This window comes from Clostridium tertium, from assembly GCF_017873245.1.
Taxonomy (GTDB): domain Bacteria; phylum Bacillota; class Clostridia; order Clostridiales; family Clostridiaceae; genus Clostridium; species Clostridium tertium.
Genome location: NZ_JAGGJY010000001.1, coordinates 1 through 57,671, shown reverse-complemented (window position 1 = coordinate 57,671; position 57,671 = coordinate 1). Strand labels below are relative to the sequence as shown.

Annotated in this window: 57 protein-coding genes, 1 tRNA gene, 1 pseudogene and 1 riboswitch (1 of these 60 running past the window's edge); of the genes and pseudogenes, 9 read left to right on the top strand and 50 right to left on the bottom strand. The window is 27.1% G+C overall.

Annotated features, from left to right (window positions below):
- Positions 1-337: the 5' end (the start) of a cytosine permease gene (gene codB, locus J2Z25_RS00295; RefSeq protein WP_209737486.1), read on the bottom strand. 914 nt of this gene lie to the left of the window's left edge; only the first 337 of its 1,251 coding nucleotides appear in the window; the start codon lies at positions 335-337; its stop codon lies beyond the left edge, outside the window.
- A 295-nt stretch (positions 338-632) separates the two neighbouring features.
- Positions 633-1,418 (bottom strand): molecular chaperone DnaJ, encoded by a 786-nt coding sequence (locus J2Z25_RS00290; protein WP_209737484.1) that lies wholly within the window; start codon positions 1,416-1,418, stop codon positions 633-635.
- Positions 1,419-1,836: 418 nt separating this feature from the next.
- On the opposite strand from J2Z25_RS00290, the gene J2Z25_RS00285 reads away from it, so the two are divergent.
- Positions 1,837-1,912, top strand: a tRNA-Met gene (locus J2Z25_RS00285).
- A gap of 428 nt (positions 1,913-2,340) precedes the next feature.
- On the opposite strand, the gene fliB is transcribed toward J2Z25_RS00285, so the two are convergent.
- The 6 genes from fliB to J2Z25_RS00255 all read right to left on the bottom strand — a co-directional run bounded on the left by fliB (position 2,341) and on the right by J2Z25_RS00255 (position 8,315).
- Positions 2,341-3,561: a flagellin lysine-N-methylase gene (fliB, locus tag J2Z25_RS00280; protein WP_209737482.1), complete on the bottom strand. Its 1,221-nt coding sequence runs from the start codon at positions 3,559-3,561 to the stop codon at positions 2,341-2,343.
- Between the two features lie 367 nt (positions 3,562-3,928).
- Complete coding sequence (locus tag J2Z25_RS00275) at positions 3,929-4,273, bottom strand: Imm50 family immunity protein (protein WP_209737480.1); 345 nt, start codon at positions 4,271-4,273, stop codon at positions 3,929-3,931.
- A gap of 107 nt (positions 4,274-4,380) precedes the next feature.
- Entirely contained in the window at positions 4,381-5,937 is a 1,557-nt protein-coding gene (locus J2Z25_RS00270) for an ABC-F family ATP-binding cassette domain-containing protein (protein ID WP_142691010.1), read from the bottom strand.
- A 158-nt stretch (positions 5,938-6,095) separates the two neighbouring features.
- Positions 6,096-6,653, bottom strand: coding sequence for a DUF3867 domain-containing protein (locus J2Z25_RS00265; protein ID WP_209737478.1), 558 nt, complete (start codon positions 6,651-6,653; stop codon positions 6,096-6,098).
- A 168-nt stretch (positions 6,654-6,821) separates the two neighbouring features.
- On the bottom strand, positions 6,822-7,874 hold the full coding sequence (locus J2Z25_RS00260; RefSeq protein ID WP_209737475.1) for an ABC transporter substrate-binding protein: 1,053 nt from the start codon (positions 7,872-7,874) through the stop codon (positions 6,822-6,824).
- A 192-nt stretch (positions 7,875-8,066) separates the two neighbouring features.
- Complete coding sequence (locus J2Z25_RS00255) at positions 8,067-8,315, bottom strand: CPF_0552 family protein (RefSeq protein WP_209737473.1); 249 nt, start codon at positions 8,313-8,315, stop codon at positions 8,067-8,069.
- Positions 8,316-8,530: 215 nt separating this feature from the next.
- Between J2Z25_RS00255 and J2Z25_RS00250 the strand changes: the two genes are divergently transcribed.
- Entirely contained in the window at positions 8,531-9,880 is a 1,350-nt protein-coding gene (locus tag J2Z25_RS00250; RefSeq protein ID WP_209737471.1) for a putative DNA modification/repair radical SAM protein, read from the top strand.
- 13 nt (positions 9,881-9,893) lie between these two features.
- Positions 9,894-10,631 (top strand): TIGR03915 family putative DNA repair protein, encoded by a 738-nt coding sequence (locus J2Z25_RS00245; protein ID WP_209737469.1) that lies wholly within the window; start codon positions 9,894-9,896, stop codon positions 10,629-10,631.
- A gap of 377 nt (positions 10,632-11,008) precedes the next feature.
- Here the strand turns inward: J2Z25_RS00245 and J2Z25_RS00240 are convergent, their stop codons facing one another.
- Positions 11,009-11,386, bottom strand: coding sequence for a RidA family protein (locus J2Z25_RS00240; RefSeq protein ID WP_008677890.1), 378 nt, complete (start codon positions 11,384-11,386; stop codon positions 11,009-11,011).
- Positions 11,387-11,658: 272 nt separating this feature from the next.
- Between J2Z25_RS00240 and J2Z25_RS00235 the strand changes: the two genes are divergently transcribed.
- Complete coding sequence (locus J2Z25_RS00235) at positions 11,659-12,681, top strand: branched-chain amino acid aminotransferase (protein ID WP_097032634.1); 1,023 nt, start codon at positions 11,659-11,661, stop codon at positions 12,679-12,681.
- 88 nt (positions 12,682-12,769) lie between these two features.
- On the opposite strand, the gene J2Z25_RS00230 is transcribed toward J2Z25_RS00235, so the two are convergent.
- The 20 genes from J2Z25_RS00230 to metA all read right to left on the bottom strand — a co-directional run bounded on the left by J2Z25_RS00230 (position 12,770) and on the right by metA (position 32,953).
- Positions 12,770-14,200, bottom strand: a complete 1,431-nt coding sequence (locus J2Z25_RS00230; RefSeq protein ID WP_209737467.1) for a sensor histidine kinase — start codon at positions 14,198-14,200, stop codon at positions 12,770-12,772.
- On the bottom strand, positions 14,200-15,120 hold the full coding sequence (locus tag J2Z25_RS00225; protein ID WP_209737465.1) for a sensor histidine kinase: 921 nt from the start codon (positions 15,118-15,120) through the stop codon (positions 14,200-14,202). Before J2Z25_RS00225 ends, J2Z25_RS00230 begins: the two co-directional genes overlap by 1 nt.
- Positions 15,121-15,265: 145 nt before the next feature.
- Complete coding sequence (locus J2Z25_RS00220) at positions 15,266-15,961, bottom strand: response regulator transcription factor (protein ID WP_209737462.1); 696 nt, start codon at positions 15,959-15,961, stop codon at positions 15,266-15,268.
- A 607-nt stretch (positions 15,962-16,568) separates the two neighbouring features.
- Positions 16,569-17,618 (bottom strand): helix-turn-helix domain-containing protein, encoded by a 1,050-nt coding sequence (locus J2Z25_RS00215; protein ID WP_209737460.1) that lies wholly within the window; start codon positions 17,616-17,618, stop codon positions 16,569-16,571.
- 348 nt (positions 17,619-17,966) lie between these two features.
- Entirely contained in the window at positions 17,967-18,752 is a 786-nt protein-coding gene (locus J2Z25_RS00210; protein WP_209737458.1) for a formate/nitrite transporter family protein, read from the bottom strand.
- A 132-nt stretch (positions 18,753-18,884) separates the two neighbouring features.
- Positions 18,885-19,652, bottom strand: coding sequence for a sirohydrochlorin cobaltochelatase (locus J2Z25_RS00205; protein ID WP_209737456.1), 768 nt, complete (start codon positions 19,650-19,652; stop codon positions 18,885-18,887).
- A gap of 10 nt (positions 19,653-19,662) precedes the next feature.
- Positions 19,663-20,943 carry a glutamate-1-semialdehyde 2,1-aminomutase gene (hemL, locus tag J2Z25_RS00200; protein WP_209737454.1) on the bottom strand — a complete coding sequence of 427 codons (1,281 nt, stop codon included), beginning with the start codon at positions 20,941-20,943 and terminating at the stop codon, positions 19,663-19,665.
- Between the two features lie 4 nt (positions 20,944-20,947).
- Entirely contained in the window at positions 20,948-21,916 is a 969-nt protein-coding gene (gene hemB / locus J2Z25_RS00195; protein ID WP_142691017.1) for a porphobilinogen synthase, read from the bottom strand.
- Position 21,917: 1 nt separating this feature from the next.
- Positions 21,918-23,405: a uroporphyrinogen-III C-methyltransferase gene (gene cobA, locus J2Z25_RS00190; protein ID WP_209737452.1), complete on the bottom strand. Its 1,488-nt coding sequence runs from the start codon at positions 23,403-23,405 to the stop codon at positions 21,918-21,920.
- 5 nt (positions 23,406-23,410) lie between these two features.
- The gene (gene hemC, locus J2Z25_RS00185; protein WP_209737449.1) at positions 23,411-24,283 is read right to left on the bottom strand and encodes a hydroxymethylbilane synthase; all 873 of its coding nucleotides are present in this window, start codon (positions 24,281-24,283) and stop codon (positions 23,411-23,413) included.
- Positions 24,284-24,293: 10 nt separating this feature from the next.
- A complete protein-coding gene (locus tag J2Z25_RS00180; RefSeq protein ID WP_209737447.1) occupies positions 24,294-24,962 on the bottom strand; it encodes an NAD(P)-dependent oxidoreductase in 669 nt (222 codons plus the stop codon).
- The gene (hemA, locus tag J2Z25_RS00175) at positions 24,920-26,125 is read right to left on the bottom strand and encodes a glutamyl-tRNA reductase (RefSeq protein WP_209737445.1); all 1,206 of its coding nucleotides are present in this window, start codon (positions 26,123-26,125) and stop codon (positions 24,920-24,922) included. The genes J2Z25_RS00180 and hemA overlap by 43 nt, the downstream gene beginning before the upstream one ends.
- A gap of 223 nt (positions 26,126-26,348) precedes the next feature.
- A complete protein-coding gene (asrC, locus tag J2Z25_RS00170) occupies positions 26,349-27,311 on the bottom strand; it encodes a sulfite reductase subunit C (RefSeq protein ID WP_209737443.1) in 963 nt (320 codons plus the stop codon).
- 11 nt (positions 27,312-27,322) lie between these two features.
- Entirely contained in the window at positions 27,323-28,117 is a 795-nt protein-coding gene (gene asrB / locus J2Z25_RS00165; protein ID WP_209737441.1) for an anaerobic sulfite reductase subunit AsrB, read from the bottom strand.
- A 1-nt stretch (position 28,118) separates the two neighbouring features.
- Entirely contained in the window at positions 28,119-29,126 is a 1,008-nt protein-coding gene (gene asrA / locus J2Z25_RS00160; protein WP_008677864.1) for an anaerobic sulfite reductase subunit AsrA, read from the bottom strand.
- 12 nt (positions 29,127-29,138) lie between these two features.
- Positions 29,139-29,915, bottom strand: a complete 777-nt coding sequence (locus J2Z25_RS00155) for a formate/nitrite transporter family protein (protein WP_209737439.1) — start codon at positions 29,913-29,915, stop codon at positions 29,139-29,141.
- Between the two features lie 110 nt (positions 29,916-30,025).
- Positions 30,026-30,718 (bottom strand): Crp/Fnr family transcriptional regulator, encoded by a 693-nt coding sequence (locus J2Z25_RS00150; protein WP_209737437.1) that lies wholly within the window; start codon positions 30,716-30,718, stop codon positions 30,026-30,028.
- 131 nt (positions 30,719-30,849) lie between these two features.
- Positions 30,850-31,248: a DUF2871 domain-containing protein gene (locus J2Z25_RS00145; protein WP_209737435.1), complete on the bottom strand. Its 399-nt coding sequence runs from the start codon at positions 31,246-31,248 to the stop codon at positions 30,850-30,852.
- Between the two features lie 140 nt (positions 31,249-31,388).
- Positions 31,389-31,910: an NAD-dependent dehydratase gene (locus J2Z25_RS00140; RefSeq protein WP_209737433.1), complete on the bottom strand. Its 522-nt coding sequence runs from the start codon at positions 31,908-31,910 to the stop codon at positions 31,389-31,391.
- 125 nt (positions 31,911-32,035) lie between these two features.
- On the bottom strand, positions 32,036-32,953 hold the full coding sequence (gene metA / locus J2Z25_RS00135) for a homoserine O-acetyltransferase MetA (protein WP_209737431.1): 918 nt from the start codon (positions 32,951-32,953) through the stop codon (positions 32,036-32,038).
- Positions 32,954-33,085: 132 nt separating this feature from the next.
- Positions 33,086-33,187, top strand: a riboswitch (purine riboswitch).
- A gap of 42 nt (positions 33,188-33,229) precedes the next feature.
- On the opposite strand from metA, the gene ade reads away from it, so the two are divergent.
- Positions 33,230-34,966 (top strand): adenine deaminase, encoded by a 1,737-nt coding sequence (gene ade, locus J2Z25_RS00130; protein WP_209737429.1) that lies wholly within the window; start codon positions 33,230-33,232, stop codon positions 34,964-34,966.
- Between the two features lie 62 nt (positions 34,967-35,028).
- Here the strand turns inward: ade and J2Z25_RS00125 are convergent, their stop codons facing one another.
- Positions 35,029-35,373: a DUF4362 domain-containing protein gene (locus tag J2Z25_RS00125; RefSeq protein WP_209737427.1), complete on the bottom strand. Its 345-nt coding sequence runs from the start codon at positions 35,371-35,373 to the stop codon at positions 35,029-35,031.
- A gap of 92 nt (positions 35,374-35,465) precedes the next feature.
- Positions 35,466-36,341: a LysR family transcriptional regulator gene (locus J2Z25_RS00120; protein ID WP_209737425.1), complete on the bottom strand. Its 876-nt coding sequence runs from the start codon at positions 36,339-36,341 to the stop codon at positions 35,466-35,468.
- Positions 36,342-36,461: 120 nt separating this feature from the next.
- Between J2Z25_RS00120 and J2Z25_RS00115 the strand changes: the two genes are divergently transcribed.
- Complete coding sequence (locus tag J2Z25_RS00115; protein WP_209737423.1) at positions 36,462-37,043, top strand: chromate transporter; 582 nt, start codon at positions 36,462-36,464, stop codon at positions 37,041-37,043.
- Complete coding sequence (locus tag J2Z25_RS00110; protein ID WP_209737421.1) at positions 37,036-37,599, top strand: chromate transporter; 564 nt, start codon at positions 37,036-37,038, stop codon at positions 37,597-37,599. Before J2Z25_RS00115 ends, J2Z25_RS00110 begins: the two co-directional genes overlap by 8 nt.
- A 117-nt stretch (positions 37,600-37,716) precedes the next feature.
- Here J2Z25_RS00110 and J2Z25_RS00105 read toward each other — a convergent pair whose 3' ends face one another.
- From J2Z25_RS00105 to J2Z25_RS00060, 10 genes are all read right to left on the bottom strand, one after another.
- Entirely contained in the window at positions 37,717-38,625 is a 909-nt protein-coding gene (locus J2Z25_RS00105; RefSeq protein WP_209737419.1) for a PucR family transcriptional regulator, read from the bottom strand.
- A 232-nt stretch (positions 38,626-38,857) separates the two neighbouring features.
- Positions 38,858-40,096 carry an NAD(P)-dependent oxidoreductase gene (locus tag J2Z25_RS00100; RefSeq protein WP_425340170.1) on the bottom strand — a complete coding sequence of 413 codons (1,239 nt, stop codon included), beginning with the start codon at positions 40,094-40,096 and terminating at the stop codon, positions 38,858-38,860.
- Between the two features lie 36 nt (positions 40,097-40,132).
- Complete coding sequence (gene hydF / locus J2Z25_RS00095; RefSeq protein WP_209737415.1) at positions 40,133-41,341, bottom strand: [FeFe] hydrogenase H-cluster maturation GTPase HydF; 1,209 nt, start codon at positions 41,339-41,341, stop codon at positions 40,133-40,135.
- 12 nt (positions 41,342-41,353) lie between these two features.
- Positions 41,354-42,730 carry a [FeFe] hydrogenase H-cluster radical SAM maturase HydG gene (gene hydG, locus J2Z25_RS00090; RefSeq protein WP_209737413.1) on the bottom strand — a complete coding sequence of 459 codons (1,377 nt, stop codon included), beginning with the start codon at positions 42,728-42,730 and terminating at the stop codon, positions 41,354-41,356.
- Positions 42,731-42,755: 25 nt separating this feature from the next.
- Positions 42,756-43,883: a [FeFe] hydrogenase H-cluster radical SAM maturase HydE gene (hydE, locus tag J2Z25_RS00085; RefSeq protein ID WP_008677841.1), complete on the bottom strand. Its 1,128-nt coding sequence runs from the start codon at positions 43,881-43,883 to the stop codon at positions 42,756-42,758.
- Between the two features lie 81 nt (positions 43,884-43,964).
- Positions 43,965-44,210 carry a TM1266 family iron-only hydrogenase system putative regulator gene (locus J2Z25_RS00080; RefSeq protein WP_142691025.1) on the bottom strand — a complete coding sequence of 82 codons (246 nt, stop codon included), beginning with the start codon at positions 44,208-44,210 and terminating at the stop codon, positions 43,965-43,967.
- A gap of 547 nt (positions 44,211-44,757) precedes the next feature.
- Positions 44,758-45,141 (bottom strand): NUDIX domain-containing protein, encoded by a 384-nt coding sequence (locus tag J2Z25_RS00075; protein ID WP_209737411.1) that lies wholly within the window; start codon positions 45,139-45,141, stop codon positions 44,758-44,760.
- Between the two features lie 146 nt (positions 45,142-45,287).
- Entirely contained in the window at positions 45,288-46,061 is a 774-nt protein-coding gene (locus tag J2Z25_RS00070) for a YdcF family protein (protein WP_209737409.1), read from the bottom strand.
- A 320-nt stretch (positions 46,062-46,381) separates the two neighbouring features.
- Entirely contained in the window at positions 46,382-46,519 is a 138-nt protein-coding gene (locus J2Z25_RS00065; protein ID WP_209737407.1) for a clostri-philic family protein, read from the bottom strand.
- Positions 46,520-46,592: 73 nt separating this feature from the next.
- Entirely contained in the window at positions 46,593-47,009 is a 417-nt protein-coding gene (locus J2Z25_RS00060) for a DUF3785 family protein (protein ID WP_008677829.1), read from the bottom strand.
- 163 nt (positions 47,010-47,172) lie between these two features.
- On the opposite strand from J2Z25_RS00060, the gene J2Z25_RS00055 reads away from it, so the two are divergent.
- Positions 47,173-48,489, top strand: coding sequence for an MATE family efflux transporter (locus tag J2Z25_RS00055; protein ID WP_209737405.1), 1,317 nt, complete (start codon positions 47,173-47,175; stop codon positions 48,487-48,489).
- 57 nt (positions 48,490-48,546) lie between these two features.
- Here J2Z25_RS00055 and J2Z25_RS00050 read toward each other — a convergent pair whose 3' ends face one another.
- The gene (locus J2Z25_RS00050) at positions 48,547-50,304 is read right to left on the bottom strand and encodes a helicase-related protein (protein WP_209737403.1); all 1,758 of its coding nucleotides are present in this window, start codon (positions 50,302-50,304) and stop codon (positions 48,547-48,549) included.
- Between the two features lie 326 nt (positions 50,305-50,630).
- On the opposite strand from J2Z25_RS00050, the gene J2Z25_RS00045 reads away from it, so the two are divergent.
- Complete coding sequence (locus tag J2Z25_RS00045) at positions 50,631-51,185, top strand: hypothetical protein (RefSeq protein WP_209737401.1); 555 nt, start codon at positions 50,631-50,633, stop codon at positions 51,183-51,185.
- A gap of 58 nt (positions 51,186-51,243) precedes the next feature.
- Here J2Z25_RS00045 and J2Z25_RS00040 read toward each other — a convergent pair whose 3' ends face one another.
- The 8 genes and pseudogenes from J2Z25_RS00040 to J2Z25_RS00005 form a co-directional block, all read right to left on the bottom strand.
- On the bottom strand, positions 51,244-52,143 hold the full coding sequence (locus J2Z25_RS00040) for a patatin-like phospholipase family protein (RefSeq protein ID WP_195960085.1): 900 nt from the start codon (positions 52,141-52,143) through the stop codon (positions 51,244-51,246).
- 222 nt (positions 52,144-52,365) lie between these two features.
- Entirely contained in the window at positions 52,366-52,722 is a 357-nt protein-coding gene (gene rplT, locus J2Z25_RS00035; protein ID WP_008677824.1) for a 50S ribosomal protein L20, read from the bottom strand.
- A 26-nt stretch (positions 52,723-52,748) separates the two neighbouring features.
- Entirely contained in the window at positions 52,749-52,946 is a 198-nt protein-coding gene (rpmI, locus tag J2Z25_RS00030; protein ID WP_008677823.1) for a 50S ribosomal protein L35, read from the bottom strand.
- 20 nt (positions 52,947-52,966) lie between these two features.
- A complete protein-coding gene (gene infC / locus J2Z25_RS00025; protein WP_035285074.1) occupies positions 52,967-53,479 on the bottom strand; it encodes a translation initiation factor IF-3 in 513 nt (170 codons plus the stop codon).
- Between the two features lie 352 nt (positions 53,480-53,831).
- Positions 53,832-54,146 (bottom strand): rhodanese-like domain-containing protein, encoded by a 315-nt coding sequence (locus J2Z25_RS00020; protein WP_209737398.1) that lies wholly within the window; start codon positions 54,144-54,146, stop codon positions 53,832-53,834.
- Positions 54,147-54,308: 162 nt separating this feature from the next.
- On the bottom strand, positions 54,309-55,610 hold the full coding sequence (locus tag J2Z25_RS00015; protein ID WP_209737396.1) for a homoserine dehydrogenase: 1,302 nt from the start codon (positions 55,608-55,610) through the stop codon (positions 54,309-54,311).
- 146 nt (positions 55,611-55,756) lie between these two features.
- Complete coding sequence (locus J2Z25_RS00010) at positions 55,757-57,121, bottom strand: PTS transporter subunit EIIC (RefSeq protein ID WP_209737394.1); 1,365 nt, start codon at positions 57,119-57,121, stop codon at positions 55,757-55,759.
- 301 nt (positions 57,122-57,422) lie between these two features.
- Positions 57,423-57,671 (bottom strand): annotated as a pseudogene (locus tag J2Z25_RS00005) (ABC transporter permease); the annotation flags it as partial.

Here is a 57,671-nt window from a genome sequence, read left to right as displayed (position 1 = left end):
TACTAGTTATAAAAGATGCTAAATATGATCCCTTTTCACCAAAAGAATACCTAGCTAGCAAGTGCATTGAAAGTCCTGTATCTGCCCCTATATATGCTAGTAATCCTGTGTAACATGCAAGTATTAAATTTCCTATAAGCACTGCTATAAAGAAATCCTTTAACGGCAAGCCTGTACCTAAATTTCCACCTGTCAGCATACTTGCTGAAAAAAATGTAAATCCAAGCATAACCACAAACATTGAAAAGAATCCTTTTTTATCTTTTTTGTGCACATGATCTAACTCATAATCATGATTTTCATTAATAACTTCTTCTAATACTATCTTTTGTTCCATTTGTATCCCCCTAAATTTGTATTTAAGGAAAACCAGTACTTATATTTAATAAAAAACGACCTCTCTATTATTTAGAAAGGTCGTTAACACTTAAAATTAGATATATAAATCAAATCTATATTATCTAATTAATCTCTGCGGTATTATATCCGACCTTATTAGTCTCTCTGGACTAAATTTAAAGGACTAGTTTTCTTGAGAAAATTATATATTGATTTATTGAAATATGTCAACATATTTCTTATGGTAATAAATACATTTTTAAATTAAATTTATACTAAATTAAACTTTTATATTAAAAAACAAAATCTTTTAATTTATCATTTATTTTACCTAATATTGATGGAACTATCTTTAATATACTTGGTAAAAATAAAGAAACTACAAATGCCACAGCACATAATGCAAATATCTCATAATACATAGGTTGTCCAATATAAACTTGATACCCATGTATAGATGCAACTGCTATCGCTCCTATTATTATGATTTTAGTTGCAATCCAAGAAATTAAATTTATTACCTTACATAAAAATATTATTATGGATAATATAGCTATTACAGGCAATGCTATTATTTTTATCAATATTTGAATTACTTTAGTTACTGTATATGCTTCGCCTTTTTGCCTATTTACAACTTTTTTAGCATTATCTCTTTTAGTGTTTTCTTTATTACTTTCATTATTTCTATCTTTTGAAGGTTTCTTTTTATCACTTTTTTGCTTCTTCACTGATGAATTATTAGGAGATGATCTTTTACTTTTCTTCTTAGTTTCTTCTTTTTCATCATCATAGTGAAAATTATTATAATCATCCCAACTGTCTCTCTTAAAATTACTTTGAGAAATATCATTTAGACTGTTTTTATCATAATCATTAACTAGATTTTCTTTATATTTATTTTTTTCTCTTTCCAGCTTTATTTCCTCATAAGCTTTATCAAATACCTTTATAAAAGCTTTTGCTCTTCTTTCATCCCTAATTTCTTCTTTTAATTTATTTACTTTATTTTCATATGCTATTTTTATTTCTTCCATTGATGCATTTTCATCTACACCTAAAATCTTATATTGTTCCATATCTCTTCTCCATACTATATATCAACTATATCTACATCTTTTATTTAACATTTATTATAACAATATTTATAAATGAATAAAAAGGTAATTTTGTCCTATTTAAACTTTCAATTTTAGGACTACCTATCCATATAACTCATTTACTCTAGCTTAATAATAAATTTTCTTTTGAAGTATCAGTATTATCAAATTCTAATAAAATTATTTAAGCTATACCTTCTCTACATAATACTATTCTTAGATATATTAAACCTTAAATTAATATTTTCTTATTCCTTAGCATTTGATATTATCTGGAATGCTAAGCCACTTCTTATCATCATATGCCACAATATGATGTTATCTTCCTTTGACATTAAGTTTTATTAAGCATATACTAATAACATAAGTTAGCCAAGCAAATATATAAACTTAATATCGCGGGATGGAGCAGTTGGTAGCTCGTTGGGCTCATAACCCAAAGGTCGTAGGTTCAAGTCCTGCTCCCGCAACCAAAATCTTACTCTTACTGTAAGATTTTTTTGTTGTATAAAATATAGATGTAGTAACTTAGAAAATAAAGTAATCAAATAAGTATTGAAAAAAAGCCTAGTTATGAAACACTAGGCTTTTCTTATTTATTATATATCAAATTTTTTATAAACATCTTATTTTTTATTATTTAATAGTTCTATTATGTAATCTACCCGTTTATGTTTCATAATTTGCTCACAAATAAATAAAGCTGTAACTTCTACACCATAGATTTAGCAATTAATATTAGTTTGATTCAAAAAACAATCTTAACCAAGTAACTTAGTCTATTAATCTTATTTGAGGTACGTTCATTCCATAAAACCCCAATTAAATTATAACTTTAAACTATAAAATCACTATTTTATTAAACTCAAATTCAATTAAAAAAGTACTACCGATTATTTTATTATAAAAGTATTTTAGCAAATTCCATATTATCAAATTCATTTTCTTTTATATACTCTAATGAATCAATTAAATAGCTTTTATGATGTTCTATAGTTTTAGAGAAAGCTTGGATGAATTCAACCATACTTTCTTTAGACTCCTGTTTATTGTATATATATTTCCCAACCAAATAAAACCTGATAAATGAATATCTTGTTAAAAGCATAATATATCCATCAAATAATGATTCTGATTCAGAAAATGGAAAAATATTATTATATATGAAATTTACTAAATAATTTTCAAAAATATAGCTATTATTATTAATGAAATTTTCATTATAATCTTCAAATGCTTTTATGTATACTTCTGAATATTCACTTACTTCAGCATTTTCATCAAGCTTGAATCCAGATATAATTTGCTTTGTATATTCTTTAAAAGAAAAACTATCCACATTTTTAGATACATTTAAAAACTTTAACATTTTTTTAAAAAAATTAATTTGAATAAGATAATTTAATTTATTTTCTTCATAATTATCATTAACTAAATTTATATCATATTTTTCAATAAATTTAGGTACATTACTATAATTCTCTTTAATCTCGTCCTCTAATGCATATATAAAATCACCTAATATATAAAGCCTTTTACTTAAATTTAATTTTCTGTTTTGTACTATCTTAATACTAAGATCTCTAATTTCTTTAAAATACTTTATTGGTGACTTATTATATCTTTTAGATTTAGTATCAATCTCACTTGATATTATATGTTTACCTAAGTTTTCTTCACTTTCTTTAAACTTAATTCCCTCTTCCTTTAATAAAAGAATTCTTGCAGCTTCAGGACAGGCTACATCAAGGGACATTTCATAATAACCGTCTATTTTATTAATTATTCTAGGAAAAGATGTACAAACATTTGAAAGATATTCTTCTCCAATTTTAGAATAAATAATACAATAATTTTCTTTATCTAGAAAAGGACACCTTTTATCAGCTTTTAACTTTACTTTTCCATAATCTACATCACAACTTGTACAAAAATCATTGTTATGAACATTTTTTTGAAACATTCTTTTCATTTCTTTATCTTGAATTTTATAATATTGTTTAAAAGTAACCTTATCTATATCTATATCCCAACCAATACAACAGCTATCTTCGCAGTTTCCACCTATACACTTAAATTCTTTAAAATATCTCGGGTATCTCATTTTTATATTTTTTTCCATAGTATAACTTCCTTTTCAAATAAATCACTTAAATTGTCCTATTATACATTTATTTTACTATAGAATTTTAAATTTGTCAGATATACCCCATTTTCTAGATATATTAACAATATTATTCCTCCGAAACCAATGTATTGTCCCATTAAAAATATATTCCATATCTTCTAAAGTAAGAAATAATTCTTGTATCTTTATATGAGCAAGTTCTCATGTCCAAATATAAAATTTAATTGTTTAATTTGGTTACAGCTTACTCTTTATAATCCTAAAGTCAATAGTACTAAAATAAACTATTATACTATTTTAGTTGTCGCTCCATCATACCTTTATGACAAACTCATTATCTGTAAAATTCTATCTCGTTTCTCTAGTATAATGCTTTAATTTTAACTTTTTCTGCCTTAATATTTCCAATTAAACCTGTGCTTGAATCCACAATAATTTGTGTGTAAAAATCATATGCTTTTATTTCTATTTCAAATATAATTGATTCAGTTAAATATCCATTACCTTCAAGTCTAATTTCAAATACATTTTCTAAAGTGAATTCTATTCTTACAACACTACTAATGGTTTTTGGCTTTGTTTCCATTCTTATAATCATAAATAGTTTATCGTTACATATTTCTATTTTTTCTATTATATCATCATGAAATGTTGGAAAATATCCAAAAAGCTGTTCTATCTCTTTATACCCTTTAATTTCCTTCATTATACTAGTACTCCTATTTTTCAAACTTTACTACTTAAGTTTATCATTTCCAATATTAGGATTCAATAAAGAGTTAGCTAAACGCTAACTCTTTATTTATGGAACTACTATATAATTTTCAGCGTCCAATCCTCACAATTCCATATCTCAGTTACAACATCTCTATAAAACTCAGGTTCATGTGATACAAGTAAAATTGAGCCTTTATATTCTTTTAGTGCTCTTTTTAATTCATCTTTTGCATCTACATCTAAGTGGTTTGTAGGCTCGTCAAGGATTAATATATTAGTTTCTGTATTTAATATTTTACATAATCTAACCTTTGCAGCTTCTCCACCTGATAATACCATTATCTTTGATTCTAATTGTTTTGTTGTTAAACCACACTTAGCAAGAGCAGCTCTTATTTCATATTGTGTTTTACTTGGGAACTCTTGCCACACTTCTTCTATACATGTGTTTGTATTTCCACTTCTATCTTCTTGTTCAAAGTAACCTATATGTTGATAATCACCTAAGTGAACTTCTCCACTTAAAGGTTGAACTTTTCCAAGCAAGCTTTTTAATAATGTAGATTTACCAAGTCCATTTGCTCCTACTAAAGCTATTTTTTGTCCTCTTTCCATATAAAGATTTAATGGCTTTGTAAGAGGTGAATCGTAACCTATTACTAAATCTTTAGTTTCAAATATAATTTTTCCTGATGTTCTTGCTACTTTAAAGTTGAATTCTGGTTTTGGTTTTTCTTTTGAAAGTTCTATTACTTCCATTTTATCAAGTTTCTTTTGTCTTGATTTAGCCATATTAGCAGTAGCAACATTTGCTTTATTTCTTGCAACGAAATCTTCTAGTCTAGCTATTTCTTTTTGTTGCTTTTCATATGCTGCTTCTAATCTCTTTTTATTTTCATCATATAGTCTCTTAAACTCATAATAGTCACCAACATATCTTGTTAATTTTCTTTCTTCAACATGATAAATTAAATTAACTACTGAATTTAAAAATGGTATATCATGAGAAATTAGTATAAAAGCATTTTCATAGTTATTTAAATATCTCTTTAACCATTCTATATGCTCTTCATCTAGATAGTTTGTAGGCTCATCTAAAAGTAATATATCTGGATTTTGAAGTAATAACTTTCCAAGTAAGATTTTTGTTCTTTGTCCACCTGATAAATCATCAACATCTTTATCTAAACCTAAATCTAAAAGTCCAAGACCTTTTGCTACTTCCTCTACTTTTGCATCTATTATGTAAAATCCATTATGATCTAGTAAATCTTGAATTACTGCTGTTCTTTCAAGCATCTTTTCTAGTTCTTCTGGAGTACAGTCTCCCATTTTTTCATAAAGAGAATTCATTTCTGTTTCCAAATCAAATAAATATTTAAATGCATCTCTTAGCGCATCTCTTATGCTTTGCCCTTTTACTAAAGCTGCATGTTGATCCATATACCCAACTCTAACATTATTTGACCAAATAACCTTTCCTTCATCAGGCATAAGTTTATCTGTAACTATATTCATAAATGTTGATTTTCCTTCACCATTAGCTCCAATTAAACCAACGTGCTCCCCCTTTAATAATCTAAAGGATACATCTTCAAAAATAGCTCTATCTCCAAAGCCATGACTCATATCTTTAACTGTTAAAACGCTCATTAATTATCCTCCTGGTTACTAAGTCTATTTTAAAATTAATAATTTTTACTTCTTCATTTTCAATTAATATATTGCACAAAAATAAGGTATGATCATAATCACACCTTATTTATTATAAACTATAATTCTACAAAATAAATAGATTTTTTTTAACAATTTTAGTATTCATACTCTTTTACGTCTTCGCAAATAGAAATTTTTAATGTATTATCATCAATAACCTTTTTATAAGAGCATAAAAAATCATTTAATTCTAAATCATTTAGATCAATTTTACCTGAACTTTTTAAAATAACATTTTCTCCTTCTGTTAATATTCCTACATTATTTTTATCATTTTTTATAAAATAATTATTAACAGTTGTTACTTTAATCCTATCCTTATATTTTTCTTGAAAACTCATTGTTTTTCTTACTTTTTCAATATCTCCTGAACCTGGAATCATATTGTTAAGTCCTAGTGACTTTATTTGTTCTTCTATAGCTGAAGCATCAAATCCATATCTCTCCATTAACTTAGTTTGCATTTTTAGAAACTTATCTTGTGATATATTATTTTCTTCCATATACTCCATCATATTTTTTGTGAAGTCTGACATATTTAATTTTCCAGAAGACATATCATAATATAATGAATATATATATGATTCAAATTTATCTATATCTTTATCATTCACTTTATTTTTTAGCTCATTAAAATCTATAATTTTATCCATAATATACTCAACTCCTATAACTTTAATGGATGTTACTAATATTATACTATTACTATAAACTTTATTCCATTGACTTAATACAATATTAATATTTTTTTAAGAACACTTTTTTAATTTTACATTTTTATTGCTATAATTAAATTTAATTTGTAGAATACAAAAATCTAATTACTTTGCAGCTTTAACTGCACTCCAAACATCTTCATATAGTCTTAACTTTTCTTGTGGTAAATATTTATAAACTTCGCACTTTTCCATAATTTCTTTAGGCATATATGCACCTTCATTATTTTTAACTTCTTCTGGCTGTTCTTCCATAGCTAATTTATTTGGAGTAGTATATCCTATTTCTTCAGCTATTTTATATGCGTTATCTTTGCCACTTACAAAGTTTATAAATTTTTCGGCAGTTTCCTTATCATTTGCATTTGCCGGAATTGCCCATGAATCTAGCCAGTAATTTGCTCCTTCTTTTGGAATTACATATTCTAAATTTTCATTTTCATCAGCTAAAGTTAAACCTTCTCCTGACCATATCATTGCAATTGAAGCTTCTCCTGAAGTCATTAAATCTTTAACTTCATCAGCACCATATTTTAATACTAACGGCTTTTGTTCTATTAATAATTTTTTAGCTTCCTCAAGTTCTTTCTCATTTGTTGTGTTTAATGAATAACCAAGCTTTTTAAGAGCCATTCCTATAGCATCTCTTTGAGCATCTAAAACAAATATTTGTTTTTTATATTTTTCATTCCACATTATGTCCCAGCTATCTACTTTTTCACTAACTAAATCTTTATTATATATTATTCCAATTGTTCCATTCATATATGGCACTGTATAATCATTATTAAGATCATAAGGTTGTCCCATATCACTTTCATTCATTTCCTTTAAGTTTTGAATATTTTCTTTATCAATTTTTTGAAGTAATCCTTCTTGTATCATTCTATCAGCCATGTAATCTGCTACTAAAACAGCATCCCAGTTTGTTTTTCCTGAAGCTACTTCTATATACATTGTTTCCATATCATCAAAAGTCTTATAATTAACTTTTACGTTATATTTTTCTTCAAATTCTTCTATTATACCTTCTGCTATATTTTCTCCATAATTTAATACATTTATAGTTTTTCTATTACTTTTTTGACATCCTGCAAATAAAGCAAAAACAAAAATCATACTGCATATTAATGCAGAAATTTTTATATATTTTCTCATTTATATTTCTTCCTTTCATTTTAAATAATTACTATTTTGCAATAATAATTATAAATGTAATTTTAGTAATTGCAAGTTAAAAATATCCAAGTAGTAATGTATATTATATTACAATCATATTAATACTCTTATTTTTATATTTTAACAAAAAAGTATTAACTACTAAGGTGCAGCTAATACTTTTAGGGAGAACTATATTTCAATTAATTTTGCCGTTACTCCATGTAATTCATTTAATTCTCCTTTTAATTTATTTATTTCTTCTTTTTCATCATGAATTAAATTTAATATTATAAGACCTGAGTTTGCACAAGAAATTTTACTTGCCTCATGTAATCCTAATCTAGTTTGAATTATACATCCATACTTTGTTAATATTTCTTGAACTGTTGGTGCAATAGATACTCTAGGTTCTATTTTTATTGCCATAATAGTAAACATATTTATCCCTCCGTTAACTTTATCATTTTCTATATTATCCCATTTTACCTTTACTTATTCATAAACCATTAAATTATATATGTTGTTATAGGGCTTTAACATTTAACTTAAAAATATAATTACTTTTGGTATTTAAATAAATTTTCATTATATATTGAAATAAGAACATTTGTTCGGTATAATATTTTTAAATACTTTTAAGAAGGGTGATATTTATGAATATAGATGAAAAACTTAATATTCTTTCCGCAGCTGCAAAATACGATGTATCTTGCTCTTCTTCTGGTTCAAAAAGAAAAAATTTAAATAATGGTATAGGCAATGCTGAAAATAGTGGAATTTGCCATAGCTTTACTGCTGATGGAAGATGTATTTCTCTTTTAAAAATACTTTTAACTAATTACTGTATATATAATTGTAAGTATTGTGTAAATGCATCTACAAAGGACGTTCCTAGAGCTATCTTTACTCCTGATGAAATTGTATCCCTTACAATTAACTTTTATAAGAGAAATTATATTGAGGGATTATTTTTAAGTTCAGCAATATTTAAAACTCCAAATTACATAATGGAATTATTATTAAATGTTGTAAAAAAATTAAGAATTGAAGAAAAGTTTAATGGATATATTCATTTAAAAGCTATTCCTGGTGCTGATGAAGCCTTAATAAAAGAAGCTGGAAAATATGTAGATAGAATGAGTGTTAATATAGAACTTCCATCCGCATCAAGTTTAAAGTTACTTGCTCCTCAAAAAAGCAAAGAAAATATATTAGCTCCTATGAGTACTATAAAAAATTCTATACTAGAAAATAAAGATTTAAAGAAAAATATAAAATCAACACCACTTTTTGTTCCAGGTGGTCAAAGTACTCAACTTATAGTTGGTGCAACTCCTGAAAGTGATTATAAAATATTAAACTTATCTGAAAATTTATATAATCGTTTTAACTTAAAAAGAGTTTATTATTCTGCTTATGTTCCAGTAATAAAAAATGATAAATCACTTCCTGATATTATCCATCCTCCATTAGTTAGAGAACATAGATTGTATCAAGCAGATTGGTTATTACGATTTTATGGCTTTAAGGCTAAAGAACTTTTAAAAGATGAACATGATAGCTTTGATTTAAATTTTGATCCTAAGACTTCTTGGGCATTATCTAATATAGAGAATTTTCCTATAGAAATAAATAAAGCTTCCTATGACACTCTTCTTAGAATCCCTGGAATAGGAGTTCGTTCTGCAAGAAGGATATTAATTACAAGAAAAGTTCACTCCTTAACATTTGAAGATTTAAAAAAGCTTGGCATAGTGCTAAAAAGAGCAAAGTATTTTATCACTTGCAAAGGTAAGTACTATGGAGATGTTTCTTTTGATGAAGAAAAAATAAGAACAAGGTTACTTTATATGAATAGACCAAAATTAGAAAATGAAAATTCAGAGCAACTTAATTTCTTTGATAATATTTATCCTAAAACATCAAATGGAATTTTGTTACCCGAACCAAAGAAAATAATTATGCCTACAGATAAAGTAACTTCTATAACTGGAGAATTCTAAAGGTGGTGATTTTTTGTTAAAAATAATATATGAAGATTCCTTTGAAGGATTCTTAACTGCAATTTATTATAGTTTTTATTATAAAAACCAAATTGCATCAATCTCTACAAAAGACGAATTAGAAATTGATCTCTTTTCGGAAGCTGAATACATAAATGCAGATTTAAATAAATATTCTAAAGTCAAAAACGCTATTGTCTCTAAAATTGATCCTTTAGCATTAAATAAAATTTATAAATTATATTTATCTAATTACAAAAACAAGGGTCTTTTATGCTTTAAATACTTGAAAATTGCATTTAAACTTGGAAGTGATGTTCATAAATATTTACATTTAGATCCAGTACGAGAACTAGATTTGATTGATAGACGTGTATCTTTAGAAGGTCATAGATTTACTGGATTTGTGTGTTTTATTTCTGTAAACGATAATTTTTTATATTCTTCTATTGAACCTGATAATAACATTTTAGAAATTATTTCTCCACATTTTCAAGAACGCTTTAGTAATGAATATTGGATAATACATGACATAAAAAGAAATATTGCTTCAGTTTATAATAAAACTTGTTGGGAAATAAAAGAAATGGATATAGAAATTTATAACAATCTTAAAAACTACAATGATAATTTCCAAGATCTTTGGAAAGGCTACTTTAAATCTACCACAATAAACGAACGAATTAATCCCAAATTACAAAAAAGAATGATGCCAAAACGCTATTGGAACAACATTACCGAAGTAGAATGAAGAGTTAATAGTGAAAAAGTGAAAAGTAAAGGATGTTTTTCTCTGTAAAATTAAATTTAAATTAGTTCAAAGCACCTTATGTCCCAAAATACCTTAAGGACTTTTTCCTAATTTTTTACTTTTTCACTTTTAGCATTATTATAAATGATAAATATAAGTTGGCGAATATAAATAGATGGTGGAATAAGCATATAGCTAGTAATTAGAGGTACTTGGCGTAGAAAAACTGCTACGCCTTAGTATTGCTTAATTGTTTGAACTCAGTGAGTTAACAAAAACTCTTGGCATAGTAGTTTTTCCGAGCCTAGTACTTCTTTGCACAGCTATCTAGCTTACGGAACATATCTAGTTATTGTAGCCTTTATGTTTACAATTTATTATACAGTTGCTACTGCTTCTATTTCTATTACGCAATCTTTTGGTAGTCTTGCTACTTCAACACAACTTCTTGCAGGAGGATTTTCATTAAAATACTCTCCATAAACTTCATTTACTTGTCCAAAGTCATTCATATCTTTTATGAAAACTACTACCTTAACTACTTTTTCTAAACTACTTCCAGCTTCCTCTAAAACAGCCTTTACATTTTCTAAAGATTGTCTAGTTGCAGCTTTTATTTCTGTTACAACCTCACCTGTTGCTGGATTAACTGGAATTTGTCCTGATGTAAATACCATCTCCCCTATTTTAATACCTTGTGAGTATGGGCCAATAGCTGAAGGTGCCTTACTAGTTGAAATAATTTCTTTTTGCATTTTACTACACGTCCTTTCTTACTATTTTGCATATAATTTTTTTTAAAACTAATACTAAATATGAGCTTATCAAACTCATACAGGATATCTAAAACAAATTTCAGCATCTCCATAAAGTTTTAGATATCCTTCAATCTAAATATACCTTTTTTTTCCTAAAATTTCAATATGTAATCATTTAAATAAACTTTTATTGTATATTAAACATTTATTAATTTATTAAGTAATGGTACAATTAGAATAATATAGAAACCATGAAGGAGGTAATAAATATGAGTAAAGATGTTAATATCGATTGGAGCAATCTTGGCTTTAACTATATTAAAACTGATTATAGATATGTATCAGTTTGGAAAGATGGAAAATGGGACGAAGGTAAATTAACAGAAGATAATATGTTAAACATAAGTGAAGCTTCTACAGCTCTTCATTACGGTCAACAGTGCTTTGAAGGCTTAAAAGCTTACAGAAGAAAAGATGGAAAGATTCAATTATTTAGAGTAGATAGAAATGCACATAGAATGAATGAGAGTACAGCTAAATTACTTATGCCTGAAATACCTGTTGAAAAGTTCATAGATGCTTGTAAGCAAGTAGTTAGAGCTAATGAGCATTATGTTCCACCATATGGTACTGGTGCTACATTATATTTAAGACCATTTATGATTGGCGTTGGAGATAATATAGGGGTTAAGCCTGCTCCTGAATATATTTTCTGCGTATTTGCAGTACCTGTAGGACCTTACTTTAAAGAAGGATTGACACCATGCAACTTTATGATAGCTGATTATGATAGAGCTGCTCCTTATGGAACTGGTGGACAAAAAGTTGGTGGAAACTATGCTGCTTCATTACATCCACATAAAATAGCTGCTGATAGAGGATTTGCAGATTGTATTTATTTAGACCCTGCAACTCACAGCAAAATTGAAGAGGTTGGTGCTGCTAATTTCTTTGGAATAACAAAAAATAATGAATTTATTACTCCAAAGTCACCATCAATTCTTCCTAGCATAACTAAATATTCTCTTATGGATATAGCTAAAGAGTATTTAAAAATGCCTGTATTTGAAAGAGATGTTTATATTGACAATATTGATGAGTTTAAAGAAGCTGGTGCTTGTGGTACTGCTGCTGTTATAACTCCAATCGGCGGAATAGAATATAAAGATAAACTTCATGTATTCCATAGTGAAACTGAAGTTGGTCCTGTTACAAAAGAGCTTTATAGAATTCTTTGTGGAATTCAATTTGGAGATGTTGAAGGACCTGAAGGTTGGGTATTTGAAGTTTAAAATAAGATTTAAGTGGGTATCTAAGACATCCACTTAAATCTTATTTTTTTACTATACATAATACTTTTCCAAGATTTATTAAAACTCTTTAAATCAATACATTCACAATAAATTTATTACCTCTTATTTCTATTTTAAATTTTCCATTTTGAGCTTCCGTTAAACTTTTTGCTATATCTAATCCTAGCCCTGATCCTTCAGCTGTTCTCGATGTATCTCCCCTTTTAAATCTTTCAAGAAGCTCTTTTTCATTAAGTTTTATTTTCTCAGTAGACTCATTGATAAATGTTGTATTGCTAATCTTATCAACTTTATTATAATAATATTCAAACACTATAAAAACTTCAGATCCCTCTACTGAATATTTAATTATATTAGATATGATATTTTGATATATCCTAAGTGTCTTATCATAATCTGCACAGACAATAATTTTTGTATATTTATCCGATTTTACTTCTTTACCATTTAAAAATACATTTATATTAAATTTAAGATTAAATTCTCTTATTTTATCTTCTAATTCAAATAGTACATGATCTAGTACGTCTCTAAGATCAACTTCTCTAATATCTAAAGATATATTATTGGAATTAGCAATTATAGACTCTTTAAGATCACAAATTAAAACTTTAATTCTTTTTGCTTTTCTTGCTAATATATCTATATACTCCTTTTTATTATCTTCAGTTAACTTTCCTCTACTTAAAAAATCAACATAATTTATTATAGAAGTTAAAGGTGTTCTCAAATCATGAGATACATTAGTTATTAATTCAACCTTTTCAACATTAGATGTTGCTTCATTATTTTCAATACATTTTGAGATAGAAATAAGCTCCTTTATAGCCCTATTAAGTATATTTAAATCCATACCATTAAATAACACGTAATTCTCTTGATTTTCATTTAATATATCATATACCTTATCAAAGCTTCCACTTTCTAAACCTTTTATAGTTTCGTCCAAAATTGAATTTAAATTTTCTACTATTAAATTATTTTTTAATATGCTTATTCCAAGATAACATAATACTAAAATATTCAATATTATTATCCACCATAATATTGTTGATTTTATATTAATTTCCTTCATAGTTAACTGAAATATTATCTGATATAAAGTTATATAAAATATAATTGATATTGTTATTTTGATAAATTTATTAAAAAGTTTTCCTCTATAAAAACTTCTTTCATATCCTTCAACCCCTTGGCTTTTATATATCTTGCTTTTCAGTACTATTTGTAATAATGATATTGAAACTATTACAGAAAAAACTATCCATGTTAATAGAACAATATACTTTGGCCCTTCTGTATTGTAATTAGGTAAAAATTCTTCACCTGTAGTATTAACCAGTTTTCTTACAACAAAATAATTTATAAAAACTAATATCTTGCCAATAAATGTTTCTATAAATACCCTCTCGTTTATATCTTTTAATTTTATATTCTCTTCTTCACTAATCCATCTAATTTTATAATCCTTATTACAGAAATTTTTATCAAACATCATTAAGTCACCTCCTTTTCTAAAGGTGCTTTTTGAATTGAATCAATATTAAAAACCATTTCTACTTTGAATAAATCACCATCTATATCTATATTAAAATCACCATTTTGTATTAACACTAAGTTTTTAGCAATTTCTATTCCTAATCCTGATACATCTTCTTCTTTATTACTATTTATTATATAAATCAAATCTTTTGGTTCTATATTCAACTCTTTTTTAGAAGTATTCTTTATACATATATGAACCTTATTATCCTTACAATTTACATCTATATATACTCTACTATTTTCTAGAGAATGCTTTATAGCATTTTCAAATAATATATCAAAAACTCTCCATAACTTTTCACCACTGCAAGAAATATATATGCTTTCTCTAGGAAAGTTTTTTCTGAATGTTAGTGAACTATTAATTATTTTATCTTCAAATTCAATTATAGCTTGTTTTAAAAATTCAATTAGCTCTATTTCATTAACTTCTACCACCATATCTCCAGTTGCTGTTTTTGAAGCCTCAAATAATTCTTCTATTAACTTATTTAGATTATTTGACTTATTCTTTAATAAGTCTACTATCTCATTATTATCTACATCATTTTTTAACTTATTAATATTATCTAATATATCATCTATTGGCTTGTTCAATTTTTTTGTTAGATTATCTAAAAGATCTATATTTACTTTTTCATTTTTTTTAATATTACTTGCTGATTTTTTTAAATTCTTGCTTATTTTATTTATCTTTAATATCAAATCTAAATAGCCATTTTTAAAATATCCACCTAATTTTTTCATATCAAAAACTTTTTTATTATTAAAATCCCTAGAAATATTTTCTTTATCAAATTTATTTAACCAATCTTCTATTTCTCTCCAAATTGTAACTATTTTGAAGTTATTACTAATTAGCTTGCTTAACATTAATGTATTTAATAGTATTAATAATAAAATTGTTAATACTAAAGTTTTATAATTAGGCACTATATAAACAATAAAAATTATACAGATACTTATTATTAAAATAGCTAAATACTTGAGTATTCTTTTATTTTTCAATATAAATTCTCTACTTCTCAAACTTATATCCAACTCCCCATATAACCTTTAAATATCTTGGCTTTTTAGGATCTATTTCTATCTTTTCTCTTATTCTTCTAATATGTACCATTACTGTATCTGTACTAAAGCATGGCTCCTCCCAAACTCTTTCATATATTTCTGCTGAAGAAAAAACTCTGCCTGGATTGCTTAAAAGAAGGTCTAATATTTTATATTCGGTTTTAGTTATTTTTATTTCTTTGCCATCTACCTCAAGATATTTTCTAATCTTGTCTAACTTTACTATTCCATAAGTTAAAATATCATTACTTTCTTCTTTTACATAATTACCCAAATCAACATATCTTCTAAGTTGAGACTTAACTCTTGCAATAAGTTCTAATGGGTTAAAAGGCTTTGTTATATAATCATCTGCTCCTATATTTAACCCTAATATTTTATCAGTATCTTGTGATTTAGCGGATAAAATTATTATAGGTATATTTTTATCTTCTCTTATATTCATAGTTGCTCTCATTCCATCCATTTTAGGCATCATTAAATCCATAATTACAAGATGAATCTCTTTATTATTAATTATATTGAGTGCTTCTAATCCATCATAAGCTTTAATAACATTTATATCTTCATTTTTTAAATATATTTCTATTGCATCAGTTATTTCTTTTTCATCATCTACAACTAAAACATTATATTTTCCCATAAAGTCTTTCCTTTCTTATATACAAAATAGTTTTATATAATTAAATGTAAAGATTGCACAAATTTAAGTTTATCTAATTTTATCCATAGGTAAATTATAACATTTACTATCACCTTTTATAATAATAGATAAATATAAAATTATCCTATCGTATTTCTAAAAAATTTCTAACAATTTAAATATAAAGATTTAGAATTTATCTATATCTCCAATAATCAAATAGTTTTAGTTCTCTGATTTTATTTCTAAGAGCTATTTTTCTGTTTATTACCCACGCCAACTTAAGTGTTTATATTTACACATAGCCTCAACTTACCTTTAGAGCCAAGTTGTTCTCCATTCTAAGCGCATAAAAAGAAAAGCGTAACCGATAATAACTAGTACGCCTTTCACTTAATCTAATTCTTATATTTTTGACTTCCTAGTTTTTTGTATAAAAAACATAGAAGATTATAAATTAATTTAGCTTATTACAAACAAAAAATGTAATATACTAAATACTCATACTATCACAGAAGCATTAAAAATCTTTCTATCAAAAAAAATACACATGCTCTAAAGAAAATTAATAGTATAGATATCTCATATAGAACCATTGCTAATTACATTACTTACTATACTTATCTATAATCTCTAGGAATTCCTTATTGTCTTTTAAAAATTCTAGATCATTATCCTTATCATTTTTAAGCGCATTTAAAAATGTTGAAATGAAAACCTCATTACTTTCACCTTTAGATTCTTTAGGTTTAATATGTTTATATAATCTAGATTTTGATATATCCCACGGAGTTTTCATTTCAGTTATCATTTTCCTTAAAGTAGAAATTAAATTAACTTCATCTTTTTGAACTGAATATAACTGAAAATATGCAGAATAAGAATTGTAATCCCAAAGATCGTATAAACTTGTTGTCTTTTCTATAATCTCAGCAAAATATTTAGCATCCTCATTATGATTTTCTTTCAAGGCAATTTCCATCATAGATATTAATATCATAAAGATATCAGTTGTCTTGGAAATTAATTTTTGTTCAAAAAGTTCAGCTGCTTTTCCATACTCCCCTGATTTAATATAAAGATTACCTTGAAGCTGATTTTTATCATAAGTAATATTAGGAAGTTTATCAATGCAAGCTTGAGCCTTATCATACTCTTCCCTTCCTAAGTATTTGTTAATTAACATAGAAGTTGCTTGATTAGCTACCTCTGTATCATTACTATTTGAAGTTTTTACATATAAATTTTCAATCTCCTTCTCATAGGCATCTATACTTTCAATTGCAAACATAAATAAACTCCCCTCAAGGACAGTTGCTATATTTAAAATTAATTTATCATTATTGGGATACTCATGAATCTTATCCATCGCTTTCTCAAAACCTATATCAAATCCACTACTTCTGATTATCTCAACTAATTCATTTATAAAACGTCCTATTTCAATATCAGTTACGTCTTCTTTAAAGGAAAGCAAAGTATTTAAATCTACTCTTAAAAGCCTTGCTAAAGCTGGCAATATAGTAATATCAGGATAGCTAATCCCCTTCTCCCACTTATTAACTGCAGGCGTTGATATCCCAAGCGCTTCAGCAACTTGCTCCTGCGTCAATCCTTGATCTATTCTTCTCTCTTTTATAATTTCATTTATCTTCATATTAGCCTGTGCTCCTTTATAAATAGTAAATCAAAAGCTTTTGTTACTATTATTTTATCAAGTAAGACATATTACTACAATTGAGTCATTGTTAATTTATTAGTAAGTAAATTAACTGTTAGTTAATTTGTTAGTGATATTTCTTAATTATAAATTACTAATCTCATCATTAAGCTTTTAGCTAATATCTTACGCCAAGTTGTTATACATGCTTGACACAATTAAAATAAGGATGGATATTTATCCATCCTTTACATCTTACTATTCAATTCATTTATAAATATTTATGATTTCTTTTTATAATAATATTGAACTTAGAAGGCTAATTACAAATTCTAGTTTAAACTATTATTTTTCTTCCTTACTTCCACTTGTAATATAGTAGTATGGCAATGCTAAAAACAATGCTCCTCCTATAAAGTTTCCTAGTGATACTAAAATAATGTTATATGTATACCCACCTAAAGTTATTGTTGATGGATCAATTAAGTATCCCATAGCTAAAAATCCCATATTAGCTACACTATGTTCAAATCCTGCTGTTATAAATGTAAATAAACACCAGAATATCATTAATATTTTAGCTGTTTCTTCTTTTAACTTATAGCACATCCAAACAGCTAAACAAACTAGTATGTTACATAAAATACCTTTTAATATAAGTTGTCCTGCTGGAGTATTTATTTTACCATAAGCATTATTTACAATAAACTCTCCAATGTATTCACTTTTTCCACTAGTTAAACCAGCTTGTACAAATAATATTGCACCAAGAATCCCACCTAAGATGTTTCCAATCCAACTTGCAAACCAAATTTTTATAGCATCAACCCAAGTTACTGTTTTTTCTAATGCACCCATAGTCATTATCATAGCATTACTTGTAAATAAATCTCCACCTGCCATTAATACTAAACTTAGTGCTACACCAAAAGATGCTCCCATTAGAATTTTATAAGTTTCTATACCATTATGGTGCATAATTCCACCAATAGTATAAATAAGCATAATTCCTAAGCTAACAAATAAACTTCCAAGCATTGAACTTACTAAGTATCTCCCCTTGCTTTTTCTTAGTAACGTGCTTTTAACCTCTGCTGAATGGGCTAAATTATGAATTTCTTTACTGTACATGATACACCCCACAATATTGTTATTTTTTTAACAAGTACTAACATAATACATTGCATTTTTTACTAGCATATTGTACAATGAAAAACAAAGTTTTGCAACGGAAACTTTGTTTTTCATTATTTATATTTAGTTTTATTTTATGTTATTTATGTAATATTCTCTTATTTCTTTGTATTCTAATAATGCTTTCTTACTACTAGTAACATTTATATTGTGTTCTTTTATTGAGGCTTTCCATGAATTGCATTCTCCAAAAATGTCCTTTTTTATATGATTTCCAGGTAGCATAAGTACTGGAGCTAATGTTATGTTTTTTATATTATCTTTTAATAATTCGGTAATAACATCTTCTCTTCTTATTTCACCTTCTAAGGTTCCTATATATACATTTTTATATCCATGTTCTATAAAAACGTCTTTTAATATGTTATATGCATCTGTATTTATTGTTTTAGAGCCATGTCCTACTAATACTATATTATCTATTTTCATTAAATTATCTTCCATTGTATTGACTATTAAATTACATGATTCTTTTAAATTTCCATCTTTATTGCTCATAAGAACATTTCCTAAGGTAATCTTAGAAAAAGAGTAATTATATTCTTTAATTGTTTTTTCTATATTGGAATATTCACTGCCTTCAATCACGTGTAAAGGTTGAATATATACTTCTTTATATCTATCATTACTTAAGTTAAATAGTACTTCTTCTAACCTTGGAACTATCTTACCATATTTATTAAATAATATATTTGATAATACGCTTGAAGTAAAAGCCTTACAAACATGATATTTCCCATTTACACTTTCTCTTATTTCTTCTTCAAATGCTTCCAACATTTCTAATCCTTCTAAGTTAGCTGTTCCAAAGGAAACAACAATAATTGCTTTTGACATATGCACCTCTCTATTCTATGTTAAATTCTCTAAAAACATCTAAAAATTTATTTATATGCTCTTCTGTGTGAGCAACACTTAAAAATAAAGCTTCATATTGTGATGGTGGTATATTAATTCCATTTAATATCATATGTTTAAAATACTTTTTAAACATAGATTCATTGCATGTTTTCACATCATCATATTTTTTAACTTCTTTCAAATCTGTGAAGAATATAGTAAGCATTCCACCATATCTATTAATTGTCATTGGTATACCTTTTTCTTTTGCAATTTCTAATAAACCTTCTTCTAAAATTGATCCTAGATGATTTATTTTTTCATAATATTCTTCTTTATGTTTTTTCAACTTATTTAAAGTTGCAATTCCAGCTGCCATGACAATAGGATTTCCTGACATAGTTCCAGCTTGATAAACTTCACCAACTGGGGATAAGCATTCCATTATTTCTTTTTTGCCTCCATATGCTCCACAAGGAAGTCCCCCTCCCATTATTTTAGCATATGTTACTAAATCAGGTTTTGCAGCAAATAACTTTTGAGCCCCCTCAAAAGATACTCTAAATCCACTCATAACTTCATCAAATATCAATAGTGCTCCATATTTATCACAAAGCTCTCTTAAAAGATTCATAAAATCTTCTTCTGCTTTTATTACCCCCATATTTCCTGCTACTGGTTCTATAATAACTCCTGCAATATCATCCCCATATTTATCAAATAAAGATTTTATACTTTCTTTATCATTATATACTGCTATAAGCGTATTTTTTATACTATCATTAGGTACTCCTAGTGACCCTGGAATTCCATTTGTTAATACTCCTGATCCAGCTTCAATTAAAAATCCATCAAAATGTCCATGATAACACCCGGCAAACTTTATTATCTTATTCTTTTTAGTATATCCTCTTGCTAATTTTACTGCACTCATAGTAGCTTCAGTACCTGAATTAACCATTCTTATCATATCAATGTTTTCTAAGTTTTTGCATAAGAATTTAGACATTATTAGCTCTAATTCAGTTGGAGCTCCAAATGCTATTGCACTTTCTGAAGTTTCTTTTATGGCTTTTACAACATCTTTATCAGAATGACCTAATATCATAGGCCCCCATGCTAAAACAAAATCTATATATTCCTTACCTTCTTCATCTACTATTATTGCACCTTTTCCACTTTTTATAATTGGAGGCTCCATTCCAGTATTTCTATATGATCTAACTGGAGAATTAACTCCGCCTGGCATATACTTTTTGGACTCATGAAAAATAACTTGATTTCTCATAAAACTAATCCTCCTTTAACCATTTTGCAGCTTCTAATGCATAATAAGTTATTATCATATCTGAACCTGCTCTTTTCATTGAAAGAAGCATTTCTAAAACTACTCCTTTTTCATTGATAAGTCCTGCTTCAGCTGCAGATTTTACCATTGCAAATTCTCCACTAACATTATAAGCACAAATTGGTACATTTATTTTATCCTTTGCTCTTCTTATTATATCTAAGTATGACATAGCCGGCTTAACTATAATTATATCTGCACCTTCGTTTATGTCCCACTCTATTTCTCTTATTGCTTCATCTGAATTCGCAGGATCCATTTGATAAGTTTTTCTATCTCCAAATTGCGGTGCAGAATGAGCTGCTTCTCTAAATGGACCATAGAAAAATGATGAATACTTAGCAGCATAACTCATTATTGCTACATTTTCATATCCATTTTCATCTAACACATTTCTCATAAAAGCAATTCTTCCATCCATCATATCTGATGGTGCAACCATATGAGCTCCAGCCTTTGCATGTGATAAAGCTATCTTGCCTAATATCTCTAATGTTTTATCATTATCTACTTCACTTCCATTTAATATTCCACAATGTCCATGACTAGTATATTGACACATACATACATCTGTAATTACATATAATTTTTTTGAAAGTTCTCTTACTTTTCTTACAGCTTGTTGTACTATTCCATTGTCATTAAAACTTTCTGATCCACATTCATCTTTTTCATTTGGCAATCCAAATATAATTACACCTTTTATGTTAAGCCTTTCAACTTCACCTATTATTTCAGGCAGTCTATCTATTGACCAATGATAGTTACCCTTCATTGATGAAATTTCTTCTTTTTTATTTTCTCCTTCAACAACAAAAATAGGGAAAATTAAATCATTTGTACTTAATGTATTTTCTCTTACTAAATCCCTTATTGCTGCATTTGCTCTTAATCTTCTTCCCCTGTTGATCATTTTATTCACCTTTACTTTCTCGATATTTACTATATATTTCCATTATTTCATCTATAAATCCATCTTCAGAATGTTTTTTACACATATGTCCTTCTATGGTGTTTGATTTTAAAGCCTTATATGTTTGAGGGCCTATTGCAATATTAAACTTACTTTTAATTTCTTCTATACTAAACATATTTATCATATTATTTACTGTACTAGGACTAGTGTATAATATAAAATCAACTTCTTCAAATACTCTTTTATTTCTTATATCACCACAAACTGTATCATATGTATGTACTCTATCAACATATAAACCTAGTTTTTCAACTTCTTCTTTTAAATATTCTCTACTGCTAGAAGAACAAGGTATTAATACATTTTCCCCTTTAACTAAATGTGGCTCTAAAGCCTTAAATAAGCCTTCTCCAACAAATTCCCTTCCCATTATAAATGCTTGAATTCCTCTTGCTTCCAAAGCTTTTCTAGTTGCTTTACCGACTACCGAGAATTTAGCCTTAAGACTTCTTATATCTATTTTATTTTCTATAATATAGTCAAAAAACATATTAACACCATTTACTGAAGTTATTATTATATGATCATAATTACTTAATTTATCTTTAACATAATTTAGGTTTTCTTTAGTTTCTTGTATTTTTATAGAATTTATCTCTGTTACTTCTGCTCCTAAATTTCTAAGCTTTTTCTTTAATTTCGATGCTTGCTCTCGTGATCTTGTTACACATATATTAAGTCCAAAAAGAGGCTTCTTTTCATACCAATTTAGCTTATTATTTAGTTCCACAACATCTCCCATAACAATTATACAAGGAGACTTTAATTTAGCTTTTATTACTTTTTCTTCAATATCTATTAAAGTTCCAACTACTTTCTTTTGTTTTGAAGATGTTCCCCTCATTATTACTGCTACTTTAGTATTTACATCTCTACCATTATTTATTAGCTTTTCGATTATGATACCTAAATTATTCAAGCCCATCATAAAAACTAAGGTACCTTTTTCTTTAGATATTGCTTCCCAATTTATATTTAACGTACCTGCCGTCATCCCTGTAATTATATGAAAGCTTTGTGCCATTTCTCTTTGTGTTATAGGAATACCTGCATAATTCAATACTGATATTGGTGAGGTCACTCCTGGAACCACTTCAAATTCTATACCTCCTTCAACTAAAGAAAGTACTTCTTCTCCGCCTCTTCCAAAAACATAAGGATCTCCCCCTTTTATTCTTCCTACAGTATGACCTTCTTTAGCAAGTTTTACTAATGTTTCATTTATTTCATCTTGTGTTTTATAATGACACCCAGGTTCTTTACCACAATAATAAACTTCACAATCTTCTTTTAAATAGTTAAGTATATTATTTGAAACTAATCTATCATATAAAACAGCAGTACAATCTTTTAAAACCTCTACTGCCTTTAATGTTAATAATTCTTCATCTCCTGGTCCAGTACCAATTATATAAACCTTACTCATTTTCACTATCCTTCCAAAATCTTTTGTGCTAATTTAAATCCAAGCTCTATATTTTCACTCTTCTTGCCTAGGATATCCTTTTTAATTATTTTTCCACCTACATCAAAAGTACCTATCATATATAAATCATCATTTTTTATCTCAGAGTAAACACCTATTACACTATGACATCCTCCATTTAACTTTTTCATAAAACTTCTTTCAGCTTCTACCGCTATTCTAACTTCCTTGTTATCTAACTTCTTTAAATAATTGTTGTATTCACCATTTTTTAATGCTTCTATACCTAAAGCACCTTGCCCTATTGCAGGTAAAAATTCTTTAGGATCAAAATAATCTGTTATTATATCTTCCAATCCCAATCTTTTTATTCCTGCTGCTGCTAAAATTATCCCATCCATATTTTCTTTTTTCATCTTATCTAATCTTGTTTGGACATTCCCTCTTATTGGGACAACATTTAAATCACGTCTTATTTCTTTTAACATCGCAGCTCTTCTTATGCTACTTGTTCCAATAATAGCACCTTCTTTTAAATCCTGAAAATGAATACCATTGCTTGATACAAATACATCTCTAATATCATCTCTTTCAGGTATAGCCACTAACTCAAAATCTTCTGATAATTCAAAAGGCACATCTTTCATACTATGTACTGCTGCATGTGCTTCTTTATTTAAAAGTGCATATTCTATTTCTTTAACAAATAATCCTTTTCCACCTATTTTATCTAATGTTACATCTAGCCTTCTATCACCTTCTGTAATCACTAATAATTTTTTAGCATTTATATTATTTTTTTCTTTAATAAGTTCAATTACTTTATCAGCTTGCACTTGTGCTAACTTACTTTTTCTAGTTGCAATGATTAATTCCATAAAATATCTCCTATAAATTTTTATATATTTTATTTGATACTTCTTTTCCAAAAAACATATCTATTACTAATTTATCTTTTCCCTTTTCATATATGTATTTAAAATCCTCACTACATACAAACTTTATTATATCACCCTTGTTTTCTTTTAAAGATTTTGCCTGCTTCCTAATAAAAGATGAATAACCAATAAAATCATCATAATTTTTTAATAGCTCCGCTACTTTATCTGCTATCATAAGTGATCCCTTAGGATTTCCATGCTTTGTATTTATTGAAAAACTTATATTGTTTAGATTTCTTTGTACTGGTGCTACTGCCATTCCCTTTAGATGTTCAGAAGCAAATATGTATATTTTATACTCATCTTCACAATCTTTTTTTATTTCTAAATTTTTATTATAGTCATCTGTTGCTATTATTATTAAATGCTTATCTTTAATAAAATCCTTATAATATTCTCCCTTAATTAAGTTAATATCTTTTAACTTTGAAAACTCCTCAACAAAATCTAAAGATAAAACATCAACATTACAGCCTTTATATATAAAATTTTTGCCTTTTATATAACCAACCTTTCCTCCGCCAACTATCCCAATTCTTAATTTTTTAGACATTACAGAAAGATAAGTGTACTCTAAACATTCTTCAGGAATATCTTTTCTAGTATCTTTATACATTCTTCTCCTTGCCCCTTTAGTTGTTCTTCCTTTAAAACTTCTATTGCTCTATTAACATAATAATCTGATGTGCTCTTTATAAGTTTTTGAGCAATTTCTATATCTTTTTTATCATTACATTTATTCTTTAATGTAGTTTGCCTCTCTTTTATAACTTTAGAACTATTTTTTTTCATATCTTGTATAACAGGCGCTATATTTCTTATATCCTTCCAATTAAAGTATTCTTCTATATATGCATTTATAATATCTTTAAACTTTAGCATTCTTTCTTTTCTGAGCTTTTTGTTATCATCATCAATTGAACTTATATCATCAATATCATAAAGATTTACCCTTATATATTCCTTAACTTTTTCATCAATATCTCTTGGCAATGCTAAATCAAATATTATAATTTTATTTCCATTTTCTTTTATATGCTTTTTTTCTATGATTAAGTGTGGAGCAGACGTACAAGAAACTACACAGTCCATATCATTTATTATGTTTCTCCCATCTTCGTAATTCATTATATTAACTCTTTTATCTTCAATATCTTTGACACTTTCAACTTTTCTAACTACAATATTTAATTCCTTTATATCATTAGAAAGAGCATATTTAACAACTAGTTTTCCTACTTCTCCATATCCTATAACCATAATCCTCTTGGAATCATTTTTTATTGCTTCACTAATTGCAATTGATGCTGAAGAAACTGGAATTTCGTATAATTTTCCTTCTGTTCTAAACTTCTTCCCACAAGTTATTGCTTCTTGAAATAACCTTTGTAATTCATGTTTAACTGATCCTAATTCATCTGCTAAATGATATGCATCTTTGATTTGTCCGAGTATTTGATCTTCCCCTAATATTTTTGAATGAAATCCACAAACAACTTCCATCAAGTGTCTTACAGTTTCTTTTTCATTTAAATAAAAACAGTATTCTCTTAAATTAATATCCCAATTTAGTACTTCAAAAATCTTTTTTAATCCTTCTTCGCCTTTTAAAGAACCATTAAAATAAATTTCTGTTCTATTACAAGTACTAAGAATAACAACTTCATCAAAATATTTTAGTAACTCTTTTGAATATGCTTCTCTTTTTTTTTGAGATAAAGCTAATTTTTCTCTTATTTCTACTTCAGTATTCTTTTTAATCCCTAAAAGCTGAATCATAATTTTGCTCCTAAACCATCTTATTACTTCATTTATTTTTATAATAACCCTATTATACTCTTATTACAATTTTTTTGCACATTCCATATACTTAATATTTAAATTGAATTTAAGACCGCTATAACATAGCGGTCTTAAATTTTTCATTATATTAATTTTACATATTTAGCTAATACTTTGTCTAATAGATTATATTAATTTCATTTATAAGTATTTACCTATATTAATATTTTATTCCACTCCAATAGATATTATCTTTAAGTATAGCTTTATCTGAAAGTTCTACTCCTTCAAGAGCCCATTTCTTGAATTCCATAAATCCTGTTCTATCTACAATATATCCAATATGCTCTTTTCCACCTGGAGCATCTTTATCAATATATTGTTCAACATATTTATAAGTATTTAATATTATTTTTATAATACTTTCTTCATCCACCCATACTATAAAATCTTCAGCTAATCTTGGATTCTTCTTTCCTGTTCTACCCATTATAGCTAATCTATAATATTTCTCTTTACTTCTTGTCCATGCTCCTGTTGGACAATTTATAACACACTCTCCACAACCTATACACTTACTATGATCTCTTACTGGTCTATAGTTTTCAGGGTGTAATGCAGCTGTTGATTTTTTCTTACAGGCTCTAACACATGCACCACATGATATACACTTATCTCTATCAAATTGTGGCTCTGTCATTCCTATTATTCCAAAATCGTGCATTCTAGCTTTGATACAGTCATTAGGACAACCTGTTAATGCTATTTTAAAATGTAAATCATTAGGGAATATAGCTTTTTCTATCTTCTTTGCAAAGTTTGTAGTATTATAGTTTGCATATGGACAGACTTTATTACCTATACATGCTGATACGTTTCTTGTTCCCGCTGCTGTATATCCCTTTCCTGGGATTTCTTGATTTATTTCTAATCCTTCTATTATAGGTTGAAGGAGAATGTTAACTTCTTCTATGTCATTCATATCTATACCTGGAATTTCAAATCCTTGTCTTGTTGTTAAATGGACTGTTCCATCACCATATTTATCTGCAATTTCTTGGATTAATCCTAGGTATTCAGCCTTTAAGAATCCACCTGGAACTCTTATTCTTGAAGCTGTTATTCCTCTTCTTTTTGTAACTCTAAAGGCATTTTTTTTCAGCTTTTTAGTATTGATATCCATAGTGTCTCCTCCTAATCTATTAAATCTTTTCCTTTTGAATAATTAAATACAGGTCCATCTAAGCAAATATATGTATCGTCTATTCTACAGTGTCCGCATTTTCCGATTCCGCAACACATCTTTCTTTCTTGAGAAATCCATATATTTTCTTCCTTAATGCCAAGCTTTAAAAACTCTAATACAGTAAATTTCATCATCATAGGTGGTCCAACAACAACTACTTGTACATTTTCCTTATCTTTTATATCAAGCTCTGGAACATATTTTGTTACAAGTCCAACTTTTCCTTCGTAACCTTCTTTTGCTCCATCTACTGTTATTATAAGATTCATATTCTTTTCCCAAGCCTTTATATCTTCCTTAAACAGAATATCTTCTGGGGATTTAAATCCTGAAATAAGAGTGAATCCTTTTGTATCATTTTTATTTTCTGAGAAGTAATCTACAATTCCCTTAACTGGTGATAATCCTGTTCCTCCAGCAACAACAACTACTTCTTTGCCTTTATAGTTGTTAATATCAAATCCATTTCCATATGGACCTCTTAAAAACAGCTTGTCTCCAACATAATTATTAAATATTTCATCTGTTACCTTACCTACTCTTCTTATAGTTAAATCAACATAATTTTCACCTATTCCACTTACTGATATAGGAGCTTCCCCATACTTTGGAAGTGATACTTCAAAGAATTGTCCTGGTTTTACATCTCCCTTAAAAGCCATTCTAAAAGTATATTCTATTTCTGTATGCTTAATAACTTCTAATATTTCTGACATAAATGGTATATATTCGTTTGTACTCATATTACTTCACCTCTTCCATAGCCTTTTCTAATTTATTAACACAATTTGAGAATGAAATATATTCTGGACATGCATCATCACATCTTCCACAACCTACACACATATGATATCCCCATCTCTTTTTGTAATCATAAACCTTATGAAGAACTTTAAATCTCATTCTTTGTCCTTTTTCTTTTCTAAAACTATGTCCTCCAGCCATATCTGTATATCCATCAACTTGGCATGAAGCCCAAACTCTTCTTCTTTCTCCTGCTTTTCCATTATCTTTGTAGAATATATCTTGCATTGTGAAGCATGTACAAGTCGGACAGACAAAATTACATCTACCACAAGCTATACATCTTTCTGAATACTCATCCCATACCTTTGAATTCATAACTTTTAATTCTAAATTGTTTGGTATGTTAACTTTAATATCATTACTTTCAACAAAATCTGGAGTTACATTTATTGATTCATTATTTAATTTATTAAATACACCTTCTAATTCTTCATCTTTTATATCTAAATATACTTCTTTACCAGATTGTTTAACATATGCATTATATTCATCAGTTTTATTTGTTTCCATACTCACACAGAAGCAGTTTTCAAAGCTTTTTTCACATCCCATTAAAACAAACTTAGCTTTTTCTCTTAACTTTTTATAATATGGATCTTCAAATTTATTTCTTAAATAAATATCATCTATTCTTCTTAATGAATGCATATCACAACTTCTTAGAAAAATTAATATAGATTTTTCATCAACATTTGGTTCTTTTATTTCATCTTCTGTAAAGAAAAATACTGTTTGTGTTATTGGAAGTAAAACTTCCTTATATGAAAATTGTGATTTTTTATCAAATTCTATTTCTTCAATCTTTGATATCTCACCATATCTAACAATATCAGTATCTGAAAAAGTTCCCTTTCCTTCAAAAACCTTTGGTGCATATATCTTATATTTTTTTGATAGTTCTTTTAATCCCTTATTAAACTCTTCTACTTTAAGCTTATATCCCATCTTAAACACCTCTTAGTTTACTTTTTTCTTTCTAGATATTATGTAATAAGGTATTGCCATAAATACAATTCCTCCAACCATATTACCTAATGTTACCATTATAATATTATACGCATATCCACCTATACTTACAGCAGCACCAGCTGGTGAAAGTAATCCTATTGTTAATAAAGTCATATTTGCAACACTATGCTCAAACCCTGCTGTTATAAAAACAAATAAACACCAGAATATCATTATCAGCTTCGATGTTTCTTCTTTACATTTAAAGCTACACCATACAGCCAAACAAACTAACATATTACATAATATTCCTCTAAAAAATAAATCACTTACTGGTAAAGACATTTTAGTAGCACTAGTCTTTGCTATGAACTCTCCAACTGGACCATTAGCTAATCCAGCCATAAAAAACAACGTTCCTGCAAGTATTGAACCTGTTAAGTTTCCAATAAAACTTACTATCCAAACTTTAATAGTATCTAGCCAAGAAACCGTCTTATTTAATGATCCAACAGCCATCACAAAATTATTTCCTGTAAATAATTCAGACCCTGCAAAAATTACTAGACTTAAGGCAACTCCAAATGATAATCCCATAACAATTTTTGTTGCAGGTGAATTAGCCGAACTAAGTAACCCTCCGATTGTAAAAATTAACATAATACCTAATCCAACGTAGATACCTGCTAGCATTGAACTAATAAAATACCCTAGCTTATTAGTTTTTAAAAGTTCAACCTTTGCTTTAGCAGCAGATGCAACTTTATTAAACTCTTCATTGAACATCTTTTTCTCCTCTCGCAATTGTTATTATTATCACAATCTTTATGCTTAAATTATAAATGCTAATAAAAATAAAAACTGTGACTTTCATCACAGTTTTTATTTTTATTTTATTATGATATTCCCTTGAAAAATTTAGCTAATTTATCTTTATCTTTTATTTTTATTTTTTTCTTTTCATATATTATCAAATCATTTTCTTGAAGTATCTTTAAAGCTCTAGATATAGTTTCTCGTGGTGCTCCAAACATATCTGCTAAATAAGTTATACTTATGTTCATATCTATCACTGTTCCATCTTCAACTTCTATTCCGTAATCCTTAGATAACTTCCATAACTTTGCTGCTACCCTTTTTTCAACCTTTATAGGAGTGGAATTCTTTAACTGCCTATATAATCTTCTTACTTTTATACTTAATGATGAGATTACTATTTTAGTCAATTCAAAATCATTCATCATAATTTCTTGAAACTTCATTCTATCAAAAGATAGAACTTCTGCTTTTTCAAATACTTCACAGTTTATAGAGGCTGGCAAATCATCTAAAACTACTGCATTAAGTATAGATTCATTACCTAATATAAATATTATCTTTTTTTGAGCCGATTCATTTAATTTATAAAGTGCAACCTTTCCGCTATATACTATATAAACTTTATTAATTTCATCCTTGTCTCTAAATATATGGCTACCTTTTAAATAACACTTACTTTCTCCTAATTCAGATAGTGCATTTATTGTAGCCTGATCCAAACTATTAAATAACTCCATTCTTCCTAATTGACATTTTACTAACTCTTTCATATATACGCACCATTCCTATAATTAAAGTACTTATATTTAAACTATATATTAAATTTTACAAAAGTGCAAAAATAAAGGAGGAATCATCCCCCTTTATTTTTACCATGCTTTTTAATAATTATTATAACTTGTTATTCTTTTATTGATTTATTGACTATAACTATAAACCATATCATTGCAATTCCAATCATAGCATGTCCAAGTCCAGCTATATGACTTAATCCAGCAAAGTCTGTTCCTAACACTTGCATTATCCCTCTAGCTGTGAAAGTTCCTAAAACATATATTAATGATACATTATAAAGTACCAACCATTTTCTAAAATGTTTTATCTTCGATAATCCAAAATTTTTCTCTAAAAGTAAAACTAAAATAAAGAAAATAAATCCTAATGTTATTGAATGAGTATGTACAACTGATAATACAGTTTTTCCTTCAAATCCATTAAACTTTGTAAATTCTCTATAAAATACTCCCATTACTAACCCTAAAACTAAATAAAATGTTGCAAAATTAAAATATTTTTTCATATTATACCTCCTAATTTAATATAAATTGTTAATTAATAATAATTATATAATAAAGGCTATAGTCATAAATTTCAACCCTTATTAAATATATAAAAAATAATAAAGCTATAATGCTTTTTAAGCATTATAGCTTTATTATTTTAAAAACTATAGAGTTTTCCTAAATCTAAGTTTATATCTCCAGTTTTAAATACAATGGACGAATCTATTGAGTATATATTTTTATAGAATAAAATAATACTTTCTAAAGATTTCTGAACAGCAGAATATAAATCTAATGAATTCTCTTCTTCATCAATTTTACCTTTGCTTACTAAATTAATGAATTTTACATTTCTTGCTGTTGTAAGAGCCTCTAAAATTAAAATAACATTTATATAATTAATATTTACAAGATCGGTTATTTCATATTTATCCTCTCTCTTTAACTCATATAAATTATATATTACCTTAGGTTCTATAGATTTTAATAGTAATTTTAAGTACTCTATATTTCCATCAAATCTTATTACTGTTACATCTTTTTCTATATCGTTTATAATAGGAATTTCTTCGTTCTTCCTAAGTATTAAATAAACTTCTACATTATTTAATATAAGATATTTTACAAAATATATTAGAAAGTTATCTGAAGATCCAAATATAATTGCCCTATCTTTCATAAAATCCTCCGTATATATGCCTTTCTAAAATCATTATATTATTTTGTATAAAAAAAAGTGCCTTTATGAATTAACATGCACTTAACTCATAAAAGCAAAACTTATTTTATATTTAGTAACAATAATTACTTTATATTTTCTAATTTGAATGGAGTATTTTGATATACACAATAATTTAACCAATTACTAAAAACTATGTTTGCACTTCCTCTCCATCTGACGGTAGGAATTTCTTTTACATCATCTTTTGGAAAATAATTTTGGGGAATCTCTATTTTAATTCCTTTATTGTAATCTCTTAAATACTCATTCTTTAATGTATCTCTATCATATTCTAAATGACCAGTAATAAATATTTGTCTTTTATCTTTTGTAGCAATTATAAATACACCAGCTTCTTCTGACTCTGCTAATATTTCTAATTCTTTAACCTTATTTATATCTTTCTTTAATGTAGTAGTATGCCTTGAATGTGGTGCATAAAAAATATCGTCTAACCCTCTTGTTAAATCCTCATTAATCTTATTCACCTCGTGAGAAAATACTCCAAATATTTTCTTTTCTAAAGGCTTTTTATTTATATTGTAGTGATAATATAGTGCTGCTTGAGCTCCCCAACATATGTGTAATGTAGAAAAAACATTTACTTTGCTCCACTCCATTATTTCTTTTAGTTCATTCCAATATGATACATCCTCAAATTCCATAGTTTCAACAGGTGCCCCAGTTATTATTAACCCATCAAACTTTTTCTCTTTTACTTCCTCAAAATAATTATAAAACTTTTCTAAATGCTCTATTGGTGTATTTTGAGAAGTATATGTTTTGGTTTGTATCAATGTTATTTCTACTTGAATTGGAGTATTAGATAAATATCTAAGCAATTGATTTTCAGCCTGAATCTTTATTGGCATTAAATTTAAAATTGCTATTTTTAAAGGTCTTATATCTTGTGTTTCTGCTCTTTCAATATTCATTACAAATATATTTTCATTAGATAGAACATTGTATGCTGGAAGCTGTACTGGAATTTTTATTGGCAAATATACCCCCTCCTTATAAAAATATTAAATCATAAAATACAATAGTTTAAAAGTTCATTAGTTCTTTATTTATAGATAAATAAATTTATATTTTATACAGATTTCCCTTTGACAGCTTGTACTTCATTGCATATAATATATAAAAATAACCTTCCTATAAGCTTGATAATATGGTTCGGGCGTATCTACTATACTACCGTAAATAGTATAACTAAGAAGTTTTAATCCAGGTGAGGTTGTTTATTATTATATTTAAATATACTCAGAGGTGGATTTATGAATAAAAAAGATTTTATATCTCAAATTAAGGCTTCAAGTAAAGCCGAAATATGTGACTTAGTTATTAATAATATAACTATTGTTGACGTATTTCAAAACAATTCTTTTATAGATAATGTAGCTATAAAAAATGGAGTTATTGTTGGCTTTGGTGATTATGACGGGACAGTGGAAATTGATGGTACTGGTAAATTTATTTGTCCTAGTCTTATAGATGCTCATGCTCATATTGAATCTTCACTGGTAACTCCAAAAGAATATTATAAAGCTGCATTATTACATGGAATCACATCTATAGTTATTGACCCTCACGAAATTGCTAATGTACTAGGAGATAAAGGTATCAAACTTATCATGTACCTTGCTAAAGATACACCATTTGATTTTTACTTTATGCTTCCTTCATGCGTTCCAGCTACTTCTTTTGAAACTTCTGGAGCTGTATTAGGAAGTTCAGATTTACACCCAGTATATAAAGAAGCTAATGTATTAGGACTTGCTGAAGTTATGAATTTTCCTGAAGTTATAAATTGTTCTGATGATATGATTAATAAGCTTTGGGATGCAAAATCAAATGGTTTTATAATTGATGGGCATTGTGCCGGCTTTACAAATGATATGCTTAATGTTTATTCAACAGCAAATATAGTTACTGATCATGAATCGCATTTAGCTGAAGAAGTTGTTCAACGACTACGAAGAGGCATGTATGTTCACATTAGAGAAGGATCTGTTGCAAAAAACCTAAAGGAATTAATAAAAGCTGCTTCGATTTCTAATAGTAGAAGAATTTGTTTTTGCACAGATGATAAGCATATTGATGATTTAATAAAAAACGGAAGTATTGACAGTTCTATAAAAATGGCTATTTCTTATGGTCTATCCCCTGAAACAGCTATTCAAATGTGTACATTAAATCCTGCAGAATGCTATAACCTAAAATACAAAGGAGCCATTGCGCCAGGATATATAGCTGACTTTTTAATACTAGATGATTTATCTAATTTCAAAATTAATTCAGTTTATAAAAATGGAACATTAGTAGTAGAAGAAAATAGAGTAGTATATAATAAATCTGATACACAATATGAATTCCCTAAATTAAACAACATCAATACAAGAAAAATTACTTGCAAAGATTTAGAAATAGATATAGACGAAAAATCAATACTTAATGTAATTGAAATTAATCCAAATAAACTTGAAAGTAATCATATAAAAGTTGATATAAGCACTTTAAATAATGCAAAAATCTTTCAATCAGATACAAGTTTAGATTTATTAAAGATAGCTGTAATTGAAAGACATAAAAATACTGGTAATATTGGTCTTGGAGTAATAAAAGGACTCAATTTGAAATTTGGAGCAATTGCTACAACTGTTGCTCATGATTCTCATAATTTAATAACATGTGGAACATCTGATGAAGAAATATTATTTGCAGTAGAAGAACTAAAAAAAATAAATGGTGGAATTATAGTTGTTAAAGATAAAAAGGTATTAGCATCAATTCAACTAGAAATTGCAGGATTAATAACCTCAAGAAAATCGCAAGAAGTTGTTGATGATCTTGAAAAACTTCACTTAGCTATTAAAGAAGTTGCTCCAGATATCAACTTCAACCCATTTTTAACTCTATCCTTCTTATCACTCCCAGTTATTCCAGAACTAAAAATAACTGATAAAGGATTATTTGATGTAAGTAAATTTAAATTTATAGATAATGCTTATTAATATTTTTTTAAATTACAAAAATAGTCTATAGACTTTTTTGAAGGACAAGTCTATAGACTATTTTAACTTCTATAAGAAAACATCTTTCTTATAAATTCTTCATCTTGATATAAATTATATGCAATCATTCCTCCTTGGGCTTCTTTTAAATATCTATTTCCAGTATATTCGTTATAACTTTTTGAACTAGTTTTAGTTGAATCATCAATTAATTTCATAAAATTTCCATTATAAATTATAGTTCTAAATATAGGTTCTCCTTCTATTGTAAAAATAATAAGTTTAATAGCATCAGGTCTTTTTAACGTAACATTATCAAAAAAATCGCATATTCGCACTTTATTATCAATTTTTCCTATAGAATCTATTATTGCATCAATACTATATTTTTCTTCTCTCCATATCATATTAAATATATAAATCACTCCAAACTAAAATCCCCACTTAATATATATTTATCATATGAAGAAAGATTCATTATGCACCTATATTTAATTAACTAAACTATATTTTTTATTATATTTATTAATTCTTTAAAACTATTAGTTTGTACTTTTCCTTTATAAAAAACAATATGATTTATATTAGATAAATTAAGCTCATTAACTTTAATTTCAACAAGATTTCCTAAATTAATTTCATTTTCAACTAATACCCTAGGTAATACTGTTATCCCTAAATTTTCTTTTGCAGCTTCTATTAAAACTTGAGAATTAACACTTGTCCAACTGGGATTTACTCTTATATCATGTAATAGCATGGCACTATCAAAAATATCTCTAATAGAACTTCCCTTTTCTCTTAATAGTAACTTTTCTTTTACTAACTCACTTAACGTTATAGATTTTTCTTTTGCAAATTTATGTTTATTAGAACAAGCTACTACTAATTCATAATAAGAAAAAGGTATTCTTTCAAGTTCTTCATTATAAACAACTCCCTCTATTAACCCTAAATCAATTTCATTCTTACATAACATATTTTCAATACTTCTAGCATTATCGACTATAATTTTTGTTGGAGTAGATTTACAAACGCCTTGAAATTTCCCTATTATAGTAGGCAAAATAAAATTTGCAATAGTTATACAAGATCCTATCTTAATAATAGCATTATCTTCTAATTCTTTAATATTTTTATCTAAATCATCATATAAGTCTAATAGCTTTGTAACCTTTATAAGAAATAATTTACCTGTCTCATTTAAATAAACTTTTCTTGAAATCCTATCAAATAAAGATACTCCTAAATAATCCTCTAACTCACTTATAGCATGGGAAACTGCTGGCTGTGTCATAAATAACTTTTCAGATGCTTTAGTGACACTTTCCTCTTCACATACTGTTTTAAAAATACGTAAATGCCTAATCTTCATTTTCCCCTCCTAATTCATTACTAAATGTTTATATATTATATAAAATTATACTATTATACTTATCCTATGTCCATGCTATATACTTATAAGCATAAGAGTAAATCATAAGGAGTGCATGGCATGAAAATTAAAAGTTTTAAGCTATATTTTTCACTTTTTAAGGTGACATTTTTAGTAAGTTGCTTTAGTTTTGGTGGAGGATATGTAATTATTCCCTTATTAAGAAAATATTTAGTTGAAGATATGAAGCTTATAAATAATGAGGAACTACTAGATATGGCAGCAATAGCTCAATCGAATCCAGGAGCTATTGCTGTTAATTTATCTTCATTAATAGGTTATAATCTTTTAGGTATAAAAGGAGCTATTATAACATGTATAGGTACAGTTTTACCTCCTTTGTTAATATTATCTGTTATATCTTTCTTCTACGAAGCATTCAGAAGTAATATGATTATTTCTGCAGTTCTTAAAGGAATGGAAGCCGGTGTTGCAGCTACAATTGTAGATCTAGTTATTGATATGAGTGGAGATGTGTTTAAAGAAAAAAACTTATTATTATCCCTTTTAGTTCCTTTATCATTTATAGCTAGCTTCTTCTTTAATATAAATGTATTAGCTATTATTATTTTTGGAGTAATAGTTAGCCTTACTCAAGTATATGTTAAGAAGAAAAAGTTAGGAGGAATTAGAAATGATTAATATCCTTATTACTTTATTTTTAAGCTTTTGGCAAATAGGTTCTTTTAGCATTGGTGGTGGCTATGCTATAATGCCTCTAATTCAAGATCAAATGGTAAATAAATATGGTTGGCTTACTATTCAAGAATTTACTGATATTATTACTATATCTCAAATGACACCAGGCCCATTATCAATTAATGCTTCAACTTTTGTTGGCCTAAGAGTAGCAGGAATTATTGGAGCAATAATAGCTACCTTTGCCTGCGTAATTACTGGCGTAATTATTTCTATTTTCTTATTTAACTTTTTTAAAAAACATAATGATATTGAAGAAATTGCAAATATTTTAAAAGGCCTACGTTCAACTTCAATAGGTCTTATTGCATCATCTGCTTCTTCTATAATTTTAATTACATTTTTAGGAAGAACTACTCTAAGTGGAAATCTAGATAATATTAATATAATTGCGGTTATTGTCTTTTCTATTTCATTATTTTTACTTAAAAAATATAAATTTAATCCATTAACAATTATAGCATTAACAGGATTTTTAGGCTTATTTATCTACATGTAAATATTATGTAGATGGACATATAAATAATCATAAAAAGGAACCTTAACAAGATATTTTAATACTTATTATGGTCCCTTTTTAATTTTAAAATCATTTCTATTAATAAATTTTATTTAATCAATTTATTTTACTATTCATATATAAAATATAAAGGAAAGTAGCTTCCTTAAAGTTACGTATATCAAATCCTGTTTCTTTTTTAATCTTTTCAATTCTATACATTAGTGTATTTCTATGAATATATAAATTTTTAGCAGCTTTTGTTAATGATAAATCACATTTCAATATCTCCTCTAAAGTTTGTATTAATTCATGATTAAAGCCTTTAAATATATCCTTATACTCTTCTTTTAACTCATTTGAATATTCACTTGATAAATTGAATATGGATTTTTCTAAATACATATCTTTAAGATAGTATATTTCAGGCTTAATTTTAAATTTTCTACCTATCTCAAGGGCTTGTACAGCTCCATTATAAGCCTTTTTAAATCCATCAAAAGTATAATCTAAATCACTTATACTTATTTTTGCATTTACACCCAAATCTTGTATTACTGTTTCTTTTAATGAAAAAGCATGATCTTTCTCATCTTCTAAATTTCCTATAACTATTATTCTGTCATATATCTCTCCAACATATATATCATTATCTATATATGTATCTCTAACTATTTCTAAAACTTCATCTTCCTTATTAGTTTCTATTAATAACATTTTATTTGATTTTGTTATTAAGGATTCATTTAAAACATCCCATTGTTTTCTTCCTTCTAATAATTCCTGTATTATATTTTCCCTTTTTATACATTTATTTAATACATATTCAACTATAGGTATTATTTTAATATCATCTTGCTCTAGTATAATTTTATATGCTTTACTATTTACAGATATTTTTCTCATAACCTTAGATTCTGTTGCAGGTAAATTGTCATATATTTCATTATTATTAGCATCTAACAATCTTATTTTTAGATTAGCTTCTTTACATACTTCATTTAATAATTCTACCATTGCTCCCATAAAATCCTCCGCCTCACTTTTAAATCCTTTTCATAATTATATTATATATTAAAATTCAGAGAATTAAATATTTTCTTTTCTTTTATAACAATAATTTAACTATATTTATAACATAAAATTAAGTAGTTCTTTAATATTGAAGTATTAGAAAATTTATATTTTAAATAGTTCTTTAATATTTATAAAAAATTAGAGGTTATATCTCTATAACCTCTAATTTAACTTTCCATATCTATTGTCTATTTTGCAATATATACTTTTCTATTTCATCTGCAACTATCTTAGCATGTGATGCTGCTCTAACTACAGTTTTAGCTCCAGTAACTACATCTCCTGATGCAAAAACGCCATCTCTTGTTGTATGTCCAACTTCATCAGTTAACAAAAGTCCCCACTTGTTTGTTTCAAGCCCTATTGTGTTTGAAACAATATTATTTTTAGGCGATTGACTTACAGCAATTATTATTGAATCACATTCAAATAATCCTTCTTTACCTTCAATAGTTACAGTACTTATTCTTCCATCCTCGCTTATGACATTTTCTGTTTCTATATATTTTACTCCTTCTTCTGTTAATTCTAAAGGAGATTTAAATAATTCAAATTTAATACCATCTGAAATTGCTCCCTCCAATTCAGATTTGGTAGCAGGTACATTTTCCATACCTTTTCTATATAAGACATATACTTCATTAGCTCCATTTCTCTTTGCTGTTCTTGCTGCATCCATTGCAACATCTCCAGCTCCAATTACGCATACTTTATTTCCTAAATTATAAACATTAGGTGATTTTAAATAGTCAATTGCATAATGAACATTACCTAAACTTTCACCCTTTATATCTAAAGTTTTAGGATTCCATACTCCGGTACCTATAAATATAGCTTTATATCCATCATAAAAAAGCTTGTCTAAAGTTAATACAGGTCCAACTAATGTATTTGGTCTTATTTTAACCCCTAGTTCAATTAATCTCTCTTCATAATGATCTATAATACTCTTTGGCAATCTAAATTCTGGAATACCATATCTTAATACTCCACCAATTTTATCATGTGAGTCAAATATAGTTACTTTATATCCCTTTTGTGCTAATATAAATGCAATTGTTATACCAGCAGGTCCGCCTCCAACTATTGCTACTCTTTCATCTAAATCATTTTCTTTTTCAAGTCTTATATTCTCTAAATAGTATTTTGATATGTGTCTTTCAATATCACAAAAACTTACTGGTTCATCCTTAATTCCCCTGATACAGTTCCCCTTACATTGATCCTCATGAGGACAAACTATAGAACATACTAAAGATAAGGGGTTATTCTTAAATAGTATTTCTCCTGCTTTTGCTATTTGTCCCTCTTTAAATAGTCCTATTATTTCCGGTACAGGTGTATCTATTGGACAATTTACTTGGCATCTTGGATTTTTACACATATAACATCTATTTGCTTCTATAACTAACTCTTTCATGATCATATCCCCTTTTTCCTTTGTTAATTTTAACTTTTAAATTATATCACCTTTTTTAGTATTAAATAAAGATAAACTTCTTTCCAATATACCATTTAAATATGCTAATACAATACCATAATTAGTTATTGGAACATTTTTTTCTTTACATTGCTTTACTCTATTAATCACAGTTTTTCTATTTATCATACATGCTCCACAATGAATAATCAAATCATATTTATCTATATCTTCAGGAAAGTCATGGAAAATACTATGATCATATGTTAAATCAGCCCCAACATATTTATTTAAAAGTTTAGGAATCTTAACTCTCCCAATATCCTCATGTGAAACATTGTGAGTGCAACTTTCTGCAATTAAAACTCTTGAGTCTTTATTTAAATCTTTAATCTTTAAGGCTCCTTTTATAAACTCTTCAAAGTCTCCCTTTTGTCTTGCAAATAACATTGAAAAACTTGTAAGCTTTATATTTTTAGGAACAATTCTATCTACCTCTTTAAATGCTTGAGAATCTGTTATTACTAAATCTACATCTTTTAATTCTTCAAGTGCACTTTCAATCTCTGTATCTCTAACAACGTAGCTCTTAATTCCATGATCTAAGCAATCTCTTATACATTGTACTTGAGGTAAAATTATTCTTCCTTTAGGTGCTTCTGAATCTATTGGTACAACCAATATAACCTTACTATTATAAGGAAGTAAATCTCCTACTATTGGTAGTTCTTCCTCTTCTTCTTTTAAAATTTCTATAAGCTTTTCTTTTAATAATTCAATTCCCTCCCCTGTATTTGAAGATAGAAATATTGAATCCTTAAATTTAATTTGTAATTCTTCTAAAATATTTTCATTAACACTATCAGATTTATTTATAACAACTATATAAGGTATATTATATTTTTTAAAATTCCTTTTAGCTTCTTTAAATTCTTCTAAATCAATGTCATTTATATCCAAAAGATAAATTGCAACATCTGTTCTTTTAAGTATATCTAAAGTTCTTTTAACCCTTACTTCTCCAAGCTCACTTTTATCACCAAAACCAGCTGTATCTATAATTAAAACTGGTCCAACGGGTATAAGCTCCATTGCTTTTTGAACTGGATCTGTAGTTGTTCCTTCTTTTTCAGATACAAGTGAAACTTCTTGTCCTAAAAATCTATTTATTAAAGATGACTTTCCTGCATTAGTCTTTCCAAAAACAGCTATATGCTTTCTATTAGCATTTGGTGTTGAATTCATACAGTTATCCTCCTATAGATATAAATCTCTTTCTCCAGCTCTAAGTCTCTCTAAGTTTTTATCTAAAAGCTCTTTAATATCATCTCTCTTTATTCTTTCTCTTTCAGTCTTTATAACAGTTTCTGCCTTTTTTAATATTTCCTTATCACCATAATCTATTGCAAATTCTAAAAGAGTAGTCATTGCATTAGGTTCACATACATTTTGAATTTCACCACTCTTTGCAAGCTTCATAAATCTTTCTCCAGTTCTTCCTCTTCTATAACATGCTGTACAATAGCTTGGTATATATCCATCATCTAAAACTGATTTTATTACTTCTAATGGAGTTCTATCATCTGATGTTTTAAATTGAAGAGCTTCTTTTCCTTCTTCTCTTTCCTTATATCCTCCAACTCCAGTACTTGAACCTGCACTGATTTGAGAAACACCATATCTTAATAACTCTCTTCTCATTTCTGCTGTTTCTCTTGTTGACATTATAATACCTGTAAATGGTACTGCTATTCTTATAATTGCAACTAACTTTTTAAACATTTCGTCATCAACTAAATTAGGGAATTCTTGTAGAGTTACTCCTGAAGCTGGTTTTAACCTTGGCATTGAAATTGTATGGAATCCAACTCCATATTTTTCTTCTAAGTGTCTATTATGCATCATAAGCCCTATTACTTCAAACTTAGGATCAGAAAGTCCAAATAAAACTCCAGCACCAACATCATCTATTCCAGCTTCCATAGCTCTATCAAATGCAGTTAAATGATAATTATAATCTCCCTTTAATGACTTTGGATGCATTTTATCATAGCTTGGTTTATAGTATGTTTCTTGGAATAATATATAAGTACCTATTTTAGCTTCTTTTAATCTTTTATATTCTTCTACAGTTGTTGCAGCAATATTAACATTAACTCTTCTTATTTCTCCATTATCATTTTGAGTTTTATAAATAGTATCTAAACATTCTAATACATAATCTATTGGAGCATTAACTGGATCTTCTCCAAGCTCTAATGCAAGTCTCTTATGTCCCATTTTTTCTAGTATTCTAACTTCTTCAGCTACTTCTGTCATACTTAGCTTTCTTCTTCCAAAGCTATTGCTTCTTTTATATCCACAATAAACGCAATTATTTACGCAATAATCACTAACATATAATGGCGCAAAAATTACTACTCTTTTACCATAAATTGAATCTTTAATTTCCCCTGCTAATTTGTATATTTCTTTTAAATCTTCCTTATCTTCTACTTGAAGAAGAACTGCTATATCTTCATAAGATAATCCATCTCTTTTTTTAGCCTTTTCTAAAACAGCCTTTATATCCTTACTTGTGGCTCCTTTGGCTTCTTCTAAAATTCTTTCAATATACTCATGATCAATAAACATATAAAACACCCCTATAATCTATAAATTATTTATTCAATTTAATTATTTGTATATTTTCTGATTGGATTCTCTTATCAATAACCTCAGTGAATTTATGAGCATTTTCTTTTCTCCATGCCATATTATCTCCTCTTGTTACCTCAACCTTAAATCCAGCTTTATTTATCCTCCCCTCTATACAATTTCTACATTCTGCCGCCTCATCTCCAGTACATATTTTTCCATCATAAAGTGAATACTTTTCTCTGACACTTGTTGGCGAGAGATTTGGCATAACTACATTTCCTCCTGCTTTAATTCCCTTTTCTCTTCCTGTAGGATCAATACTTCCAAGAGCTGTAGTAGAAGGTAATAATACATTTGGTAGTAATAATCTTATTAAAGCTAACATTGTAGTAGTTTTCTCAACAGTTCCTGCCTTTTCATTCTTTAGTGGGGTATCTTTATGCGGTATAAATGGCCCAATTCCACACATATGTGGTTCTAGCTCCTTAACAAATAATAAATCATTAACTAAATCCTTATTTGTTTGTTTTGGAAGCTCAACCATAAAACCTGCCCCTATTTGATATCCTATTTCCTTTAAATTTCTTAAACATTGCCTTCTTTCTTCAAAGCTAGCTCCTGGATGAAGTTTTTCATATAGCTCTTTAGTAGCTGTTTCATGCCTTAATAAATACCTATCTGCTCCTGCTTCATACATTTTTTTATATGAATCATAACTTCTTTCACCTAAAGACAATGTTATAGCATTGTTTGGATATTTACTTTTTATCATTTTTATTATTTCTACCATTCTTTCATCGGTAAAATAATCATCTTCTCCACCTTGAAGTACATAAGTCTTATATCCAAGCCTATCTCCAATGTCCACGCATTCCATAATATCTTCCATTGTAAGTCTATATCTATCAGCATCTTTATTACTTCTTCTTATGCCGCAATATATACAATCTTTTTTACAAAAGTTTGTAAATTCAATAAGTCCCCTCATATAAACTTTATCTCCATAAGTTTTCATTCTAGTTTCATGTGCTTTTTGAACTAGATAAATCTTATCATCTTCATTTAAGTTATCTAATAAAAATAATAACTCCTCTCCACTAGCATTGTTAGACTCATAAAGCTTGTCTATAATACTTTTAACTTGCATATACAATCCTCCAAATGATATTTATAACACTCTTTGCAATAATTTTATGTTTAGCTATGTACTTATAAATTATTTTCCTTATTACATCTCTTTTTTACTAATTGCTGTTTTTACTGTTACTCCTTCAATATTGCCTAACTTTCCTGTTAAGCTATTAATTTCGTTTAAATCACCTGTAACAACTATAGATATAATTGATATGCCATCTTCTAATGGTATTCCCATCCTTCCCCTAATGTTCCCTCTGAAACTTGCAACAACCTCATTAAATTCAGAATTACACTTACTTGGCTCTTCTAAAATTGCACTTATTACACCAATCTTCATATCTTATCCCCTATTTTTTTTATTATTCTGTAAAATTATCATCCCAAATTGACATTAATTTATTTTCCACATAGATCTTTACATTATCAATTACTATACTTTCTTTAAGATTGAGATACTTAAACATTATATAATCATAATTTAAATTTTCTTAAATATTAAAAAGAGCCTATTTTCTTAAATACAAAGAAAATAGGCTTCTTATATTAATAATAAAAATTACAGTAATTAAAAGCATTACAAAATTAACTAAGCTTATAACTTAATTTTATAATTTTTATTATTAATATATTATTTACTATTCTCTTTCAAATCAGATTTCTCTTTTTTGTTAGATAATAACTAATTATTTTAAATGAATATTTAAACATATGAATAAAGATTTTCTCTAAACAAATGAATTAATTCTCACCTTTCTATTTATATGATAATTATTTAACTTTATGATGTCAATAGCTCTAATTTTTATGTAATACAAAAGTTATAATTTTCTTTATATTAAAATAAAGAGCTATGTTAATTAACATAGCTCACTTCTCTAATAATTCTATCTATTAATATACATTAAAATTTTTTCTTTTTCTCCTTGTGCTAAATCACATTCATCAATTTCCTTTGCACTTAACCATTTTCCATCAAATATATCATTTCCATATGTTACTCTTTCTTTAAGCTCTCCTTTATAAACAGCACATATTTCATCGCGTTCTTTATTTAACACTTCACCTATTCTTTCTAAGTTAAATATTATAGATTTCAAATCTTCTTTTACAGCTCGTGAAATACATTTTTCTTCTGATTCTTTTCCTCTTACTTTTTTACCAACACTATACCAAAGTTTTGGTTCATTTTTTTTAGTCTTTCTTTGAACAATAAATACATTGTTAAAATCATCTTTAATTATTATTGAGCATTCTACAACTTTAGCCATTAACATTTCCCCCTTAAGCCTAACTCTTTATGTTTTATTAATATTTGATTAAAGGTGATATAAAAATTAATCAAAGAATCTTATTAATATTCTACCTCTACTATTCTACAAAAACTGAAATTTACCTCTAGAAATTTTTACAAAATTTATTTTTTTATATCTATCAAGTATGACTTTATTACAGCTAAAAATTCCCTAGAATACATAACAGGAATTAAAGCTGGAAGGGTACTATTTGTATAGAAGGTTATATTCCTATATCCTAGCTGTTTGGCTATCATGTTACTTCTAAATGCATGAAAATCTGATGTTATTATCTTTATATTTATATCTCCTATATCACTTTTTGTATAACTTTCTAATATTGCTTTTGAAAATATTAAATTTTCATTTGTACTTGTAGACTTATTTTCCATTATTATCAATTCTTCTTTTATACCATTATCCACCAAGTATTTTTTCATTGCCTGTGCTTCTGATATATCTTCGCCTCTCCCTTGTCCCCCAGAAACTATTATTTTAGATTCTTTTTCTTGATTATTAACATACTCAATAGTTTTATCTAATCTTTGCATCAATGTAAGGCTAGGCTTTTCTCCTTTAACCCCAGCTCCAAGAACTATAACGTAATCTGAATAATTTTTATTATTTTTAGGGAATATAATTATTGCACTTTCTACTATTATAAAAATCAATAATATTATTGCTATAAAACACTTTATAACATTAAACATTCCTTCAATACTTTTTTTATTATTAATAAATTCTTTCATTTTTTCTTTTATGAAGTGATAAATAATTAAAGTAATTCCAATTCCTAAAAATACTTCACTAAAACTGATCTTCCCAAAGATTAAATTTATACTTATAGAATATATAACTATTAATATTCCTATTATTAAATCCATTTTCTTAATCATAATTTTCTCCCTTCAATCATTTTTAATTAAACATCATCTTATAAAAATACTTTTAATTATACTTTTTACCTCTAACTAATAACCTAGTATCATTCAACTATATATTATCATATTTACCACATCTTATTACCATTAAACTTCCAATTTTAAGTATTTTATAATTTATTAATACGCAGCTTACATAATATCAGTATAAACTTATATATACACTTAATAACTGGAGTAAAGAAATTATAGAAAGTTATCTACATAATAAATTTTTATAATTCCTATAAAACAAAAAGATAGGTAAAATTAATCTTACCTATCTTAAAACCGAACTATTTTATTGGCTTACCATTGAAATCTGTATATTCAGCTCTACTCTCATCATTACCTACATTATCTTGATTTTTATGTAACTTTTGTCTTCTTGTACCTTTTTGCAAAGGATTTATATCTTTTTCATTCTTTGTCATATAAAACACATCCTTTCAAAAGTATTTTATACCCTAAATAAAATTTAATACATCAAATATTATACTTTATATATTAAAGTTCAAATTCTTCTATTTCTATAGAATATGTTCCACAATTTTTACAAACTATAACTGTAACTAAGTAACTTTTATCAACTATTCTTTCTCTATTTAATCTAGTGAAAGATTTTTTGTCGTATTCATTATCGATACTACTTGTAATAAATTTATTATTTTTTCCATACGCATAAAAATAGAACTCTAAAAAGTCAAAAACCTTCTTTTTTTCTTCCTTTCCAGCTTTGCAATTACTACAACAACTTTCATAATATGCATTTTGAAACTCTACTTCATCACTATTTGAAAGTAATTCTAATATTTTTTCACCATCAATACCTTCTAATTCCTCATTTTCATCATTAGCAAAGTATTCTAAATTATCTTCTCCTAAGATATATTCTTTTTCATCAAATTTAAATTTATATTCCATTTGTATCTTCCTTTCAAAGCTAAAACTTTTATTTTACCTATCTAAGTTATTCTAAGACTAATTCTAATTAAATACTAGTAATTTGTAATATTATTTAATTAAAGATATAATCTTTATGTTAGTTTATATATTATATCACAATTAGACAACAAAGGAGAGTCGAATGGATAGCAATCTATCTTTAAAAAAACAATTTTTTAAATATTTAGTCCCCTCAGTTACCGCAATGTGGATATTTTCATTATATACAATGATAGATGGTATTTTTGTTAGTAGAGGTGTTGGAGAAACTGCTCTTGCAGCAGTAAATATAGCAATGCCTTTTGTAAACTTTATATTTGCAATATCTATGTTATTTTCAACTGGAGCTTCTACTATAATTTCTATTTATATTGGAAAAAATAACATAAAAAAAGCTAATGAAATTTTTTCATTTAATTTATTTTGTATGTTAACTATATCACTACTAATAACTTTATTATGCTTATTAAATATAGATAGAATATCATTATTTCTTGGAGCTACTGAAAATACTTTTGATCTAGTAAAAGATTATTTAAAAATAATTATAAGTTTTAATGGATTTTTCATCATTTCCTATTGCTTAGAAGTATTAACAAAAGCTGATGGATATCCTTATCTTGCAATAGTAGGTATGATTATTTCTGCCCTTACTAATATAATTCTAGATTTTCTATTTGTTATTGTCTTAGATTTCGGGATTAAGGGTGCTTCTTATGCAACTATTATTTCTCAAGGAGTATCTTTTATATTCTTTTTATCACATTTTATGAGTAAAAAATCTAAACTCACTTTAACTAAATTTGAGTTCAAAGTAAAATATTTAAAAAGAATATTATCTATTGGATTTCCAGATGCAATAACAGAGCTTACTTCTGGAATTGTTATACTTCTTTTTAATCAAACTATATTGAGATATATAGGAGAAAGTGGTATCGTTACATATAGCATAATTTGTTATGTAAGTACTTTAGTAATAATGACTATGATAGCAATAACTCAAGGAATGCAACCATTATGTAGTTATTATTATGGAAAAGAAGAATTTAAAACAATAAAAAAGTTAATAAAAATGGGCCTAAAAGCTGTTTCTATATCATCAATTGCAATATTTATAATTTGTATAGTTTTTGCTAAAGAAATTGTTTATATATTTATAAAAGATTCCTCATCACCTTTATTTACATATTCAATTTCAGCCTTTCGTTTATTTTCTAGTTCTTTTTTAGTTCTTGGATTTAATGTATTAGTTTCTGGATATTTTGCTTCTATAGAAGAAGCTTTTAAAGCAACTATAATATCTATATCTAGAGGACTTATTTTTATTTCTTTAGCTTTATTTTCGTTATCATTCTATTTTGGTGATACTGGAATATGGATTGCTACTTTAATTTCAGAATTGATTTGTCTTTTATTATCTTCATATTTATTATTAAAGAGAAATAAGATAGTAACCTAATTTTAAAAATGAAAAGAAGATAGATGAAAAATTAAAATTCAACTATCTTCTTTTCTCTTAAATTCTTATCAATATTTCATTAATATCTTCACTTACCTTAAGTCTTTCATCATGAATCCATTTAAAATCAAATTCCAAATTAAACACTTTACAAAATGAATAATACATATTTATCCTTTGATAATAGCATTCGAGTTCATCTAAGTTTCCCTTAAAACATTGAGGTCTACTTATTACTTTATTCTTCAGTACAAATAATTCCTCAACATAATCTAAGAATGTATTCATAAGCTCATCTTTTGATATATCAAATGGTATTTTTAATAACTCCCATTGTATTTCTTCTTTTAATTTATATTTTTTAATACTATCTAATATAATTAAATATTCATTTATATCCATTTTTCTATAATAATCTATTGAGTCTTCCCTTGTTGCCCATAAAGCCAATTTTTCATTTAATGGCAGATTTTTAATATTTAAAATAGCATCTGATGGACCTAAAACTGCTGCCTTTATTATTTTATCTTTCTCTTCAAGCTTTTCTTTTATAAACTTTTGATTATCTCTTACAGTAGCAACATAACCAACTTCATAAATTCCTTTTCTTCCTGCTCTACCAGCAACTTGCTTTACTTCTTGTGAAGTAAGATATCTAATTTCCTCACCATCAAATTTTTGTATATCTAAGAATACTATTCTTTTTATAGGTAAATTCACGCCCATTCCTATAGCATCTGTTGTTATAAGAACTTTATTTTCTTTATTAATAAACATATCATATTGTTTTCTTCTTACTTCTGGAGGTAAATCTCCATAGATTATACTAGCTTTTATTCCCATATCAGAATACTGCTCTGCTATTTGTAATACTTTCTTCTTAGAAAATACTACTATTGCATCTCCTTCTTCTGCATAGTTATAATTAAAATTACTTTCTTGGACTTCTAATGGAATACTCCTCTTATATTCTTTAAATTCATAACCATCATTACAATCTTCTATTATCTTTTCTACTACTCTTTTTGCATTTAATGCACCACAAATATGAATTTCATTACATCTAAGTCCAAGCAAAGCTCTTGTCCAAGCAGCCCCTCTTTGTGAATCATCTATCATTTGAATTTCATCTATTATGGCTATATCATATTCTTTTTTTAAATCTGCCTTTTCTATTGTACAAGATGTATGCGTAGCCCCTTCTTTTAATATTTCTTCCTCTCCAGTTAGCAAATTGCATATAACTCCACTATTATTTAATTTTTCATAGTTCTCTAATGCAAGAATTCTAAGAGGAGATAAATAAACTCCATTTTTTGCTACTTTTAATCTTTCCATTGCTGTATAAGTTTTCCCAGTATTTGTTTCACCTAAATGTATATATATCTTTCTATTAATATTTCTTGCTAATCTATATTCATCTTTAGGGTTATCTGGAAAGTTTTCTTCAAATTCCTTAGAAATTAACTTAGGAATATGCTGCCTTGTTAATACCGACATGAATCCTGAATTTATGAAGCTATTATAATTCCCTCTTATTACTTGATAAAAGTCAAAATCTGTATTATTCTTTTTATTGTAATCATCTAATAATCTTTTAGATATATACTCTAAAAGTTCCTCATATCTTTCATTTATACTTGAAAAATCCTTCAAGCCTTCATTTTCCATATCCTTAAGCTGTCTTATCTTTTTTCTTAAAGAAGATTCTTGTTCAATTAAAGCACCTACTTTTGAGTTATGTGCTATTTCCTCTATTTGATTAATTTGTGATTTTAGCTTCTTAAACTCTCTTTGCATTGCATTCTTTTTCAAATAATCACCTCTCGTATTAAATACCTATTGTAAAAATCCCATTTGTAAATTATAATAACTTATCCTTAAATATATTTCTAGTTTATATTATTTTACTAGAAATTATTTATATTTATTGTATCATAATTGCTATCTTTCAATTTTATTAACATTTTTTTAATTTTAAGTTTATTATTTATTAATAATTTTAATAAAATTTATATATTTTTAGGTTTTCTTAAGGATAAATTAAGTTTTATACTATATAATTTATTTAATGTATTTATTTTATGTTTTTATTTTACTTATTATTTTATATTTATTTATTCGGGGGATGATTTTACAAAATGAAAAATAAAGATATTTATTTAGTGTTTTCAAATACTGGAACACTACTTGCTAGATGTATTAATTTTTATACAAAAGATCCATATGTACATGTTTCCTTGAGCTTTGATAATTCATTTAAAAAAATGTATTCATTTGGAAGGGTTTTTCCTCTAATTCCTTTTATAGGAGGCTTAGTTGAAGAAAACTTACAGGATGGTGTTTATAAAAGATTTCAAAATAGTAGATGTGTTATTTATAAAATTAGTGTAGATAATGACCAATATAATCTATTAAAAAAAGAATTAGAGAGCTTCTTAAAAGAACAAAAAAAATATAAATATAGTTTATTAGGATTAATAGGTGTTGCTCTTCAAAAACCTATTAAAAGAGATCATCATTATTTTTGTTCTGAATTCATATCACATCTTCTAATTAAAAGTAATATTTATGACTCTGATAAAATTCCTGGTCTTACAAAACCAAGTGATTTATTAGATATAAACCATAAAGAATTTGTATATGAAGGACTAGCCTATGAATACCATAGTAAATATCCAAATTTAATGTACTAAAAAACTGAGAGTTATAATCTCAGTTTTTTTAGTTATCACTTATATTAATATTATCATCTTAATTAGATTTACATAGGCTTTTTAGAAAACTATATAGTTTAAATAGCTTTGGAAAATTTTTCTCCTCTTCTATTTTACTCTTAAACTCCGCCATTTCCATTATAGGCTCCAAAAGTGCAATCGTATTTTCATATCCTTCTTTTATTCTATTTCTTTTTGCTGCTTCATCTAAATTTAAAGTTCCATTTATAACACTTTCATTTAAATTTCTTGGATATATTTCTATAATTTTTGCATTTGGATATAATGATCTATCAATTCTTGCTTCCCTTGACAATAACACAACAATTATAATATCACATCCTTCCCCATATACGGGCTGTATAGGCGTATTATCACTTATACCTCCATCTATATATTTACATCCAAACAACTCACTTGGCTCATATATTAGAGGTAACGATGCTGATGCTATCACAATTTCTTTTCCTATTTCATCATTAAAATCATTTATTTTAAAATATTTAACTTTAAAATCTGCTAATTCAGTACAGGCTGCGTAACAAATCTTGCTGTTCTTTTTAATTAAGCTTATATCTAAATACTTATTCACTATTTCTTTAGCTCCATCTTTTGAAACTGCACCTTCTTCTATCTTTTGACTCATATACTTTTTTGCTATATTTAGATTTTTTCCACCAAGTATAAGCCCGATCCCTTTTTTAAATAATTCAAATTTACTAATAGGAATAAGCTTATCTATAGTTACTTCCTCCCATAGTGCTTCTGCATCTTTCATATTATTTTGCGCAAACAATACTGCATTAAAAGCTCCAATTGATGTACCAGAAAATACTTCTATGTACTTATCAATTTTAAGTTCCTTTAACGCCTTCCAAACTCCAAGTTCATATGCTCCTTTTCCTCCTCCTCCAGACAATACCAACCCCATTTTCATTTTGATCCCCTCTTTTTAAAAACTTTGTAAATCTTATAATTATTATATAACTAATCTTCAATTTTTGTTAATTATACTTTCTCATTTAATTTTATAATGCAAATTTACTTTTATATAATTACTAATTTTTCTATTTTGATTTATTTAAATTAATAAAGATCTACACTATAATAAAAAAACACCTTAAAATTTTCATTTTAAGGTGTTTTTTAATAGTATAAACTACTTAATTGAGCTTTTTGCTAATTCTACTAAATCTGCAAATGCTTTTGGATCGTTTATAGCTATTTCTGATAACATCTTTCTGTTCATATCAATTCCAGCTAATTTAAGTCCGTTCATGAATCTTGAATATGAAAGTCCATTCATTCTTGAAGCAGCATTAATTCTTGCTATCCAAAGTCTTCTAAAATCTCTTTTCTTTAATCTTCTTCCAACATAAGCATTTCTTAAAGCTCTTATTACTGATTCATTAGCAGTTTTGAATAATCTGCTTTTTCCACCATAGTAACCTTTTGCAAGCTTTAATACTTTTTTATGATTCTTACGAGCATTTACCGCTCTTTTAACTCTAGCCATGTTTAATCCTCCTAAAAACCTCTATATTATAGGTATGGTAATAATTTCTTCATTGCTTTTTCTTGAGTAGTTGAAACATAAGAAGTTTTTCTTAAGTTTCTCTTTCTCTTAGAACTTTTCTTTGTTAATATATGACTCTTAAAAGCCTTAGCTCTTTTTAATTTCCCAGTTCCAGTTTTCTTAAATCTCTTTGCTGCACCTCTGTGGGTTTTCATTTTTGGCATGATACTTATCTCCTCTCAAGTTACGCTTTTTTAGGGCCTAAAACCATTGTCATATTTCTACCTTCATGCTTAGCAGGCTTTTCAACAACACAAACGTCTTCTAATTTAGAAACAAAGTTATCTAATATTTTTTGTCCAATATGGCCTAATTGTGCTTCTCTTCCTTTAAATCTAACAGTGATTTTAACTTTATCCCCGTCTAATAAAAACTTTTTAGCATTTTTAGCTTTTATTGCAATATCATTTTCTTCAATAGTAAGACTACATCTTATTTCTTTAAGAGTAGTTATCTTTTGCTTTTTCTTAGCTTCTTTTTCTTTCTTTGATTGCTCATAAATATACTTACCTAAATCCATTATTCTACATACTGGTGGATTAGCATTTGGAGAAATCATAACTAAATCTAATTCTTTCTCATCAGCAATTCTTTGAGCTTCTTTTGTTTGAAGTACACCTAATTGATTCCCTTCTGAATCAATCACTCTAACTTCCTTAACTCTTATATTTTCATTACAAGTAAAATCCTTACTTATACCAGGTCACCTCCAAAATTTTAAATATAAACACAACAAAAATAGAGGACATATTTTGCCGCCCTCTAGTACTTATAAAAAACTAGTTAAAATAACTAGCAATTATTACAAAACTATATTACCCTACTAAGCATAGCCGTAAGGTGAGAAACGGCAGTTTCTTCTTAAATATGTTATCATTTTATCATTCTTTTTTTATTGTGTCAATGCTTTTACATTATTAATTATTAACAATTACATTATATATTATACCATATAAGTATTCATTTTTATATAAGTATTTAATTTAAATGAAAATTTCTTATTATTTTTTTATGATAATATGTATGCTATCATTATTAATGCTATTATACTACTCTAATTCACCTGTATAATCTAAAATTCCACCTCTTAAATTATATAAATTACTAAATCCTTCTTCTTCTAATATAGAACAAGCAACGCTACTTCTCATCCCTACCTTGCAATAAACTAAAATAGCCTTTTCTTTATATTCTTCTATCTCCTCTAGTTCCCACTCTAATTCATCTAAAGGTATATTTATAGAGTTTGTTATTTTTGACTCTTTAACCTCATTCGGCCTTCTTACATCTAATATTAATAATTCTTTGTTATCTTTAATTAAATTTTGAGCTTGCTCATTATTAATTGATTTTATCTTACTCATATGTTTACCTCTTATTTTATTATTTTCTACTATTATAATCCTTAAATTATCTCTATACAACTTATTATGTAAAAGTAATTATTAACTATTTATAAATAAAAAAATAAAGGAGATTATAAAACATATTAGCTAATATATTTTCTCTCCTAAATTCTATAATTATTAATTAAACTCTTCTATTCTTATTAAATTATTAATCTTATACACAGAATTTAACTTGCATATACTATCTATAGATTCAATAATATTTTCTTCCTTAGTATAATGTGTAACTAAAACTAAAGTTACCTTATTTTCCTTATCATTATCTATTCCTTTTTGTATAACTGAAAGTAAACTGACATTCATCCCACCAAAGACTGAAGTAATTTCACCAAGAACACCAGGTCTATCTTCCACTGTTAGTCTTATATAATATTTACTTGTTATATCTCTTATACTACCTATTTCTTTATCCCATAAATTATTTTTAACTACTGGATTTAGGTTATCTATATCAATATTACTTCTTAATATTGACACTATATCTGATACCACTGCACTTCCTGTTGGTAAGTCTCCAGCACCTCTACCATAAAACATTAAATCTCCTACAGCATTTCCTTTTATAAAAACTGCATTAAAAGAATCATAAACATTAGCTAATGGATGATTTTGTGGTATCATCGTTGGATGCACCCTTAGTTCAAGTCTTCCATCATTTTCTTTAACTATAGCCAATAATTTTATTACCTTTTTAAATTCTCTAGCGTATTGTATATCTATTGATTCAATCTTTGTTATTCCTTCCCTATATACATTTTCGACTTTTATTTTAGTTCCAAAAGCAAGAGAAGATAATATAGCTAATTTATATTGAGAATCAAACCCTTCAATATCTGAAGTTGGATCTGCTTCAGCATATCCCATTTCTTGAGCCTGATATAAAGCCTCATCAAAGCTTAAATTATCAAATTCCATCTTTGTTAATATATAATTAGTTGTTCCATTTATTACTCCATATAACTTTTCTACTTTATTAGCTGTTAAACTCTCATTTATCCCATTTATTATTGGAATTCCGCCTGCAACACTAGCTTCATAGTTAAACATAACACCTTCACTATCAGCTTTTTCAAAAAGTTCATCCCCACCAGTAGCTAAAAGCATTTTATTTGCAGTAACAATATGCTTTTTTCTTTTCATAGATTCTAGTATATATTCTCTAGCTGGTTCAATTCCTCCCATTACTTCTACTACAATTTTAATTGAATCATCATTAATAATTTCATTAAAGTCTGTTGTTAGAAGTTCTTTAGGTACATCTACATATCTATCTTTTTCCAAATCTCTAACTAGTATTTTTGCTACATCTACTTCATAGCCTGATCTTTTCATAATTTCTTCTTTGTTTGAATTTAATATCATCCAAACTCCACGTCCAACATTGCCTAGCCCCATTAAAGCAATTTTGACTTTTTTCATCTTAATTCCTCCCTTATTTAATTTGCTTATTGCTAATATATCCATTATACTAATTAATCTATTTTTTTACTATTACTAGTTATAATTTTCAAGAAAAAACTCATTCTACTTATATATATGTAGAATGAGTTTAAGACTAAACTTATTTATTCATCTATAGGATCATCAAAACCTAATAATGCTGTAAAGAAATATCCCGCAACATAAGAAACTAATACTCCTATTAAGAATACTAACATTTTCCCATCTGCTATTAATAACGCTAAAGGTAAACCTGAAACCCCTATTGCTACAGAACCAACTTTTAAAAATGCCATTACAGCCCCTCCAACTCCAGCGCCTAAGCACGCTCCTAAAAACGGCTTACCTAAAGGTAAAGTAACACCATAAATTAAAGGTTCTCCTATTCCTAGAAATCCTGGAATCAATCCATTATGAGCTGTTTTCCTTAATCTTTGATTTTTAGTTTTAACCACTACAGCAATAGTTGCACCAACCTGTGCCATACCAGCAGTTGCAAGTATAGGTAATAGCACTGTATATCCTGCATTTGCTATTAAGTCAGCATGTATAGGTGTTAATGCTTGATGCATTCCTGTCATAACTAATGGTAAGAATAATGCCCCTGAAACTGCTCCTGAAAGAACAGAAACTATAGTATTATCAGAAGAAATTGTTTGAGCTACTATGAACCCAATTCCATCTGAAATAAATCCACCTACTGGTTGTAAAATAAATAGTGCCGCTAAAACAGATAATGTCAAAGTTATCAAAGGAGTTATAAATAAATCTAATACATCTGGAACAAATTTTCTACAAGCTTTTTCAATAAATACAGATAATAATACAACTAATATAACAGAAATAATTCCGCCTCTACCTGGAGTTAAAGCTTTTCCAAATAAAGTTATATTAGCTAAAGCCGAGGATGATAGTATTCCACCTAAGACTCCACCCATCATTGGCATTTGTGAACCAAATTCTTTAGCTGCATTTACTCCAACTAGTATAGATAATATTGAAAACACTCCGTTTCCTATTAATCCTATAATTTGACCTGCTGATGTCGCCTTATATGAATCTCCAAATTGAACATTGCATATATTATTCACAGCTAGAACAAGTCCACATGCCACGAATAAAGGAATCAAAGGAATAAATATATTTCCTAATTTTCTTAAAGCATTTTTTACAGGTGTATTATTTTTGCTCTTTAAATTAGCTTTTGTAGCTTTCACAGCCTCATCACCAATTAACATTGATATTCCAACAATTTTCCTTACTTCTTCCGCTACCTTAGATGCCTTTCCTGGTCCATATATGACCTGTACTTGTCCATTTGATATAACTGCCCCTAAAGCCCCTTCAGATTTCTTAATTTTTGCTATATCCACCATTTCAGTATCTTCAAGTTCTAATCTGCAACGTGTCATACAATTATTAACTGATTTTATATTGTCTTTTCCTCCAATTAATTCGATTAATTGCTTTGCAATCTCTTGATTTGTCATAAAAGACATCCTCCTTATAAATAATAATATAATTCCCAACTAAATAAAAAAATTGTTTTTTTCTCTATCTCTCCTCCTTATAAATTGTTTTCAAAACTATATCCACTCTTTTTTTCTTATTAAATTATATGATTTGTAGATTTAATATATAATAAATAATCAAAATAACATTTTACTTATCTATAAAAAAATTGTTTTTTCATTTCATTAATATAGTAAGATTTATAATTATCCTAATTTGTTACATATATTATAAAAAAGAAAAAAGGTAAAAAGTTACTAACTTTTTACCTTTAATATATTATCTCTTACCAGCGTCAAATGGTTCCCCAGATGCCTTTGGTGCTTGTGATGATTTAGAGAATAAAACTAATGCTATTAAAGTTACCACATATGGGAAAATCTTTAATAATACACCAGGTATTGCTGCTAACGATGGTATCGCTTGAGATACATTAGCTATTGTTGAAGCAAATCCAAAGAAGAATGTTGCTCCTAATATTCCAAGTGGTTTCCATTGTCCAAATATTAATGCTGCTAATGCTAGGAA

Coding starts and splice junctions, on each gene's coding strand:
- J2Z25_RS00290 (WP_209737484.1), bottom strand. CDS start 1,418: ATGGAACAATATAAGATTTTAGGTGTAGATGAAAATGCATCAATGGAA.
- fliB (WP_209737482.1), bottom strand. CDS start 3,561: ATGGAAAAAAATATAAAAATGAGATACCCGAGATATTTTAAAGAATTT.
- J2Z25_RS00275 (WP_209737480.1), bottom strand. CDS start 4,273: ATGAAGGAAATTAAAGGGTATAAAGAGATAGAACAGCTTTTTGGATAT.
- J2Z25_RS00270 (WP_142691010.1), bottom strand. CDS start 5,937: ATGAGCGTTTTAACAGTTAAAGATATGAGTCATGGCTTTGGAGATAGA.
- J2Z25_RS00265 (WP_209737478.1), bottom strand. CDS start 6,653: ATGGATAAAATTATAGATTTTAATGAGCTAAAAAATAAAGTGAATGAT.
- J2Z25_RS00260 (WP_209737475.1), bottom strand. CDS start 7,874: ATGAGAAAATATATAAAAATTTCTGCATTAATATGCAGTATGATTTTT.
- J2Z25_RS00255 (WP_209737473.1), bottom strand. CDS start 8,315: ATGTTTACTATTATGGCAATAAAAATAGAACCTAGAGTATCTATTGCA.
- J2Z25_RS00250 (WP_209737471.1), top strand. CDS start 8,531: ATGAATATAGATGAAAAACTTAATATTCTTTCCGCAGCTGCAAAATAC.
- J2Z25_RS00240 (WP_008677890.1), bottom strand. CDS start 11,386: ATGCAAAAAGAAATTATTTCAACTAGTAAGGCACCTTCAGCTATTGGC.
- J2Z25_RS00235 (WP_097032634.1), top strand. CDS start 11,659: ATGAGTAAAGATGTTAATATCGATTGGAGCAATCTTGGCTTTAACTAT.
- J2Z25_RS00230 (WP_209737467.1), bottom strand. CDS start 14,200: ATGATGTTTGATAAAAATTTCTGTAATAAGGATTATAAAATTAGATGG.
- J2Z25_RS00225 (WP_209737465.1), bottom strand. CDS start 15,120: ATGTTAAGCAAGCTAATTAGTAATAACTTCAAAATAGTTACAATTTGG.
- J2Z25_RS00220 (WP_209737462.1), bottom strand. CDS start 15,961: ATGGGAAAATATAATGTTTTAGTTGTAGATGATGAAAAAGAAATAACT.
- J2Z25_RS00215 (WP_209737460.1), bottom strand. CDS start 17,618: ATGAAGATAAATGAAATTATAAAAGAGAGAAGAATAGATCAAGGATTG.
- J2Z25_RS00210 (WP_209737458.1), bottom strand. CDS start 18,752: ATGTACAGTAAAGAAATTCATAATTTAGCCCATTCAGCAGAGGTTAAA.
- J2Z25_RS00205 (WP_209737456.1), bottom strand. CDS start 19,652: ATGTCAAAAGCAATTATTGTTGTTTCCTTTGGAACAGCTAACTTAGAA.
- hemL (WP_209737454.1), bottom strand. CDS start 20,943: ATGAGAAATCAAGTTATTTTTCATGAGTCCAAAAAGTATATGCCAGGC.
- hemB (WP_142691017.1), bottom strand. CDS start 21,916: ATGATCAACAGGGGAAGAAGATTAAGAGCAAATGCAGCAATAAGGGAT.
- cobA (WP_209737452.1), bottom strand. CDS start 23,405: ATGAGTAAGGTTTATATAATTGGTACTGGACCAGGAGATGAAGAATTA.
- hemC (WP_209737449.1), bottom strand. CDS start 24,283: ATGGAATTAATCATTGCAACTAGAAAAAGTAAGTTAGCACAAGTGCAA.
- J2Z25_RS00180 (WP_209737447.1), bottom strand. CDS start 24,962: ATGTATAAAGATACTAGAAAAGATATTCCTGAAGAATGTTTAGAGTAC.
- hemA (WP_209737445.1), bottom strand. CDS start 26,125: ATGATTCAGCTTTTAGGGATTAAAAAGAATACTGAAGTAGAAATAAGA.
- asrC (WP_209737443.1), bottom strand. CDS start 27,311: ATGGATATCAATACTAAAAAGCTGAAAAAAAATGCCTTTAGAGTTACA.
- asrB (WP_209737441.1), bottom strand. CDS start 28,117: ATGAGTACAAACGAATATATACCATTTATGTCAGAAATATTAGAAGTT.
- asrA (WP_008677864.1), bottom strand. CDS start 29,126: ATGGGATATAAGCTTAAAGTAGAAGAGTTTAATAAGGGATTAAAAGAA.
- J2Z25_RS00155 (WP_209737439.1), bottom strand. CDS start 29,915: ATGTTCAATGAAGAGTTTAATAAAGTTGCATCTGCTGCTAAAGCAAAG.
- J2Z25_RS00150 (WP_209737437.1), bottom strand. CDS start 30,718: ATGAAAGAGTTAGTAAAATGTCAATTAGGAAGAATGGAGTTATTTAAT.
- J2Z25_RS00145 (WP_209737435.1), bottom strand. CDS start 31,248: ATGAAAAAATATTTTAATTTTGCAACATTTTATTTAGTTTTAGGGTTA.
- J2Z25_RS00140 (WP_209737433.1), bottom strand. CDS start 31,910: ATGAAAGATAGGGCAATTATATTTGGATCTTCAGATAACTTTCTAATA.
- ade (WP_209737429.1), top strand. CDS start 33,230: ATGAATAAAAAAGATTTTATATCTCAAATTAAGGCTTCAAGTAAAGCC.
- J2Z25_RS00125 (WP_209737427.1), bottom strand. CDS start 35,373: ATGATATGGAGAGAAGAAAAATATAGTATTGATGCAATAATAGATTCT.
- J2Z25_RS00120 (WP_209737425.1), bottom strand. CDS start 36,341: ATGAAGATTAGGCATTTACGTATTTTTAAAACAGTATGTGAAGAGGAA.
- J2Z25_RS00115 (WP_209737423.1), top strand. CDS start 36,462: ATGAAAATTAAAAGTTTTAAGCTATATTTTTCACTTTTTAAGGTGACA.
- J2Z25_RS00110 (WP_209737421.1), top strand. CDS start 37,036: ATGATTAATATCCTTATTACTTTATTTTTAAGCTTTTGGCAAATAGGT.
- J2Z25_RS00105 (WP_209737419.1), bottom strand. CDS start 38,625: ATGGGAGCAATGGTAGAATTATTAAATGAAGTATGTAAAGAAGCTAAT.
- J2Z25_RS00100 (WP_425340170.1), bottom strand. CDS start 40,096: ATGAAAGAGTTAGTTATAGAAGCAAATAGATGTTATATGTGTAAAAAT.
- hydF (WP_209737415.1), bottom strand. CDS start 41,341: ATGAATTCAACACCAAATGCTAATAGAAAGCATATAGCTGTTTTTGGA.
- hydG (WP_209737413.1), bottom strand. CDS start 42,730: ATGTTTATTGATCATGAGTATATTGAAAGAATTTTAGAAGAAGCCAAA.
- hydE (WP_008677841.1), bottom strand. CDS start 43,883: ATGCAAGTTAAAAGTATTATAGACAAGCTTTATGAGTCTAACAATGCT.
- J2Z25_RS00080 (WP_142691025.1), bottom strand. CDS start 44,210: ATGAAGATTGGTGTAATAAGTGCAATTTTAGAAGAGCCAAGTAAGTGT.
- J2Z25_RS00075 (WP_209737411.1), bottom strand. CDS start 45,141: ATGGCTAAAGTTGTAGAATGCTCAATAATAATTAAAGATGATTTTAAC.
- J2Z25_RS00070 (WP_209737409.1), bottom strand. CDS start 46,061: ATGATTAAGAAAATGGATTTAATAATAGGAATATTAATAGTTATATAT.
- J2Z25_RS00065 (WP_209737407.1), bottom strand. CDS start 46,519: ATGACAAAGAATGAAAAAGATATAAATCCTTTGCAAAAAGGTACAAGA.
- J2Z25_RS00060 (WP_008677829.1), bottom strand. CDS start 47,009: ATGGAATATAAATTTAAATTTGATGAAAAAGAATATATCTTAGGAGAA.
- J2Z25_RS00055 (WP_209737405.1), top strand. CDS start 47,173: ATGGATAGCAATCTATCTTTAAAAAAACAATTTTTTAAATATTTAGTC.
- J2Z25_RS00045 (WP_209737401.1), top strand. CDS start 50,631: ATGAAAAATAAAGATATTTATTTAGTGTTTTCAAATACTGGAACACTA.
- J2Z25_RS00040 (WP_195960085.1), bottom strand. CDS start 52,143: ATGAAAATGGGGTTGGTATTGTCTGGAGGAGGAGGAAAAGGAGCATAT.
- rplT (WP_008677824.1), bottom strand. CDS start 52,722: ATGGCTAGAGTTAAAAGAGCGGTAAATGCTCGTAAGAATCATAAAAAA.
- rpmI (WP_008677823.1), bottom strand. CDS start 52,946: ATGCCAAAAATGAAAACCCACAGAGGTGCAGCAAAGAGATTTAAGAAA.
- J2Z25_RS00020 (WP_209737398.1), bottom strand. CDS start 54,146: ATGAGTAAGATAAAATCAATTAATAATGAGCAAGCTCAAAATTTAATT.
- J2Z25_RS00015 (WP_209737396.1), bottom strand. CDS start 55,610: ATGAAAAAAGTCAAAATTGCTTTAATGGGGCTAGGCAATGTTGGACGT.
- J2Z25_RS00010 (WP_209737394.1), bottom strand. CDS start 57,121: ATGACAAATCAAGAGATTGCAAAGCAATTAATCGAATTAATTGGAGGA.